51 protein-coding genes (1 of these 51 cut by a window edge) are annotated in these 56,189 nt (G+C 71.3%); 22 read left to right on the top strand and 29 right to left on the bottom strand.

Features of this window, described 5'->3' with window-relative positions; translation table 11 throughout:
• Positions 1-139 precede the first annotated feature (139 nt).
• The 4 genes from lepA (at position 140) to MRB58_RS08880 (ending at position 3,769) form a co-directional block, all read left to right on the top strand.
• The gene (gene lepA, locus MRB58_RS08890) at positions 140-1,999 is read left to right on the top strand and encodes a translation elongation factor 4 (RefSeq protein ID WP_244781360.1); all 1,860 of its coding nucleotides are present in this window, start codon (positions 140-142) and stop codon (positions 1,997-1,999) included.
• Positions 1,996-2,247: a DUF4258 domain-containing protein gene (locus MRB58_RS24930; protein WP_371747286.1), complete on the top strand. Its 252-nt coding sequence runs from the start codon at positions 1,996-1,998 to the stop codon at positions 2,245-2,247. The genes lepA and MRB58_RS24930 overlap by 4 nt, the downstream gene beginning before the upstream one ends.
• A complete protein-coding gene (locus MRB58_RS08885) occupies positions 2,244-2,462 on the top strand; it encodes a DUF2283 domain-containing protein (RefSeq protein ID WP_244781359.1) in 219 nt (72 codons plus the stop codon). The genes MRB58_RS24930 and MRB58_RS08885 overlap by 4 nt, the downstream gene beginning before the upstream one ends.
• Before the next feature lie 824 nt (positions 2,463-3,286).
• Positions 3,287-3,769, top strand: a complete 483-nt coding sequence (locus MRB58_RS08880) for a DUF2934 domain-containing protein (protein ID WP_244781358.1) — start codon at positions 3,287-3,289, stop codon at positions 3,767-3,769.
• A 52-nt stretch (positions 3,770-3,821) separates the two neighbouring features.
• Here the strand turns inward: MRB58_RS08880 and MRB58_RS08875 are convergent, their stop codons facing one another.
• Positions 3,822-4,268: a nucleoside deaminase gene (locus MRB58_RS08875; protein WP_244781936.1), complete on the bottom strand. Its 447-nt coding sequence runs from the start codon at positions 4,266-4,268 to the stop codon at positions 3,822-3,824.
• A 21-nt stretch (positions 4,269-4,289) separates the two neighbouring features.
• On the opposite strand from MRB58_RS08875, the gene MRB58_RS08870 reads away from it, so the two are divergent.
• Complete coding sequence (locus MRB58_RS08870) at positions 4,290-6,557, top strand: pseudouridine synthase (RefSeq protein WP_244781357.1); 2,268 nt, start codon at positions 4,290-4,292, stop codon at positions 6,555-6,557.
• Positions 6,558-6,835: 278 nt separating this feature from the next.
• Complete coding sequence (rsmD, locus tag MRB58_RS08865; protein WP_244781356.1) at positions 6,836-7,393, top strand: 16S rRNA (guanine(966)-N(2))-methyltransferase RsmD; 558 nt, start codon at positions 6,836-6,838, stop codon at positions 7,391-7,393.
• Between the two features lie 94 nt (positions 7,394-7,487).
• Here the strand turns inward: rsmD and MRB58_RS08860 are convergent, their stop codons facing one another.
• From MRB58_RS08860 to MRB58_RS08845, 4 genes are read right to left on the bottom strand one after another with little or no spacing between them, the layout of a single operon-like run.
• A complete protein-coding gene (locus MRB58_RS08860; protein ID WP_244781355.1) occupies positions 7,488-7,835 on the bottom strand; it encodes a nitrile hydratase accessory protein in 348 nt (115 codons plus the stop codon).
• Positions 7,832-8,446, bottom strand: coding sequence for a nitrile hydratase subunit beta (gene nthB, locus MRB58_RS08855; RefSeq protein ID WP_244781354.1), 615 nt, complete (start codon positions 8,444-8,446; stop codon positions 7,832-7,834). The genes MRB58_RS08860 and nthB overlap by 4 nt, the downstream gene beginning before the upstream one ends.
• Positions 8,443-9,075, bottom strand: a complete 633-nt coding sequence (gene nthA, locus MRB58_RS08850) for a nitrile hydratase subunit alpha (protein WP_244781353.1) — start codon at positions 9,073-9,075, stop codon at positions 8,443-8,445. Before nthA ends, nthB begins: the two co-directional genes overlap by 4 nt.
• 2 nt (positions 9,076-9,077) lie before the next feature.
• Positions 9,078-9,839, bottom strand: a complete 762-nt coding sequence (locus tag MRB58_RS08845; RefSeq protein WP_244781352.1) for a gamma-glutamyl-gamma-aminobutyrate hydrolase family protein — start codon at positions 9,837-9,839, stop codon at positions 9,078-9,080.
• A gap of 158 nt (positions 9,840-9,997) precedes the next feature.
• On the opposite strand from MRB58_RS08845, the gene MRB58_RS08840 reads away from it, so the two are divergent.
• The 3 genes from MRB58_RS08840 (at position 9,998) to MRB58_RS08830 (ending at position 13,335) form a co-directional block, all read left to right on the top strand.
• Positions 9,998-11,077 (top strand): TRAP transporter substrate-binding protein, encoded by a 1,080-nt coding sequence (locus MRB58_RS08840; protein WP_244781351.1) that lies wholly within the window; start codon positions 9,998-10,000, stop codon positions 11,075-11,077.
• Between the two features lie 96 nt (positions 11,078-11,173).
• Positions 11,174-11,716, top strand: a complete 543-nt coding sequence (locus MRB58_RS08835; protein ID WP_244781350.1) for a TRAP transporter small permease subunit — start codon at positions 11,174-11,176, stop codon at positions 11,714-11,716.
• A gap of 2 nt (positions 11,717-11,718) precedes the next feature.
• Positions 11,719-13,335, top strand: coding sequence for a TRAP transporter large permease subunit (locus MRB58_RS08830; protein WP_244781349.1), 1,617 nt, complete (start codon positions 11,719-11,721; stop codon positions 13,333-13,335).
• Positions 13,336-13,364: 29 nt separating this feature from the next.
• Here MRB58_RS08830 and MRB58_RS08825 read toward each other — a convergent pair whose 3' ends face one another.
• The gene (locus MRB58_RS08825) at positions 13,365-13,610 is read right to left on the bottom strand and encodes a hypothetical protein (RefSeq protein WP_244781348.1); all 246 of its coding nucleotides are present in this window, start codon (positions 13,608-13,610) and stop codon (positions 13,365-13,367) included.
• 864 nt (positions 13,611-14,474) lie between these two features.
• Between MRB58_RS08825 and MRB58_RS08820 the strand changes: the two genes are divergently transcribed.
• Together MRB58_RS08820 and MRB58_RS08815 are read left to right on the top strand one after the other, a co-directional pair.
• Positions 14,475-15,386 (top strand): ring-cleaving dioxygenase, encoded by a 912-nt coding sequence (locus tag MRB58_RS08820; RefSeq protein ID WP_244781347.1) that lies wholly within the window; start codon positions 14,475-14,477, stop codon positions 15,384-15,386.
• Positions 15,383-16,057: an alpha/beta hydrolase gene (locus MRB58_RS08815; RefSeq protein ID WP_244781346.1), complete on the top strand. Its 675-nt coding sequence runs from the start codon at positions 15,383-15,385 to the stop codon at positions 16,055-16,057. The genes MRB58_RS08820 and MRB58_RS08815 overlap by 4 nt, the downstream gene beginning before the upstream one ends.
• Positions 16,058-16,073: 16 nt before the next feature.
• Here MRB58_RS08815 and MRB58_RS08810 read toward each other — a convergent pair whose 3' ends face one another.
• On the bottom strand, positions 16,074-17,006 hold the full coding sequence (locus tag MRB58_RS08810; RefSeq protein WP_256461711.1) for a LysR substrate-binding domain-containing protein: 933 nt from the start codon (positions 17,004-17,006) through the stop codon (positions 16,074-16,076).
• A gap of 259 nt (positions 17,007-17,265) precedes the next feature.
• On the opposite strand from MRB58_RS08810, the gene MRB58_RS08805 reads away from it, so the two are divergent.
• Positions 17,266-18,276: a M24 family metallopeptidase gene (locus tag MRB58_RS08805; RefSeq protein ID WP_371747285.1), complete on the top strand. Its 1,011-nt coding sequence runs from the start codon at positions 17,266-17,268 to the stop codon at positions 18,274-18,276.
• A gap of 34 nt (positions 18,277-18,310) precedes the next feature.
• Here the strand turns inward: MRB58_RS08805 and MRB58_RS08800 are convergent, their stop codons facing one another.
• Positions 18,311-19,417, bottom strand: coding sequence for an AraC family transcriptional regulator (locus MRB58_RS08800; RefSeq protein WP_244781343.1), 1,107 nt, complete (start codon positions 19,415-19,417; stop codon positions 18,311-18,313).
• Between the two features lie 123 nt (positions 19,418-19,540).
• Between MRB58_RS08800 and MRB58_RS08795 the strand changes: the two genes are divergently transcribed.
• From MRB58_RS08795 to MRB58_RS08785, 3 genes are all read left to right on the top strand, one after another.
• Entirely contained in the window at positions 19,541-21,322 is a 1,782-nt protein-coding gene (locus MRB58_RS08795; RefSeq protein WP_244781342.1) for an acyl-CoA dehydrogenase, read from the top strand.
• 147 nt (positions 21,323-21,469) lie between these two features.
• Positions 21,470-22,279 carry a methylthioacryloyl-CoA hydratase gene (gene dmdD / locus MRB58_RS08790; protein ID WP_244781341.1) on the top strand — a complete coding sequence of 270 codons (810 nt, stop codon included), beginning with the start codon at positions 21,470-21,472 and terminating at the stop codon, positions 22,277-22,279.
• A 140-nt stretch (positions 22,280-22,419) separates the two neighbouring features.
• The gene (locus MRB58_RS08785; protein WP_244781340.1) at positions 22,420-23,307 is read left to right on the top strand and encodes a DMT family transporter; all 888 of its coding nucleotides are present in this window, start codon (positions 22,420-22,422) and stop codon (positions 23,305-23,307) included.
• On the opposite strand, the gene MRB58_RS08780 is transcribed toward MRB58_RS08785, so the two are convergent.
• The 7 genes from MRB58_RS08780 to phnA all read right to left on the bottom strand — a co-directional run bounded on the left by MRB58_RS08780 (position 23,304) and on the right by phnA (position 31,658).
• A protein-coding gene (locus MRB58_RS08780) for an IS5 family transposase (RefSeq protein WP_244781339.1) occupies positions 23,304-24,070 on the bottom strand; the annotation gives its coding sequence in 2 pieces (ribosomal slippage) (positions 23,304-23,761 and positions 23,761-24,070; 768 coding nt in all). The genes MRB58_RS08785 and MRB58_RS08780 overlap by 4 nt on opposite strands.
• 75 nt (positions 24,071-24,145) lie before the next feature.
• Positions 24,146-25,726, bottom strand: coding sequence for an ABC transporter ATP-binding protein (locus MRB58_RS08775; RefSeq protein WP_244781338.1), 1,581 nt, complete (start codon positions 25,724-25,726; stop codon positions 24,146-24,148).
• The gene (locus MRB58_RS08770) at positions 25,723-26,634 is read right to left on the bottom strand and encodes an ABC transporter permease (RefSeq protein WP_244781337.1); all 912 of its coding nucleotides are present in this window, start codon (positions 26,632-26,634) and stop codon (positions 25,723-25,725) included. The genes MRB58_RS08775 and MRB58_RS08770 overlap by 4 nt, the downstream gene beginning before the upstream one ends.
• Positions 26,631-27,521: an ABC transporter permease gene (locus tag MRB58_RS08765; protein ID WP_244781336.1), complete on the bottom strand. Its 891-nt coding sequence runs from the start codon at positions 27,519-27,521 to the stop codon at positions 26,631-26,633. Before MRB58_RS08765 ends, MRB58_RS08770 begins: the two co-directional genes overlap by 4 nt.
• 5 nt (positions 27,522-27,526) lie before the next feature.
• A complete protein-coding gene (locus MRB58_RS08760; RefSeq protein WP_244781335.1) occupies positions 27,527-29,092 on the bottom strand; it encodes an ABC transporter substrate-binding protein in 1,566 nt (521 codons plus the stop codon).
• Positions 29,089-30,387, bottom strand: coding sequence for an alkaline phosphatase family protein (locus tag MRB58_RS08755; RefSeq protein ID WP_244781334.1), 1,299 nt, complete (start codon positions 30,385-30,387; stop codon positions 29,089-29,091). Before MRB58_RS08755 ends, MRB58_RS08760 begins: the two co-directional genes overlap by 4 nt.
• A complete protein-coding gene (gene phnA / locus MRB58_RS08750) occupies positions 30,384-31,658 on the bottom strand; it encodes a phosphonoacetate hydrolase (protein ID WP_244781333.1) in 1,275 nt (424 codons plus the stop codon). The genes MRB58_RS08755 and phnA overlap by 4 nt, the downstream gene beginning before the upstream one ends.
• Positions 31,659-31,822: 164 nt before the next feature.
• On the opposite strand from phnA, the gene MRB58_RS08745 reads away from it, so the two are divergent.
• Positions 31,823-32,725, top strand: coding sequence for a LysR family transcriptional regulator (locus tag MRB58_RS08745; protein WP_244781332.1), 903 nt, complete (start codon positions 31,823-31,825; stop codon positions 32,723-32,725).
• A 13-nt stretch (positions 32,726-32,738) separates the two neighbouring features.
• Here the strand turns inward: MRB58_RS08745 and MRB58_RS08740 are convergent, their stop codons facing one another.
• Positions 32,739-33,329: an NUDIX domain-containing protein gene (locus tag MRB58_RS08740; protein WP_244781331.1), complete on the bottom strand. Its 591-nt coding sequence runs from the start codon at positions 33,327-33,329 to the stop codon at positions 32,739-32,741.
• Between the two features lie 72 nt (positions 33,330-33,401).
• Between MRB58_RS08740 and MRB58_RS08735 the strand changes: the two genes are divergently transcribed.
• Positions 33,402-34,847 (top strand): malonyl-CoA decarboxylase, encoded by a 1,446-nt coding sequence (locus tag MRB58_RS08735; RefSeq protein WP_244781330.1) that lies wholly within the window; start codon positions 33,402-33,404, stop codon positions 34,845-34,847.
• Positions 34,848-34,904: 57 nt separating this feature from the next.
• A complete protein-coding gene (locus MRB58_RS08730; protein WP_244781329.1) occupies positions 34,905-35,081 on the top strand; it encodes a hypothetical protein in 177 nt (58 codons plus the stop codon).
• Positions 35,082-35,098: 17 nt separating this feature from the next.
• Here MRB58_RS08730 and lpxK read toward each other — a convergent pair whose 3' ends face one another.
• From lpxK to MRB58_RS08705, 5 genes are read right to left on the bottom strand one after another with little or no spacing between them, the layout of a single operon-like run.
• Complete coding sequence (gene lpxK, locus MRB58_RS08725; RefSeq protein ID WP_244781328.1) at positions 35,099-36,082, bottom strand: tetraacyldisaccharide 4'-kinase; 984 nt, start codon at positions 36,080-36,082, stop codon at positions 35,099-35,101.
• Entirely contained in the window at positions 36,079-37,422 is a 1,344-nt protein-coding gene (locus MRB58_RS08720) for a 3-deoxy-D-manno-octulosonic acid transferase (protein WP_244781327.1), read from the bottom strand. The genes lpxK and MRB58_RS08720 overlap by 4 nt, the downstream gene beginning before the upstream one ends.
• Positions 37,419-37,652 carry a DUF4170 domain-containing protein gene (locus MRB58_RS08715; protein ID WP_244781326.1) on the bottom strand — a complete coding sequence of 78 codons (234 nt, stop codon included), beginning with the start codon at positions 37,650-37,652 and terminating at the stop codon, positions 37,419-37,421. Before MRB58_RS08715 ends, MRB58_RS08720 begins: the two co-directional genes overlap by 4 nt.
• Before the next feature lie 57 nt (positions 37,653-37,709).
• A complete protein-coding gene (locus MRB58_RS08710; protein WP_244781325.1) occupies positions 37,710-38,486 on the bottom strand; it encodes a 3'(2'),5'-bisphosphate nucleotidase CysQ in 777 nt (258 codons plus the stop codon).
• Positions 38,476-39,831: a TldD/PmbA family protein gene (locus MRB58_RS08705; protein WP_244781324.1), complete on the bottom strand. Its 1,356-nt coding sequence runs from the start codon at positions 39,829-39,831 to the stop codon at positions 38,476-38,478. Before MRB58_RS08705 ends, MRB58_RS08710 begins: the two co-directional genes overlap by 11 nt.
• Before the next feature lie 198 nt (positions 39,832-40,029).
• Here MRB58_RS08705 and MRB58_RS08700 point away from each other — a divergent pair, with 198 nt between their 5' ends.
• On the top strand, positions 40,030-40,632 hold the full coding sequence (locus tag MRB58_RS08700) for a DUF6101 family protein (RefSeq protein WP_244781323.1): 603 nt from the start codon (positions 40,030-40,032) through the stop codon (positions 40,630-40,632).
• A 348-nt stretch (positions 40,633-40,980) separates the two neighbouring features.
• A complete protein-coding gene (locus tag MRB58_RS08695) occupies positions 40,981-43,110 on the top strand; it encodes a M10 family metallopeptidase (protein WP_244781322.1) in 2,130 nt (709 codons plus the stop codon).
• Between the two features lie 46 nt (positions 43,111-43,156).
• On the opposite strand, the gene ubiA is transcribed toward MRB58_RS08695, so the two are convergent.
• Positions 43,157-44,131: a 4-hydroxybenzoate octaprenyltransferase gene (gene ubiA, locus MRB58_RS08690; RefSeq protein ID WP_244781321.1), complete on the bottom strand. Its 975-nt coding sequence runs from the start codon at positions 44,129-44,131 to the stop codon at positions 43,157-43,159.
• Positions 44,132-44,178: 47 nt separating this feature from the next.
• Between ubiA and purD the strand changes: the two genes are divergently transcribed.
• Positions 44,179-45,441, top strand: coding sequence for a phosphoribosylamine--glycine ligase (purD, locus tag MRB58_RS08685; RefSeq protein ID WP_244781320.1), 1,263 nt, complete (start codon positions 44,179-44,181; stop codon positions 45,439-45,441).
• A 246-nt stretch (positions 45,442-45,687) separates the two neighbouring features.
• The gene (locus MRB58_RS08680) at positions 45,688-47,511 is read left to right on the top strand and encodes a hypothetical protein (protein WP_244781319.1); all 1,824 of its coding nucleotides are present in this window, start codon (positions 45,688-45,690) and stop codon (positions 47,509-47,511) included.
• Positions 47,512-47,610: 99 nt separating this feature from the next.
• Here the strand turns inward: MRB58_RS08680 and MRB58_RS08675 are convergent, their stop codons facing one another.
• From MRB58_RS08675 to MRB58_RS08645, 7 genes are all read right to left on the bottom strand, one after another.
• A complete protein-coding gene (locus MRB58_RS08675; RefSeq protein ID WP_244781318.1) occupies positions 47,611-48,987 on the bottom strand; it encodes a UDP-glucose/GDP-mannose dehydrogenase family protein in 1,377 nt (458 codons plus the stop codon).
• A 21-nt stretch (positions 48,988-49,008) separates the two neighbouring features.
• Positions 49,009-49,794 carry a Crp/Fnr family transcriptional regulator gene (locus MRB58_RS08670; RefSeq protein WP_244781317.1) on the bottom strand — a complete coding sequence of 262 codons (786 nt, stop codon included), beginning with the start codon at positions 49,792-49,794 and terminating at the stop codon, positions 49,009-49,011.
• A gap of 121 nt (positions 49,795-49,915) precedes the next feature.
• On the bottom strand, positions 49,916-50,917 hold the full coding sequence (gene galE / locus MRB58_RS08665) for a UDP-glucose 4-epimerase GalE (protein WP_244781316.1): 1,002 nt from the start codon (positions 50,915-50,917) through the stop codon (positions 49,916-49,918).
• Positions 50,918-50,977: 60 nt separating this feature from the next.
• Positions 50,978-52,312, bottom strand: coding sequence for a polysaccharide biosynthesis/export family protein (locus tag MRB58_RS08660; protein WP_244781315.1), 1,335 nt, complete (start codon positions 52,310-52,312; stop codon positions 50,978-50,980).
• The gene (locus MRB58_RS08655) at positions 52,312-52,899 is read right to left on the bottom strand and encodes a sugar transferase (protein ID WP_244781314.1); all 588 of its coding nucleotides are present in this window, start codon (positions 52,897-52,899) and stop codon (positions 52,312-52,314) included. The genes MRB58_RS08660 and MRB58_RS08655 overlap by 1 nt, the downstream gene beginning before the upstream one ends.
• Before the next feature lie 686 nt (positions 52,900-53,585).
• Complete coding sequence (locus MRB58_RS08650) at positions 53,586-55,781, bottom strand: exopolysaccharide transport family protein (protein WP_244781313.1); 2,196 nt, start codon at positions 55,779-55,781, stop codon at positions 53,586-53,588.
• Positions 55,778-56,189 carry the end of a glycosyltransferase family 2 protein gene (locus tag MRB58_RS08645; RefSeq protein WP_244781312.1) on the bottom strand. It continues 668 nt past the right edge of the window, so the window shows 412 of its 1,080 coding nt (coding positions 669-1,080); its start codon lies beyond the right edge, outside the window; it ends in the stop codon at positions 55,778-55,780. Before MRB58_RS08645 ends, MRB58_RS08650 begins: the two co-directional genes overlap by 4 nt.

The following is a 56,189-nucleotide window of genomic DNA, read 5'->3' as shown; positions in this document are numbered from 1 at the left end:
AACCTGCAGCCTGTGGTGCGAGAATTAGACTCTCGGCTATGGAAGCCGCCCGCCGCCGCCCCGCACCCGCGCCCCATGCATGCCACCTGGAGGCGAAGCGTCGCTTTTCGGGGGCGTGGCGCGCTGCTAAATAGGCCCCATGGATGACATCGCCCCCGTCGACACCAATGCCCCCGCGAGCGCCGCATCAGCCGGTGCGTCCGAGACCATCGCCAATGTGCGCAACTTCTCCATCGTCGCGCACATCGACCATGGCAAGTCGACGCTGGCCGACCGCCTGATCCAGGCCACCGGCTCCGTCACCCAGCGCGAGATGAAAGAGCAGATGCTCGACTCGATGGACATCGAGCGCGAGCGCGGCATCACCATCAAGGCGCAGACCGTCCGCCTCATCTACAAGGCGTCCGACGGCAAGGAGTACAAGCTCAACCTGATCGACACGCCCGGCCACGTCGACTTCGCCTACGAGGTCAACCGCTCGCTCGCCGCCTGCGAAGGCTCCCTCCTGGTGGTCGACGCGTCCCAGGGCGTCGAGGCGCAGACCCTCGCCAACGTCTACCAGGCGATCGACAACGACCACGAGATCGTCCCCGTCCTCAACAAGGTCGACCTCCCCGCCGCCGAGCCGGAGCGCATCCGCGAGCAGATCGAGGAGGTCATCGGCATCGACGCGTCCGAGGCGATCCCGATCTCCGCCAAGACCGGCCTCGGCATCCCCGAGGTGCTGGAGGCGATCGTCAAGCGCCTGCCCGCCCCCAAGGGCAACCCCGGCGCCCCCCTCAAGGCGATGCTGATCGATTCCTGGTTCGACCAGTATCTCGGCGTCGTCACCCTCGTGCGCATGATCGATGGGCACCTCAAGAAGGGTCAGACCATCCGCATGATGCGCACCGGCGCCAAGTACGGGGTCGACAAGGTGGGCGTCTTCACCCCCAAGCTCCTCGAGGTGGACGAGCTGGGGCCGGGCGAGATCGGCTTCCTCATCGCCGGCATCAAGGAGGTGGCCGACACCCGCGTCGGCGACACCATCACCGAGGACAAGCGCCCCGCCGCCGAGCCGCTGCCCGGCTTCCGCCCCGCCATCCCGGTAGTCTTCTGCGGCCTCTTCCCGGTCGACGCCAACGACTTCGAGGGCCTGCGCGCCGCCATGGGCAAGCTGCGCCTCAACGACGCCAGCTTCTCCTACGAGATGGAGACCTCCGCCGCGCTCGGTTTCGGCTTCCGCTGCGGCTTCCTGGGCCTGTTGCACCTGGAAATCATCCAGGAGCGGCTGGAGCGCGAGTTCAACCTCGACCTCATCGCCACCGCGCCGTCGGTGGTCTACCAGCTCCACCTCTCCACCGGCGAGATGAAGGAGCTGCACAACCCGGTCGACATGCCCGACCCGACCGAGATCGACGCCATCGCCGAGCCGTGGATCAAGGCGACCATCCTGACGCCGGACGAGTATCTCGGCGGCATCCTCAAGCTCTGCCAGGAGCGCCGCGGCATCCAGAAGGAGCTCAGCTACGTCGGCAGCCGCGCGATGGCGACGTACGAGCTGCCGCTCAACGAGGTGGTGTTCGACTTCTACGACCGTCTGAAGAGCGTCTCGAAGGGCTACGCCTCGTTCGACTATCAGCTCGACGCGTACCGCGAGGGCGACCTCGTGCGGATGAACATCCTCGTCAACGCCGAGCCGGTCGACGCGCTGGCGATGCTGGTGCACCGCAGCCAGGCGGAGCGCCGCGGCCGCGCCATGTGCGAAAAGCTGAAAGAGCTGATCCCGCAGCACATGTTCGTCATCCCGATCCAGGCCGCGATCGGCGGCCGCATCATCGCCCGCGAGACCATCCGCGCCCTACGCAAGGACGTGACCGCCAAGTGCTACGGCGGCGACGCCACCCGCAAACGCAAGCTCCTCGAAAAGCAAAAGGCGGGCAAGAAGAAGATGCGCCAATTCGGCAAGGTCGAGATCCCGCAGGAGGCGTTTATTGCGGCGTTGAAGGTGGATAGCTGAGGTATAGCTTCACCAAACATGCCCGCGACGAGCTCGCGCGCCGCGGTATTCAGCTCGACTGGATCGAATCCGCCGTCGAACGCCCCATATACGTCGAGCCGGACCCGGAAGACGCCACGCTCGAACGCCGTTATGCGCGGATCGCGGCCCACGGCAACCGCGTTCTGAGAGTCGTCTGCCGGCCGCAGGCTGACGTGGTAGAGATAATTACGGTATTCTTCGACCGTAATGCCAGGAGGCGCTTATGAAGCCGACGATCACCTACGACCCCGAGGCCGATGCCGCCTACATCACCCTGTCCAGCGCCCGCGTGCTGGAGAGCGAAGAGGTCCGCCCGGGCGTGGTCTTCGACTACGACGATACCGACCGGATCGTGGGGATCGAAGTGCTGGGGGCGCGGGGGAAGCTGGGAGCGGATACTCTCGCTGGCGTTGCAATTTATGAGGCGGCGCTCAACGTCTGAGTGGCCGCGCAGGTCAATTTGAGCAATCGATCCATTCGGCCAATTTCGTGCGGAAAATGAAAGTAACAGGTTTTAATAGAGATACTCTCCGCGAAGGCGATCGTGGGAGCGTTGATTTCTTTAATTCCCGCACAATCATCAACGACGACATCGTGCTCGACGTGCGCCTCGAGCTCGAGGCCGCCTAAACCTTATCCCCGCCCCCACCGCCGCACCGTACCATCCCCCCGCACTCGACACCGGGGAGGCCTGTCCGGACCGGCCGACAGGGATCGGGTGCTTCGGTCGCCGGAGGGGCGAGGGCGTAACGAGCCCGGATCCTTCCGGCGGGACGACGGGTCGGACGGCGCCGAGCCCCCTACCTCGCGTGTAAGTGCAGGGTTCGATCCCCGGGCACCGCTCCGCCGAGGACGGGCGACGTGTCGCCGAGCGCGCGCGGCACACCGCCGCCGCAGGGCCGAAAGCCCCCGCCGGACCAGCAGCCGAACGGCGGGCGCGCGGCGAGCGGCTCTCCAAAACTCCATTGCGCCGTTCTCCGCGCGCCCGGCCCCTCCCCAACCCTTCCGAGGGATCGCACCCGCACGCCCAATCGCCGCCTCACGCCCGCCCGCCGCACGCCTGCCGCCTCACGCCCGCCCGCGTCTCGGCGCCGCCCGCCCGGCCCGGCCGCAGGAGCCATCCGCGCCGCCCCGGCACCCGCGCGGCACGGCGATGGTAAACATTTGTTTGCCAATTTCCGTCACCATTGGTCCGTGCCCAGGAGCCCGAGGTGGCGCCGTGACGAGCCGCCCGGGCCGGGCGACCACATGTCAGGGAACGACGCAATGATCGATGGTATCGACACCGCGCGCATCGCCCAGCGCGCCTACGCGATCTGGGAGGAGACCGGCCGCCCCGCCGGTCGCGACGCCGACCACTGGCTCCGCGCCGAGAGCGAGCTGCGCGCCGAGCGCCTCATGACCCTCGGCGAGGCCGCCGTCGCCAGGGCGACCCGGCCGCGCCCCGCCGCCCCGCTTGCCGAAGCCGCCGCCGCGAGGCCCGAGCCGGCGCCCGCCGAGCCCCCCCGCCGCGCCGAGCCGCCTCGCCGCACCAAGCCCAAGTCAGGCTCGCCCAAGTCAGGCTCGCCCAAGTCCGCCGCACCCAAGTCCGCCGCGGCCAATCCCGCCGCGCCCGAGGCAACGAGGCCCGAGGCCGCGCCTAAATCCGCGCACAAATCCGCCGCCGCACGCGCCGGACGCGCCGGCAAGCGCGCCGCGTCCCGCCGCCGCGGTGCCGAGCCCGCTCCCGAGGGTGCCCCCGCGCTCTGACCGCCGCCCGACCTCGAGGGCCCGGCCGCCACGGCCCGGCCCGCCCCTCCCCTCAGGCGCCGCCCGCCGCCCCCCGCCGCGCCCGGAAGAACGCCGCCAGCAGCGCCCCCGCCTCCGTCGCCGCGAATCCGCCGTACACTTCGGGCTTGTGGTGCACGGTCGGTTGGGTGTAGAGGCAAGGCCCGCTCTCCACCGCTCCGCCTTTCGGATCGAGCGCGCCAAAATACAGTCTTCGGATCCTTGCGAAACTGATCGCTGCGGCACACATGGCGCAGGGCTCCAATGTCACGTAAAGATCGCACCCAGGGAGTCGCTCGGATCCGAGGATCCGCGCGGCCGCTCTGAGTGCGACGATTTCGGCATGTGCGGTGGGGTCGAGGTCGGCAAGGGTGCGATTGCCGGCCGAGGACAGGACCGCACCGTCCTTGACCACCACCGCCCCCACCGGCACCTCGCCGCGCGCCGCCGCCATCCGGGCTTCGGCGAGCGCATGCTCCATGAACGTCACGAAGGTTCGACGATGTCCGACACGTCCCCCCCAGAGGCCAGCGATCCCGACGCCGGTATGCCCAAAGGCGACCGTGTCGCCAAGGTGATGGCTCGCGCCGGGGTCGCCTCGCGCCGCGATGCCGAGGCCATGATCGCCGAGGGACGCGTCTCCGTAAACGGCACCACGCTCGATACCCCCGCCGTCACCGTCACCCCCGAGGACGAGATCCGTGTCGACGGCGAGCTGATCCCGCAGCGCCTGCGCACCCGCTGTTTCATGTTCCACAAGCCCCGCGGCCTCGTCACCACCAACCGTGACCCGGACGGCCGCACCACCGTGTTCGACGCGCTGCCGCAGACGCTCCCCCGCGTCGTCACCGTCGGCCGGCTCGACATCAACACCGAGGGCCTGCTCCTCCTCACCAACGACGGCGGTCTCGCCCGCGTGCTCGAGCTTCCCGCCACCGGCTGGACCCGCAAATACCGGGCCCGCGTCCACGGCGACCTCGACAAGGAGAAGCTCGCCCAGCTCTCCGAGGGAACCGCGGTCGACGGCATCCTCTACGGCCCGATCCACGTGACCATCGACCGTGAAACCGGCGACAACGCATGGCTCACCGTGGCGCTGTCGGAAGGCAAGAACCGCGAAGTGAAGATCGTGCTGGGCTCGCTCGGCCTGCAGGTGTCGCGCCTCATTCGGGTCTCGTACGGGCCGTTCCAGCTCGGCGAGCTGGCGCGCGGGGAGGTGATGGAGATCCCGACCCGCCGGTTGAAGGATCAGCTCGGCCCGCGCCTCGCGGCCGACGCCGAAGCGGACTTCGACGCTCCGGTGGCCGCCGCGGTGATCAAGACCAAGCCCGCCCGCCCCGGCCCCAAGGCTCGCCAGGACGGTGGCGCGCGCCGCGAGGGTGGCGACCGCCGCCCGGGTCGCGACGAGGCGCCCGCGCGTGGCGCCGGTGCGCGTGACGGCCGCCGCGCCCCCGCCGGGAAGAGCCGCTTCGGCGACGATCGTCCCCCCCGCGAGGCGCGCGTCCTCGACGAAAGCGGGACCCGCGCCTACTCCGACTACCGCCAGAGCCGGGAGACCGACGACGCCGACACCGGCCGCGACCGGAACCGTTCCGACGGCCGTGGCGGCGGTGACCGCCAGCAAAGGGGCGACCGACCGGGCCGCTTCGACAGTCGCGACGGCGGCGACCGCAACTCGCGCAGCGACCGCCCGGACCGCGGCGACCGTCCGCAAGGCGGCAACCGCTACGCCCGTCCCGAAGGCCGCGACGGCGGCGACCGCAACTCGCGCGGCGACCGTCCGGACCGTGGCGACCGCCCGCAAGGCGGCAACCGCTACGCCCGTCCCGAAGGCCGCGACGGCGGCGACCGCAACCCGCGTGGCGACCGTCCGGATCGCGGCGACCGCCCGCAAGGCGGCAACCGCTACGCCCGTCCCGAAGGCCGCGACGGCGGCGACCGCAACCCGCGTGGCGACCGTCCGGATCGCGGCGACCGCCCGCAAGGCGGCAACCGCTACTCCCGTCCCGAAGGCCGTGACGGCGGCGACCGCCCCAACCGTGGGGACAGGCCCGACCGCGGCGCCCGCTTCGGCGGTCCGCGCGGAGGCCGGGACGGCGACAGCGCCGGGCGCGACCGTGGCGGATGGACGCCACGCCACGACGGGGCTCCGCGTGGCGGGTCGGACCGTGGCGAGCGCCAGGGCGACCGCCCCGCGCGCTTCGATTCCGAGCGCCCCCGGCGCCGCGACAACGACGACCGCCCCGGCGGATTCCATCGCGATGGCGGCCGGCGCCCGGGCGGAGACGACAGCCGCGGCCGGAGTGATGGCCCCCGTGGCCGTGCCTCGGCCGAGGGTCCGCGTGGGCGCTCCGGCGGTGCGCCCGGCGGCCGTGGCCCGCGTGACGGCGCCTTCCGCAAACCCGGCGCCGGCGGTCCGCAGCGCGACGCCCGCCCCCGCGGCGGTCCCGGCGCGCGTTCCGACGGCGGTGGCGAGGGGCGCGGCGAGTTCCGCAGCAAGCCGAAGAGCTTCGCCCCCCGTGGCGATCGCCGGCCGGAAGGCCGCTCGGCGGACGCCGGCGGGCCGCGTGGCCCGCGTTCCGGTCCTCCTCGGTCCGGTCCGAAGTTCGACGCCGGGCCCGGTGCGAGGTCGGGTCCGAAGCCCGGTCCGAAGTCCGGTCCGAAGCCGGGCCCCAGGTCGGGTCCGAGATCCGGACCGAAGCCGGGCGGGGCACGTCCCGGCGGCTCGTCCTATCGGCCCGCCGGGTCGCGGTCCAAGCCGCCACGGTAGGCCGGCCACATGAGCGCCACCGACCGTCGCGACTGGCCCGCTCCGGCGGGCCGCCACCACCGCGTCCGGGCCGCACGCCTCGCCGCGGCGTCCGGTGAGGCGGCGCCGCATCGGTCCGGCCCGTGGCCCGGCCCATGGTGCGGCCCGGCCCGGCGCAGCGCCGCACGCCGCGCGTCCTCCATCGTCGACCCCCGCCGCGCTATCGCCCCCTGCACCATCGACCTTCGCATCGTCGCCCCCCGCACCGCAGGAGGCCCGGCGCCGCAGGAAGGCCGGCCATGCGCGTCGTAGGTGGACGTCATCGCGGCACCGCGCTGACCGCCCCCAAGGGCGATGCCACCAGGCCGACCACCGACCGGCTGCGCGAGACCATCTTCAACATCCTCGCCCACCGCTTCGGCGACCCGCTGGACGGGGCCCGCGTGCTCGACCTCTTCGCCGGCAGCGGCGCGCTGGGCATCGAGGCGCTCTCCCGCGGCGCCACCTTCGCCCTCTTCGTCGAGACCGGCGCCGAGGCCCGCGCCGCCATCCGCCGCAACGTCGAGGCGGTCGGCTCGCTCGGCCTGACCCGCGTCTGGCGCCGTGACGCGACCAAGCCCGGCCCGTGCCCCGTCCCCCCGTTCGACGTCGTCTTCGCCGATCCGCCTTACGGTCGCGGTCTCGGCGAGGCGGCCGTCCTGGCGGCGCTGGCCGCGCAATGGCTGGCCCCCGATGCGCTCGTCGTGCTCGAGGAGCGGGCTGACGCCATGCCCGCGACGCTGGACGGTTTCGACCCGCCCTTCGTCCGTGAAGCCGGCGAGAGCGCCGTCGCCTTCTTCACCCGCACCCCGAGCTGACGTCCCGCCCGGTGCCCGCCGGCACGCCGATGCGGGCGAAGTTGTCCCCGCCGGGGCTCGGCGGGGGCATTGTGTGCCGGGTCGGGCGGCGGGGTCAGCGGTCGGGGAGGGCGATGGGCGTTCCGTGCGGGGTCGAGGCGGCGGCGTCGCGCCAGCGTTGCTGCTCGGCGACGAGGTCGGCCTCGGGCGCGACGGCGGCGATCGCCCGCTCCAGGGCGCGCACGAAGGCCACATAGTCGGCGGTGCCGTCCTCCGGCTGGGCGTGGCCGCGGCGAAGTTCCTCGCCATAGAGCTCGGCGAAGCGCGCGGGGTCGACGAGGCCGCGGTCGAGGAGGTGGGCCCGCAGGGCGAAGGCGGTCGCCTCCCACGGCGCGGCGAAGGCGGGGCCGTCGTCCCGGGCGAGCTCGCCGAGGGTCGGCGCCGCGGCGGCTTCGGCGCTCATTGCACCCGCTCCAGGTACGGCTCGAAGAGGTCGGCGCACACCTCGTCGGCGGTGGTGTCCGGTCCCCACAGCGCCTCGGCGGTGAAGAGGACGGTGTAGAGCGGCACCGGGTTCTCGCCTTCGCCGTGGGCGTTGCTGTCGGGGAAGACGTGGCTGCCGCGGACACTCTCGATGGTGCCGACGCGGCCGCGCACATAGGCCGGGGCGCGGGTGTGTGTCGCCGGGCGCATCGGGTGGACGCGCACCCTGTCGCCCACCGAGAAGGCCGGGGCGGGGCCGGGGCGGTCGTAGGGGCTGCCGCGGGCCATCGCCGGGCGCACGTCCTCGCGCCGCAGGACGCGCGGGGGCGCGGTGTCGAGGTCGGCCTCGGCGATCAGCCGCTCCAGCGCCGCGAACCAGATCTGGTAGTAGGTGGAGCTGTAGTAGGTGACGTGGGGCAACGTCTCGCGCATGTAGCGCGCGCGGTCGAGCGGCCACAGGCCCGAGGCGCCCATCGCCAGCACCAGCCCCATCACCTCGCGCTCCCACTGGGCGTGGAATTTCGGCTCGTTCTTCTCCGGGATCACCGGGCCGAAGCCGTGCTTGCCGCCGAGGTCCGCCGGCCCGTTCACGCGGCGCCCCCGGCGAGCCCGGTGCCGATCATCGAGTCGCGGGTCACGAGCGCGGCGAGTGCCGCCTCGTCGAGCGCCTCGGTCCCGGCCGGGCGCAGCGGCACGACGAGGTAGCGCATCTCGGCCGTGGAGTCCCACACCCGGATCTTCGTCGCCTGCGGGAGGGTGACGCCGAAGTCGCTCAGCACGCCGCGCGGGTCGGCCACCGCCTTGGCACGGTAGGCGGCGGACTTGTACCAGACCGGCGGGACGCCCAGCACCGTCCACGGGTAGCAGGAGCACAGCGTGCACACGACCATGTTGTGCACCTGTGGCGTGTTGGCGACGGCGACGAGGTGTTCCCCCTGCCGGCCGGAGAAGCCCAGCTCCGCGACTGCCGCCGTGGCGTCGGCGAAGAGCCGGTCGGCGAAAGCGGGGTCGGTCCAGGCGCGGGCCACCACCTTGGCGCCGTTCTGCGGCCCCACCTCGTGCTCGTAGAGGGTGACGATCTCGTCGATGGCCGCCGGGTCGACGAAGCCCTTCGCCTCGAGGAGAGACTGTAGCGCCCGCACCCGCACCTCCATCTCGGAGAGGTGGCTGTGGTCGTCGTGGTCATGGTCGTGGTGATGGTGGTCGTCGTGCGCGGCCATGATCAGGCGGCTTCCTTGGTGCGGGCGGTCTGGGCGGTACGGCAGGCGGCGGCGAACGCGTCGAAGATGGCGCGCGAGGGTCCGTCGCTGCGCACCCAATGTTCGGGGTGCCACTGGACGCCGAGCGCGAACGCCCTCGCATGGTCCACGCTGACGGCCTCGATCGTGCCGTCGGCGGCGAGGGCCTCGACCGTGAGACCGTCGCCCAGTCGGTCGATGCCTTGGCGGTGCACCGAGTTGACCCGCACCGGGCCGGCCCCCAGCACCGCGGCGAGGCAGCCGTTCGGCGTCAGGCTGACGTCGTGGCGGAGCGCGAAGCGGGCGTCGAGGTCCGGCTGCGGCGGCGAGCGGTGGTCGTCCCGGCCGGGGATCTCGTGCAGTTCGGCGTGCAGCGTGCCGCCGAGCGCGACGTTCAGCTCCTGCACGCCGCGGCAGATGCACAGCAGCGGCAATCCGCGACGCAGTGTCTCGCGGATCAGCGGCAGGGTCGTGCGATCGCGCGCCTGGTCGTAAGGTCCGGCCGCCTCCGTCGCCACGCCGCCATAAAGCGGCGGGTGCACGTTGGAGCGCGAACCGGTGACGAGAACGCCGGCCGCGACGTCGAGAAGCGGGGCGGGGTCAAGCGGTTGGTCGAGCACCGGGAGTTGGACCGGGAGACACCCCGCGACGTCGAGCGCGGCGAGGTAGGTCGTCGGTCCGCCGGACCACGAAGCGTCGTTATGCGTGATGGCATCGGAGGTTACGACGACCAGAGGCGGGGCCATGGAAGATCTCCTAGGAACGGCGAAACGCGGGCCAAACCGGTAACTTAGCAACTCGGCGGGTGGAATGGGGTCTTGTCTCGCGCCGCGGAGTCAGACTACACGTCGCGCTCAAAATCCGCACCAGACTTCAACGGTAGCGCGTTTAGAGGGAGGATTCGATGGATCGTCGTTCGTTTTTGATGGGCACCGGCGCCGTCGCCGCCGGTACGACTCTCGCCGCCCCTGCCATTTCGCAGGGCCGTAAAGAGTGGAAGATGGTGACCACCTGGCCCAAGAACTTCCCGGGCCTCGGGACCGGCGCGCAGCGCGCCGCCGACCGCATCACCAAGCTGACCGACGGCCGTGTGACCGTGAAGCTCTTCGCCGCGGGCGAGCTGGTGCCGGCGTTCGAGGCGTTCGACGCCGTCTCCAACGGCACCGCCGAGCTGTACCACGCGCCGGACTACTACTTTCAGGGCAAGCACCCGGCCTTCCCGTTCTTCGCCTGCGTGCCGATGGGCCTCATCTACTCCGAGCAGAACGCCTGGCTGATGCACGGCGGCGGCATGGAGCTGTGGAACGAGCTGTCCAACCAGTTCAACGTGAAGCCCTTCCCCTGTGGCAACACCGGCGTCCAGATGGGCGGCTGGTTCCGCAACGAGATCAACTCGGTCGACGACCTGCAGGGCCTCAAGTTCCGTATGCCGGGCCTCGGCGGCGAGGCGCTACGCCAGCTCGGCGTCAACGTCATCGCGCTGCCGGGCGGTGAGATCTTCCAGGCGCTGCAGACCGGCGCGATCGACGGCACCGAGTGGGTCGGTCCGTGGAACGATCTGGCCTTCGGCTTCTATCGCATCGCCAAGAACTACTACTATCCGGGCTTCCACGAGCCGGCGCCGACCATCGCCTGCGGCGTGAACCTCGATGCCTTCAACGAGCTGTCGGACACCGACAAGGCCGCCGTAGAGAACGCCTGCCTCGCCGAGGACAGCTACATGTACGCCGAGTTCGTGGCCAAGAACGGCCAGGCGCTCAACACGCTGGTCAACCAGCACGGCGTGCAGCTGAAGGAGTTCCCGGAAGAGGTGTTCGACGCCTTCGCCGGCGCCTGCGACGAGGTGATCGAGAAGGTGGGCGACTACGACGCGCTCTCCAAGAAGATCCTCGACAGCTACCGCAAGGCGCGCGCCGACTACGGCGCCTGGACCGAGATCTCGATCCAGGCCTACACCAACGCGCGCCAGCGGACGGGCGGCTGATGCGACTTCGCCGCGGCGATCGGCCCGCGGCATGACGAAACCATGCGGCGCAGCGGCCCCAGCCCTGCGCCGCAACTCTTTGGGCAGGTGATCGGGATGGAACTCCTCGCGACTGCGATCGACAACACCAACAGAGCGATCGGCAAGGTCGTCTGTTGGCTGGTGCTGCTGATGGTCCTCGTCCAGTTCGGCGTGGTCCTGGCGCGGTACGTCTTCGGCATCGGCGACCTGTGGGCACAGGAATCCATCATCTACATGCACGGCTTCCTGTTCACGCTGGCGGCCGCCTACACCCTGTCCGAAGACGGCCACGTGCGGGTCGACATCTTCTACCGCGACGCCTCGCTGCGCTACCGCGCGCTGGTCGACATGCTGGGCTCCCTCTGCCTCCTGATCCCGGTCTCCCTCATCATCGTGACGTCGAGCTGGAACTATGTCGCCGGGTCGTGGCGGGTGCTGGAAAGCTCGCAGGAGGCGTCGGGCATCCCGGCGGTGTTCCTGCTCAAGACGGCGATCCCGGTGATGGGCATGCTGCTGACGGCCCAGGGCGTGACGATCATCATCCGCTCCGCGCTGGTGCTGTCGGGCCGCGCGGTGACGCGCCCCGCGCCGACCGTCGAGCCGATCAAGGGCGCTTAATCATGGATTTCGGCAACTATCTCGACATCGCCATGTTCGGCGTGGCGATCGTCCTGCTTCTGACGGGCTTCCCGGTCGCCTTCACCCTCGCCGGCACGGGCCTCATCTTCGCCTTCCTGGGCGTCGCCAACGGCGTCTTCGACTTCGCCTTCGTCAACGCGCTGCCGCAGCGCATCTACGGCACGATGACGAACGAGGTGCTGATCGCGGTGCCGCTGTTCGTCTTCATGGGCGTCACGTTGGAGCGGAGCCGCGTGGCGGAGGAGCTGCTCGAGACGATGGGCCAGCTCTTCGGCCCGATGCGCGGCGGCGTGGGCATCGCGGTCTGCATCGTCGGCGCGCTCCTGGCGGCGTCGACCGGCATCGTCGGCGCCACGGTGGTCACCATGGGCCTCCTGTCGCTGCCGACCATGCTGCGCTACGGCTATTCGCCGGCGCTCGCCTCCGGCACGATCGCCGCCTCGGGCACGCTGGGGCAGATCATTCCGCCGTCGATCGTGCTCGTCATCCTGGGCGACCAGATCTCCAACGCCTACCAGGAGAGCCAGCGCGTCCTGCAGGAGCAGGCGTGGGCCAACAACGACTTCTCGTTCGTGCCGGGGCCGCCGGTCTCGGTGGGCGACCTCTTCGCGGGGGCGCTGCTGCCGGGCATCATCCTGGTGCTGCTGTACATCCTCTACATGATCTTCATCGCCTTCGTGTCGCCCAAGTCGGCCCCGCCGGTGCCGCGCGATCCGGAGAACCCGATCACGCTGAAGCGCGTCTTCCACGCCCTGGTGCCGCCGATCGTGCTGATCGTCGCGGTGCTGGGCTCCATCCTCGCCGGCGTCGCGACGCCGACGGAGGCGGCCGCGGTGGGCGGCATCGGCGCCTTGCTGCTGGCCGGCTACCGCCTCGAGGAGGACAGGCCGTTCTTCATCTACGCCGCGGCGCTGGCGCTGTTCGTGCTCCTGGTGATGGTCGGGACGATGGACCTGCGCGTGTCGCGCTCGGTGATCTCCGAGGCGGACCAGATCGGCATCTACGTCGCCGCGGTGCTGGTGGCGATCGTCTCGATCGGCATCCTGGTGTCGCTGGCGCGGGTGGCACGCTCGGGCGTGCTGACGTCGATCGTGCGCTCCACCGGCGAGATCACCTCGATGGTGTTCGTCATCCTGATCGGCGCCGCGCTCTTCAGCCTCGTGTTCCGCGGTCTGGGCGGGGACGACATGGTCGAGGAGGCGCTGTCGGGCATGCCGGGCGGCGCGCTGGGGGCGATGATCGCGGTGATGCTGATCATGTTCGTGCTCGGCTTCTTCCTCGACTTCCTGGAGATCGTCTTCGTCGTGGTGCCGCTGGTGGCGCCGGTGCTCCTGATGCTGGAGATGCCCGACGGGTCGACGATGAGCCCGGTCTGGCTCGGCATCATGATGGCGGTGAACCTGCAGACGTCGTTCCTGACGCCGCCCTTCGGCTTCGCGCTCTTCTACCTGCGGGGCGTCGCGCCGCCGGAGGTTCGCACCACCGCGATCTACCGCGGCATCATCCCGTTCGTGATCATCCAGATCGGCATGCTGGTCGCGCTCTGGTACATCCCGTCGATGGCGACGTGGCTGCCGACGGTGTTCTACGGGAACTGATAGCTGCCGCCGGTAGACTCCGGCGGCCCTCAGACGATGATGCCGTCCTCGACGAGCTTCAGCACCGCGCGGGGCGTCTTGCTCGGCCGCGTGGGCGGGGCGGGGCGGACGACCTCCGCCGCGAGCGGAACCGCGACCACTTCGGGCCGCACGCTCGGCACGGTGGCACGGGGGACAGGCTCGAAGTCCGCGTCGACGACGATGCGCGCTGGCGGGCGGCTGCGGGCCGGTGCGTTCCAGAAGTCGCCGCGTTGGGGCGAGATGATGTCAGGCATTCGTTCCGTCCCCTCTTCGGTTCGGCAGGGCCGTTTCGGGTCGTGCGGCCGCGAACGCACGCTGGCGGCAGGCCCGGCCGGACGAAACCTTCGGAATCCCTGCTGTTGCTGGCCGGTGCCGGCCCGTTTTGCTGAGCCGGTGTCGATTAAGGTGCGCGACAATGAGGCCCGATGCAATGGGCCGGCGCGCCGATCGGCGATGATCCCGTATCCGTCCGGCACGGGAAACTAACCGAAAGGGTATAAAACGCCGCTGACTCTGCGGGGTCTGGTCCGCGGTCCGTCAGGACGGTGGTTCCCGCGATGACAGTTATGCCCCCCTTGCCGGAATGCACGGCCGCCGAGCTGATGCCGGCCGCCGCCTATCTTTCGGCGAGGCGGCGCCTCGATGGAGACGACGCTGTCGGCCCGTGCCGCCGCGCCCACGAGGCACACGGTCGCCGCGGCGCAAGCGAGCCGGCGGGCGGTGCGCGCCCAAACCCGTGGCAGGTCGGCCTGCCGGCGCGGTCGCGCAAGGGCCGGGTGGAACATGGGTGCGTTGCTGTCGCGAAAGGGCATGGAAAGAACGCCTACCGGAAAGATTCGGTCGGCCTGCTATCCTGTTGTTGTGGCAGCCCGGCTGCGAACGAGAGGGGTGCCGCGCGGCCGCGGTCGCCGCTCGTCCGGGGCCACGATGGCGGCGTTTCAGTTGTTGGTGAACAAGATCCGGGGGTTGTCCGGCACTATATTGGCCGCAACGCCGCCCCCGTCGCGGGGCCGCCGCCGGTCTCGGGCCGGTCGCGGCGCCGGGTGGGGCGGATCATTGCCGGCCGGGCAGGCGCGATGCCACCCCGGCCGCGCCGTACGGCACGGAGGACCGAGCCAATGACTGGGATCGTGGGACTGCATCATGTTACGGCGATCTGCGGATCGCCGCAGGAGAACGTCGACTTCTACGTCAAGACGATGGGTCAGCGCCTCGTCAAGCGCACCGTCAACTTCGACGCGCCGGGCACCTACCACCTCTATTATGGGGACGCCGCCGGCTCGCCGGGCACCATCTTGACCTTCTTCCCCTTCGTCGACGCCGGTCCGGGCCGCGCCGGGCCGGGGATGGCCGAGGCCGTCGCCTACAAGGTCGCGCCGGCGGGCTTCGACGCGGCGATGGAGCGCCTGGCGCTGGGCGCGGTCGATTTCGAGGGGCCGGCCGAGCGGTTCGGCGCGCGCATCCTCACCCTGCGCGATCCCGACGGGATGCCGGTCGAGATCGTCGAGGCCGATGGCGCACCCGAGGCGGCGCACGCCTTCCACTCGGTGACGCTGCAACTGAGCGACGTCGAGCCCACCGCGCGGCTCTTGAGCGACATCTTCGGCTACCGGAACGTGGGCGAGGAGGCGGACGGGGCGACCACCCGGCTGCGCCTGGAGGCCGGCGGCGAGGGGGGCAGCTTCGTCGACCTGAAGCGGGCGACCGCGGGTGCGTCCGGCCGGCAGGGAGCGGGGACGATCCATCACGTCGCCTTCCGCGCCCGCACCAACGAGGAGCAGCTCGCGTGGCAGGAGAAGGTGCGCGCGGCCGGGTTCGAGGTGACGCCGGTGATCGACCGGCAGTACTTCAACGCGATCTACTTCCGCGAGCCCGGCGGCGTGTTGTTCGAGATCGCGACCGATCCCCCCGGCTTCGCGGTGGACGAGGCGCCCGAGACGCTGGGCGAGGCGCTCAAGCTGCCGCCGCAGTACGAGCAGCATCGCCAGCGGATCGAGGACATCCTGCCGCCGATCAAGGTGCCGGCGTGACGGCGGATATCCATGCGCAGGGGCGTCTGGCGCGCTTCGGCCCCACGGACGGCGGGGCGCGCCGGGCGGCGATCGGGTTGCACGGTCGCGGGGCCGGGGCGGAGGACATGGGCGGCCTGGTGGCCGATCTCGGCTTTCCCGACGTCGCCGTCTTCGCCCCCGAGGCCGCCGGACGCACCTGGTGGCCGACGAGCTTCCTGGCGCCCTCGGCCCAGATGGAGCCGTTCGTCACCTCCGCGCTGGCGGCGGTCGACCGGGCCGTCGCCGCGGCCGAGGCGGAGGGCTACCGCGCCGCCGACACGGTCCTCCTGGGCTTCAGCCAGGGGGGATGCCTGGCGCTGGAATATGCGGCGCGTCGCGGCGTCCCGTTCGCGGCGGTGTTCGGCCTGTCGGGCGGCCTGATCGGCACCGCGGACGACGACGGGCCGGCGACGGACGCGCTCTACGGCCACCACCCCAAGCGGTTCGACTACGACGCCGCGCTCGCCGGGCTGCCGGTGCGCATCAGCGTGCATGCGCAGGACCCGCACATCCCGGCCCAGCGGGCACGCGAGAGCGCGGCGGTGCTGGCGGCGATGGGCGCGCAAGTCGATCTCGACGTGGCGCCGGGGGCGATGCATGGCCTCGTCGAGGCCGACGTCGTGCGGCTGCGGGCGGCGTTCAACGCGTAGGCGGCGAGCCCGGCGTTCAGGCGGACGCCGGGTCGAGCGCGGCGAAGAAGCCGGTGACGGTGGCCTCGGTGGCGGCCCCCGCCTCGACGAAGCGGGCGTGCAGGATCTGCGCGAGGCGCGAGCGGTGCCGCCGCCGCGGCGTCATCAGCGCGATGTCGAAGGTGTTGGCGACGTTGAGCGGGCGCGCCACCAGCCCGTCTCCGGTCGAGTACATGGCGCTCAGGCCGTCGACGATGGCGAGGCCGATCCCGGCGCGGGCGAACTCGCACGCGAAGACGGAGGAAAATGATTCGAGCCGCCGCCGCCCGCCGATCGTATCTCCTCTGAGGTCCGGCGGCAGGCCGAGCGGGTTGGCGCCGAGGTTGGTGAGGGTGATGCAGTCATGCCCGCGCAGCTCGCGCGGCTCGATGCGTCGGAGCGCGGCGAGGGGATGGTCCGGCACCATCACGCAGGCGACGGGGAGGCGCATCAGCCGGGTCAGCTGCAGCGTCGGTTCCGCCGAGTTCTGCAACCCCACGCCCATCTCCACCCGTCCGGCCGCCACCGCCTTGACGATCCAGCTGGTGCTGCGGACCGGGATCGACATCGAGACGTTGGGATATTCCGTCGCGAAGGCGCCGAGCAAGGCCGGCATCCAGCGGTGGGTCAGCATCGGCAGGGTGGCGACGGAGATGCCGCCGTGGTTGTTGTGCCGCAGCGCCGCGGCGAACCGGTCCAGCTCGTCGAGGCCGGAGTAGACCGCCTCGATCTGCTCGGCGAGCGCCTCGGCCTCGTAGGTCGGCACGATGCGGTTCTTGGATCGCTCGAACAGAGGAAAGCCGAGGCTTTCCTCGAGCAAACGCAGCTGTTTGCTCGCGGCCGGCTGGCTGAGGTGAAGTTGGCGGGCACCATCCGTCACCGACCCCGCGCGCATGATGGCGCGAAAGACTTCTACTTGCCGGGGGGTCATAGCCATAGTTTGCTCTAGTCCACGAAAAAGCAATTTGAAGCTATAGTTCGGATATGAAAGAAACTGCAACTCCCGTTGCAGAGGGTCACGCGCGATCGTGTCTATGGAAGGATCATTTGCAGACGAGCGCGAGCCCTGGCGAGATGAAATATCATTTCACCATGGGTTGCTGCAGAAACGCCTGACACTGATACAGCGTGAGATTGCAGGCCGCGGCCTGGCTGGGATTCTTGTCTTCGATCGCGAAAATATTTTCTGACTGAGCGGGTTTCACGCCTGCGGTCAGGGGACGATGCAGGCGCTGTTCGTGCCGCTGAGCGGATGGCCCACGATCCTCACCTGCACGGCGGACGCGCGCATGTCGCGCGGCTATCCCGGCATCGGCGAGGTCGTCGTCATCAGCGAATGCCAGTTGGCGGTGACGGTGCTGGCGGGGTTGCTGCCGGCCGGTCGCCGGGTCGGCCTGGAGACCACGTCGCACTATCTGAGCGTGCATGATCACCGGCAGCTGGTGCAGATGGCCGGCGTACAGTTCGAGGACTTCGACGGGGTGATCGAGGGCCGGCGGCGGGTCAAGGGGCCGGTCGAGCTGGAGCGCATGCGTCGGGCGGCGGCGACCGCCGAGGCGGGGATGACCGAGGCGCTGTCGGCGATCCGGCCCGGCGCCACCGAGAACGACATTGCGGCCGCGTTCTACGCCGGCTCCATCGCCGCGGGGAGCGACTATGTGGGCCATCCGCCGGTCGTGGTGGCCGGGCGGCGCTCGGCGCAATCGTTCGCGCGCTGGCGGCGCAAGGCGATCGGCCACGGTGACGTGGTGATGGTCGAGGGGGCGGGCTGCGTCGACCGGCACCACGCGGTGATGGCCCGCAGCGCGATCGTCGGCACCCCCACCGAAGAGCACAAGGCGTGTGCCGAGGCCCTGGTGACGCTGCTGGAGGCGGCCACCGAAGTGATCCGCCCGGGCCGCACCGCCGGTGACATCGACCGCCATTGCCGGGCCACCATGGAGCGCTACGGGCTCGACAATCACGTCAGCTCGCGCACGGGGTACAGCATCGGCCTCGGCTTCCCCTCCGGTCCGGAGGGCTGCTCGCGTGCAGTGCGGCCGGAGGACGGCACGGTCCTGCGCGAGAACATGACCTTCCATCTGGTGCCGACGCTGGCGCGTGAGGACTTCGTCATGGCGATCAGCGACACCGTGCGCGTCGACGCCGGCGGGTGCGAGATGCTGACGCGTTTCCCCCGCGAACTGGTGGTGGTCGACTGAGGCGCGGGCTCCGGAGGGCTGGCGGGCCGCGCCGTCAGTTGGGCGTCGCGGCGAGGCCGGCGCGAGAGCCGTCGCGGGTGCCTTTCGCGGCGGGGGCGCCGTCGGCCGCGCTGTGGCGCTGGCGGTAGCTCGCCGGGGTGCTGCCGGTCCACTGCTTGAAGGCGCGGTGGAAGTTGGGCGCCGACGCGAAGCCGAGGTCCTGGCTGATCGCCTCCAGGCTCTTGCTGCCGTGCGTCAGCTCGCGGATCGCGATGTCGCGCCGCAATCCATCCTTGATCCCCTGAAACGAGGTCGCGTCCGCCGCGAGGCGCCGGATCAGGGTGCGCGACGTCATGTTCAGCGCGCTGGCGGCGTCCTCGAGCTGACAGCTCATGCGGCGGGAGCGGTGCAGCAGCTCGCGGACCCTGAGAGGCAGCGCATGTTCCTTGTAGTCGGTGAAGATCCAGTCGCGCGGGGCGCGCATCAGAAACGCCTGCATCTCCGCCGCCGAGCGCGTCACCGGCAACCCGCCGAGCGCCCGGTCGAAGCTGATCGAGGAATGCGCCTCGTCGAAGCCGATCGTCGCGGGGAAGAGGATCGGGTAGTCCTCGGCGAAATCCGGCCGGGCGAAGGCGAAGCCCACCTCCCGCAGCGGCAGTTCGCGCCCGGCGAGCCACGAGATCATCCCGTGCGTCAGCTTCAGCAGCAGCATGTGGCCGAAGCGGTGCGGGGCGAGGCCCTCGTCGCGCGGCACCAGGCTGACACGGATCGCCTCGCTGTCGCGCTCCAGCTCCAGGCGATAATCGTCGAGCAGCATGTTCCAGAAGCTGGTGAAGCGATGCATGCTGGTGAGGATCGACGACGCCTCCAAGACCACCGTGCACAGGTGCTTCAGCGCGCCGGAGCGGATCGGCCGGCTCCACAGGCCCATCATCTCGTCGCCGGTCTCGCGGACCACCTGTTGGTAGAGGCCGACGATCTGGTCGTGCGTGACGCGGGCCAGCTCCGGGTCCGCTTCGGGCGGCGTCAGGCCGGCGTGGTCGAGGAGGACGGCGAGTTCCTCCGGTCCGCATTGCGCGCGCAGCGTGCCGAGCCAATCCTCCACGAAGGCGTAGGACACGGTCGACAGATGAACGGTGCGACGGGCGGACAGGGATGCCATGGTCCGATCGAGCGTGATGCAGTTTGGCACTTTTTGCAAATTGCGCGTCCGAAACAGCGATAGTCTCGGCCCGGCCTGCATCACTATGTTCGGCCTCTGATCGCAATGGCGGGGAGGCGGCCCATGATTTTCGCGGCGCCCGTAAAAGACATGGTGTTCGCCATCGAGCACCTTTCCGGCTGGGCCGAACTGACCCAGCTCCCCGAGTTCGCCGACGTCGAGCTCGAGACCTCGGGCGCGATCGTCGAGGAATGCGCCCGATTCGCCTCCGAAGTGCTGGCCCCCCTCAATGCCAGCGGCGACCGCGCCAGCTCCCGTTTCGACGGTGAGCGCGTGCACCTGCCGGAGGGGTTCGCCGCGGCCTACGCCCAGTTCGTCGACACCGGCTGGCAGAGCCTGCAGCACCCGGTGGAGTACGGCGGGCAGGGTCTGCCGCGCGCCGTGGGCGCCGCCTGCGGCGAGATCTTCAACGCCGCCAACATGAGCTTCGCCCTCTGCCCGCTTTTGACGGATGGGGCTATTGACGCGCTCCTGACCGCCGGGACCGACGCGCAGAAGGACACCTACCTGCCGAACCTCGTCTCCGGCCGCTGGTCCGGCACGATGAACCTGACCGAGCCGCAGGCCGGCAGCGATCTGGCGCTCCTGCGCACTCGCGCCGAGCCGCGCGGCGACGGCACCTACGCCGTCACCGGCACCAAGATCTTCATCACCTACGGCGACCACGAGCAGTCCGAGAACATCGTCCACCTGGTGCTCGCTCGCATTCCGGGTGCGCCGGCGGGCGTGAAGGGGATCAGCCTCTTCGTGGTGCCGAAGATCCTCGTCGACGAGGACGGCACGCTCGGCGCCCGCAACGCGGTGCGCACCGTCTCGATCGAGCACAAGCTCGGCATCCGGGCGAGCCCCACGGCCGTCCTCGAATACGAGGGCGCCACCGGGTACCTGCTGGGCGAGGAGAACCGCGGGCTCGACATCATGTTCGTCATGATGAACTCTGCCCGGTTCGCCGTCGGCATCCAGGGCATCGCCGTCTCCGAGCGGGCCTACCAGCAGGCGCTCGCCTATGCGCGGGATCGGGTGCAGAGCCGCCCGGTCGACGGGTCGTCCAACGAGAGCGTCGCCATCATCCGCCATCCGGACGTGCGCCGGCTCCTGATGCGCATGCGGGCCGTCACCGAAGGGTGCCGCGCGCTCGCCGCCGCCGCCGCCGGTTGGCAGGACCTGGCGCGCCACGCCGAGGATCCGGACCGCCGGGCCGAGGCGAAGGCCGTCGCCGAGTTCCTGGTGCCGCTCGTCAAGGGCTACTCCACCGAGATGAGCGTCGACGTCGCGTCCTGCGGCATCCAGGTGCACGGCGGTATGGGCTTCATCGAGGAGACCGGCGCCGCGCAGCACTACCGCGACGCGCGCATCCTGCCGATCTACGAGGGCACCACAGCGATCCAGGCCAACGACCTCGTCGGCCGCAAGACGCTGCGCGACGGCGGCCGCACCGCCTACCGCATCGCCGAGATGATCGCCGAGACCGAAGAGGCGCTGAACGCGTCCGACGGGCTCGCCGCCCGCGCCGTCGCCCGGCGCCTCGCCAGGGCGCGCGAGGCGTTCCTGGCGGTGGTCGACTTCGTCGTCCTGGAGACGCCGCGCGACCCGCAGAACGTCTTCGCCGGCTCGGTCCCCTACCTGATGCTCGCCGGCAACCTCATGGTCGGCTGGCAGCTCGGCCGGGCGCTGCTGGCGGCCGAAGCCGAACTCGCCGCCGGCAACGACCCGCAGTTCATGACCGCCAAGATCGCCACCGCCCGCTTCTACGCCGACCACATCCTCAACGATGCCGAGGCGATGCGCGACCGCATCGTCGAGGGCGGCGAGAGCATGCTGGAGGCCGCCGCGGTCGCACTCTGACCGCCGGCACCCCGCCCGGCCGCGACGCCGGGCGACCGAACCCCGACGCGCGGACCGCACCCTTTGCCGTGCGGCCGCCTCCATTCGCCGGCCCGCAGCGCTTCGTCCGCCGCCGGGGCCGGCAACGACTCCTCGAAGGAACACCCGATGTCGTCCGTCCTGAACTTTCTGCGCTTCACCAACCTCGACCTCGACACCCGCGAGGACGGCGTCTGGGTGGTGACGCTGAACCGGCCGGCCAAGCGCAACGCGCTCGACGCGGCCACCATCGAAGAACTGGTCGAGCTCTTCTCCACCGCCCCGCGCCGCGGCGCCCGCGCTATGGTGCTGACCGCCGCGGGCGATCACTTCTGTGCCGGCCTCGACCTCATCGAGCATCACGACGCCGACCGCAGCCCGGCCGACTTCATGCACCTTTGCATGCGCTGGCACGAGGCCTTCAACAAGATGGAGTACGGCGGCGTGCCGGTGATCGCGGCGCTGAAGGGCGCGGTCGTCGGTGGCGGGCTGGAGCTTGCGAGCGCGGCCCACGTGCGTGTCGCCGACGCGACGACCTACTTCGCCCTCCCCGAGGGTCAGCGAGGCCTGTTCACCGGTGGCGGTGCCACGATCCGCGTCGCCGATCTCATCGGCAAGGCGCGCATGATCGACATGATGCTGACCGGCCGCGTCTACCACGGCCAGGAGGCGATCGACGTCGGCCTCGCGCAATACCGCGTCGAGGGGTCCAGCTTCGACAAGGCGTTGGAACTCGCGACCCGCGCGGCCGCCAACCTGCCGCTGACCAACTTCGCCATCTGCTCGGCGATCAGCCACATGCAGAACATGTCCTCGTTCGATGCCGCTTATGCCGAGGCGGTCGTCGCGGGCGTCGTCAACACACAGCCCGCCGCCCGCGAGCGCCTCGCCGCCTTCGCCGACAAGACCGCCGCCCGCGTCCGCCCCAACGCCGGCTGATCCGCCCCGGAGGCGAACCGTCCCGGCGCCGGCGCCGCCTCGTGCCTCGGCGGTGCGGGCGCGTGCTGGAACGTGCATAACGGGGGCGGGGGCGTCCGCCCTCATTTCGAACGGCGCCGGTGGGGCGCGGGGAGCCCTCCTTGGCCGATCTCGACGCGAAGCCCCTCGGATGGGCCTTTCTCTCCGTGACCGCGCTCGGCTGGGGCCTCGGCTGGCCGATGATCAAGATCGCCATGGAGGACTGGCCGCCGCTCTTCGCGCGTGGTGCCGCCGGTCTGGTCGCCGCCTTCGGGCTCCTGGCCGTCGGCGCGGTCCGGCGCGACGTCCTCTTGCCGCCGCGCTCGGCGTGCGGGCCCATCCTCGTCGCGGCCTTCACCAACGTCTTCGCCTGGATGGGGCTCACCGCGCTGGCGCTCCTGTGGCTCAACGTGTCCGAGGCGGCGCTCGTCACCTTCACGATGCCAATCTGGGCGACGCTGTTCGCCTGGCCGCTGCTCGGCCAGCGGCCGCGGCTCGCCGACTGGGCGGCCATCGCGCTGGGTTTCGGCGGGCTCGTCGTCCTCTTCGGGACCCGGCCGGACGGCGCGGCGGACGACCTTCCCGGCATCGGCCTCGCCCTCACCGCGGCGATCTGCTTCGCCCTCGGCTCGGTGCTGCTGCCCCGCCCCGTGCCGCTGACGCCGACCGTGCGCACCGGGTGGCTGATCGGCATCGGCTCGGCGATGATGATCGCCGCCAGCGTGGTGATCGACTGGCCGGAGCTGGGGGCGCTGACGGGCCGGGGTGCCGCCGCCCTCGGCTACATGGCGCTGTTTCCGATGGCGCTGTGCTATCTCGCCTGGTTCGCGGCGGCGAGCCGGCTGCCGGTCGCGACCGCCTCGACCGGCCTTCTGATGATCCCGATCATCGGCGCCGTGTCGACCGCCCTCATGCTCGGCGAACCGCTGGGGCCGCGCGCGGCGGTCGCCTTCGCGCTCACCCTGGGCGGGGTCGCCATCGCGATGCGCTCGTCGCCGGCCGCGCTCTAGGTCGTGGACTCATGGTGTCGTAGCCATAGGCGGGTCGATGCCAAGGCGACGGCGGCCATGAAGTTTCGGGCGAGTTTGTCGAATCGGGTGGCAATGCGGCGGAAGTGCTTCAGCTTGTTGAAGTACCGCTCGACGAGGTTGCGCAGCCGATAGAGCGGTGGCGCAACGGTGCGCATAACACGAACGTTGCGCTGGCTCGGGATGTGGGCGGTGGCGCCTCTGGCCGCACACCATTCGATCAGCGCCTTGGCGCTGTAGCCGCGGTCGGCCACGATGTCCGGTGCGAGTGGGAGCCCGTCGAGGAGGATCGGCGCTGTTGTCTTGTCGGAGGCCTGACCAGCCGTGATTACGAAGCGGATCGGCAGGCCCCGCTCGTTGACGACGGCGTGGAGTTTGGTCGTCAGTCCTCCACGAGAACGGCCAATGGCGTGATCCGGGCCCCCTTTTTTCCGCCGGCTGCGTGCTGGTGAGCCTTCACGATGGAGCTGTCGATGAGCTGGAGCGCGGCCGGCTCTTCTCGAGCAAGTGCCTCGAACACCGCCAGCCATACGCCGCGCTTGGCCCATCTGTTGAAGCGATTGTAGACCGTCGTCGATGGGCCATAGCGCGCCGGCAAGTCGCGCCACGGTGACCCGGTCCGCAACACCCAGAAGATGCCGTTGAGGACACGCCGGTCGTCCACACGCTGCTTTCCGGCCGGCGCCGGCGGCAACAGCGGCTCGATGATCGACCATTCCACTTCGCTCAGATCGTAACGTGCCACACCGCGACTCCTGACTGACAGGAGATTGAATCATGGGCGCGACCATTTGAGAATCCCGGACCATGAGTTCACGACCTAGGCGGCCGCCAGCGCCGGTGGGGTTCGCCGCGCGAGCAGGCGGCGCGTTTCGGCGTGGCGCTCCGGTGCGTCGAGGTCCGTCGGCGCGCAGCGGTCGACGATGGCGCCCTCGAACATCACGACGATCTCGTCGGCGATCCAGCGTACCACGTCGACGTCGTGGCCGATGAAGGCCATCGCGAAGCCGCGCTCGCGTTGCAGACGGGCCAGTAGGGCGAGGATCTCGGCCTGCACCGTCATGTCCAGCGCGGAGACGACCTCGTCGCAGATCAGCACCTGCGGCTCGCAGATCAGCGCCCGAGCGATGCACACACGTTGCCGCTGGCCGCCCGAGAGCTGGTGCGGATAGCGGGCCGCCATCGCCGGGTCGAGGCCGACTTCGCCGAGGGCCGCCGCGATCCGATCCGCGAGGCCGGCCTGCCGGCCTGCCAGGCGCAGCGGCTCGGCGAGCGCGCGGCCGACCGTCAGACGCGGGTTGAGCGCCCCTTGCGGGTTCTGGAAGACGTATTGTACCGCGCGGCGGTCCGCACGCGGCAGCCGCGGTCCGTCCGCGGTGATCGTCGCGGTGAGGAGTTGCACGCGGCCGGTGCTGGGGCGCTGCATCGCCGCCAGCGTCTGCGCCAAGGTGCTCTTGCCCGAGCCGGAGCGGCCGAGGATGCCCAGCGTGCGTCCGGCGCGCAGCGTCGCGTCGGCGCTCCGCACCGCCCGCACCGGGCGGGCGAAGAGGCCGGCGCCGCGATAGTCGACGCCGAGGCGCTCGGCAGCGGCCCGGATGGGTGCGTCGGCGGGGGCGGCGGGCGCGCGCGTGTCGCTCAGCATGCGCCGGGCGTCGACCAGGCGGCGCGTGTAGGGCTCGCGCGGGGCGTTGAGCACCGAGGCGGCCGCGCCGGCCTCGACGATGCGGCCCTCGCGCATGACGATCACGTCGTCGGCGTCGGCCGCCAGGGAGAGGTCGTGGCTGACGAGGAGGAGTGCCATGCCGTGATCCCGCTGCAGGCGCTCCAGCAGGGCGATGATCTCGGCGGTGGTGTTGGGGTCGAGCGCGCTCGTCGGCTCGTCGGCGACCAGGAGGTCGGGCGCGCCCGCCAGCGCCATCGCGATCATCACGCGCTGCTGTTGGCCGCCGGAGAGTTCGTGCGGGTAGCGCGTCGCCAGCGCCGGCGACAGCTCCACCTCGGTCAGCAGCGCCTCGGTCCGCCGCCGCGCCTCCGCCCCGGCGACGCCGGCCCGGCCAAGCGCTTCGCCGATCTGACGACCGGCCCGCATGAACGGGTTCAGCGAGGCCATCGGGTCCTGGAAGATCATGCCGATCCGCCGGCCGCGCAGCGCCCGCATCGCCTTGACGTCGTTCAGGGGCAGCGGCGCACCGTCGAAGCGGATCGCGCCTGCCGCGGCGTGCAGGCCGCGCGGCAGCAGGCCCGTGACCGCGAGGGCCAACGTGGACTTGCCGGAACCGGATTCGCCGACGATCGCCAGCGTGCCGCCGCGGGCGAGCCGCAGCGACGCGTCCACCACGATCGGGCGCGAGCCGGCGCGGACCGTCAGTCCGTCGACGGCGAGGAGGGGGGTGTCGGTCATCGCGTCAGCCTCGGGTCGACAGTGCGGTGGATGATGTCGATGACCGCGTTGATGACCACCAGCGCCACGGCGACGACGGTGATCGCGGCCTGCACCACGGGATAGTCGCGCCCGTGGATCGCGTTGAGCATCAGGCTGCCGATACCGGGCAGGCTGAAGAGGATCTCCATGGTGAGCGTCCCCGCCACCAGCCCCGCCAGCACCAGGCCCGAGAGGGCGAGCGCCACGGGGAGCGCGGTGGGGAGGAGGTGGAAGAGGGCGACGCGCGGCCGGCCGAGCCCCTTGGCGTGTGCGGTGCGCACATGGGCCGAGGTCGCCGCCTCGCGCAGCTCCTCGAAGAGGGGTTTGCCGATCTGCCCGGCATTGTCGATCGCGATGATGACGATCGGCATCGCCAGCGCGCCGACCACCGGCAGCCAGCCGAGCCAGACGGAGAAGACGAGGATCGCCACCACGCCGACGCAGAAAGTCGGCAGCGCGATGGACCATATGTTGACGAGGTTGACGAACCCCACCAGCACGCGGCTTCCGGTGACGGCGGCCGACACCGCGAGCCCCATCGCGATGATCAGCCCCAGCGCGAAGGAGCCGGCGGCAAGGGCGAGCGTGGTGGGGAGCGCGGTCGCCAGCATGTCGGCGACCGGGCGGCCGTAGCGCAGCGAGAGGCCGAAGTCGCCGGTGATCGCGTGGCCGGCCCAGCTGGCGAGGTCGACGAGGAGGGGTTTGTCGAGGCCCATCTCGCTGCGCAACTCGGCTTCTTCGCTGGCGGTCAGCCCGCCCTCGAGGGCCATGCGGTCGACCGCGTCGCCCGGCGCCACGCGGCACAAGAGGAAGACGACGAGGACGATGCCCGCCGCCTGCACCGCCATGCGCAGGAGGGCGAGGGCGACGGCGCCGAGGCGCGTCATCGGACCGCTCCCGGCGGGAGGGCGCCGGCGCGCAGCGGGTCGAGCCGCTCGCGCAGTGCGTCGCCCAGCACCAGGAGGCTGACCGTCAGCGCGACGAGGGCGGCGATGGGTGCCAGGATCGCGTGCGGCGAGACTTCCAGGTAGCGGCTGGCGTCGGAGATCATGCGGCCCCAGGTCGGCGCGTCGGGCGAGGAGCCGAGGCCGAGGAACGACAGCACCGACTCGGTCACGATGCAGCGCGGCAGGATGATCGCCGCCTGCGTGACGAGGCTGCCGCAGAGGTTGGGCAGGATGTGCAGCCGCAGGACATGCAGCCGCCCGCCGCCGAAGAGCCCGGCGACGCGTACATAGTCCTGCGCCGCCTCGCGCTTGAACGTCGCCCGCGCGACGTAGGCGAAGAACGGCGCGAACGAGACGCCGAGCGCCAAGGTCACCGGCCCCGTCCCCTCGCCGACGGCGACGATGATGAGGAGCGCCAGCAGGATGCCGGGGACGGCGCGCACGAGGTCGATCACGGCGAAGACCACCCGTTCGCCCCAGCGGCCGAGCGCCATGCCGAGGAGCCCCAGCGCGCCGCCCAGCAGGAAGGCGATCGCCGCGCCTCCGGCACCGACGATCAGCGTCAGCCGCGCCCCCATGACGAGGCGGGAGTAGACGTCGCGGCCGATATGGTCGGTGCCGAGGGGGTGCTCGCCCCCCGGCGCCGTGTTGAGGTGAAAAAGGTCCTGCGCGAACGGGTCGTGCGTGACGAGCCACGGCGCGAACACCGCTGCGAGGATGATGGCGAAGACGACCGCCCCCGCGATGCCGACGAGGACGCGGCCGCCCCCCGCCCGGCGGGCCGCTGCGGCGGGGAGGGCCCCGTCCGCCTTGATCGCGAGGGCCACCGGCCTCAGTCCTCGATCAGGAAGGTCTGGGCGATGCCGCCGCTCACCCAGTTGGGCGACCAGGTGAAGCCCGGCTCGTAGCCCTTCACCGCCTCGCGCATGGCGATCGCGTTCGGCGCATGACCCAGCACCATGAAGTATTTGTTGTCGATCACGCGCTGGAAGGCCTCGGTATAGAGCGCCTTTCGGGCGTCCTCGTCGGTCTCGGCGACGGCGGCCTTGATGAGGCCGTCGAGCTCGGCGTCCTGGATGCCGCCCCACAGGACCGGGTTCGGCCCGTCGCTCATCAGCCGCACGTAGCGCAGGAAGATGTCGGCACGCGGGCCGGAGGCCATCACCGCCATGTCCCAGTCGTACTGGCCGAGGCGGTTCTGCGCGCCGAGGTCGTCGAGCGCGGAGTGCTCCACCTTGAAGCCGAGCTGGCGCAGCATCTGGACGACGACCTGCGGGTAGCTCTCCTGCCAGGAGACGAGGTCGATGGTGATGGTGGAGGGGTCGACGCCGGCCTCGGCCAGCAGCGCCTTCGCTTTGTCGAGGTCGGCACCCTTGTGCGCGTCCGCCTCGCCGATCGCCGCGTCGTAGTAGACGTGGCCGGGCATGACCATCTGGTTGGAGACTACGCCCGTTTCGGGGGCGATGAATTGCATGAAGGCACGCTTGTCGATCGCGTACATCAGCGCTTCGCGGACCTTCGGGTCGTCGAACGGGGCGCGGGGGCTGCGGTTGTTGAACGCGGCGAAGTACCAGGTGGAGTCCTTCAGCGTCGACGTGCGGATCGCCGGGTCCTGGGCGAGGCGGCGGGCGACGTCACGGTCGACGTTGACGATGTCGAGGTCGCCGGCGCGCAGAGCGTTGCCCTTGTCGATGTCCTCGCGAAGGTTCACCTCGACCGCGGCGAGGTAGGGCATGTCGTCGCCGCGCCAGTAGGCTTCGTAGGCCGGGGCGGTCAGCGACACCTGCGGGCGCCACTCGCCGAAGGTGAACGGGCCGGTGCCGATCGGGGTCTTGATGGTCTCGTCCCAGCCCTCGGAGGCGGGGGAGACGATCCACAGCTCGGACATGAGGTTCACGAGCGGGGCGTAGGGCTCGCTCATGGTGATGACGACGGCGTCGTCGCCCTCGGTCTTGACGCTCTCGACGAGCTTCATCGCGGAGGCGAGCCAGCCGCCGGTGACGTTCTCCTTCACGCGGCGGATGTTGGCGGCGACCGCCTCGGCATCCATCGGGTCGCCGTTGTGGAAGGTGACGCCGTCGCGCAGCGTGAAGGTGTAGGTCTTGCCGTCCTCGGAGATGTCCCACCCCTTCGCGAGGAAGGGCTCGACGCGGCCGTCGGGACCGATCGAGGTCAGCGCCTCGACATAGAGCTGCTGCACGGCGATGGAGCCGGTGTGGCGGTGGGGGTCGGAGGTGTCGAGGCCGAGCGTCGCGTAGCGCAGGGTGCCGCCTTTGACGGGGTCCTGGGCGCGCGCCTCGGGGGCGAGGGCCAGCGGTGCCGACGCGAACAGCGCTGCGGCGGCGGTGCCGAGCATGAGCCGGCGGCGGTCGATCCGGGCGAAGGGCTTGGTCGTCATGGCCGTTGATCTCCGATGGGTTCCAGAGTGGCGTGGAGGTCCCGCCCATCGAGCCCCCGGTGGGGGACGCCGAGATGGGTGAGGATGGTGGGCGCGAGGTCGACCGCGGAGGTCGGCTCGCCGAGCGCGGCACCGGGGCGGAAGCCCGCGCCACGCATCATGAGGAAGGGAGACTGCTCGCCGGCGCCGAGACCGCCGTGCTGGCCGCAGCCGAGCCGGTCGGCCTTGCTGCCGCAGGGCCGCACGACGGCGCTGGTGCCGCGGATGCCGTAGGCGTTGGGCGCGTCGCTGGCCGCCATGGAAACGGCGACGGCGAGCCCGCCGACCGGCGCGTGGCCGACACGGGCGAGCTCTTCGCCGGCGTAGACCGCGCCGGTCCAGGGCACCGCCTCCAGCGCGCGGACGATGGCGGGTATGCGGTCGGCGCCGTCCGGGTGGACGTAGACGAGGGCGCCGGTCCCGTTGGGCGCGACGAGGACGTCGTCCGCGCCCTTCGCCTTCAGCCCCTCGGCGACGAGGAAGGCGTCGATGTCGATCACGCTGCCGACCGTCTGGTGGCCGTGGTCGGAGAGGATGGCGACGAGCGGCGCGTCGGGGCCGGCCGGATGCGCGGCGTCGATCGCGGCGAGGACGCGGCCGGCGACGGCGTCCGCCCGCCGGAGCACCGCGAGGGCGTCCGGCGAGCCGAGCGGGGCGGCGTGCTGCGTGGTGTCGGGCTCGGAGAGCCACAGGACGGCGAGCGCGGTGCGCCCGTGCGGGCCGGCGGGGTCGACCGCCTCGGCGACGAAACGCTCGGCCATCGCCTCGTCCCCGTCGATGCCGAGCGTGACGGCGAGCGGGCGGGCGACCGGGCCGAGGCCCGGCCCGTGCGAGCCGGCGCGGTGGTAGACGGTGCCGTGCCCGTCCGGGTCGTGCGCGTAGGCCGCCCCCGGCGAGACGTTGTTGAAGACGACGACGCCGCCGCGATCCGAAAGCCGCTCGGCCATGGTGGGCTGGTCGAGCGTGCTGCCGGTCGCCGCCCGCTTGGTGGCGAAGAACTCCGGCTTGCCGACGTCGTGAAGCGCCAGCCGCCCGTTGGCCATCAGCGCCACGGTGTTGCCCTGCAACCCGTTGCGGGCCGGATGGCAGCCGGTGGCGAACGCGGCCGAAACCACGCGTGTCGCCGACGGGAAGACCGAGCGGTGGGCGGTGAAGCGCGTCGCGGTGTCGGCGAAGCGCATCAGGTGCGGCGTCGTTTCGGGCGTGACGAGGTCGCGGCGCAACCCGTCGAGGACGATGGCGAAGGCGCGGGTCATCCGCGCACCCCGTTCAGCGCGAAGTCGAAGATGTCGAAGTTGCGCAGCGGGCCGGCGGCCTTGGCGCGGTAGGCGTCGGTGAGCGGATGGGACAGGACGAACGGCACCCGCTGCTCGGCGAGCCCGCCGTGGGAGCGCAGCCGCGTGCCGGCCAGGGCCGAGAGGTCGTGGTCCGCCGCATGGGCCCCGAGCGCGACGTTGGGGGCGCCGATCGCCACGACGTCGCCCTCGCGCTCGGGCGGCAGCTCGAACCGGGCGGCGGCCTCGGCCCCGGAGAGGGCCTCGCCGACGCCGTCCATCGCCGCCACCGCGGCCAGCACCTCGGCGGCGGCGAGCGCCGGGTCGGTGACGTGGACCCGCACGAAACCGCCCAGCGCGCCGTGATGGCGCACGAACGGGTCGGTGATGGGACAGACGACGCGGGTGCGGCCTTCGCCGAACGCGGCGTCCAGGCGATCGGCGAGGTAGGTGACCCGCGCCGCTCCGCCGTCCTCGGCCATGTCGTTCATGCCGTGGTCGGCGACGATGCCGACCACCGCCCCCGCCGCCAGCAGCGCGCCGACGCGCTGGTCGACTGCCGCCATGAAGGCGTTGGCCTCGGGCGTGCCGGGAGCGTGCGAGTGCTGCACGAGGTCCGACAGCGAGAGGTAGGCGACGTCGGCCATCCCCTCGCCGATGAGCCGCACGCCGGCGTCGAGCACGAAGAGCGAGAGATCGGGGACGTACGGCTCCGGCGCCGGGCGGCCGACGAGGCGGGTGGCGTCCTCGATGCCGTTGGCGGCGAGGGTCGCCTCGTCGGCACGCTCGGCGGAGAAGGCGATACCGGCGAGGTCCTTCGCGAGGGCCTTGAGGAGCTTGTCCTTGGCCGTCACCGCCGCGACGCGCACGCCTGCCGCGGCGAGCGCGGCCAGCACCGTGCCGCCGCGCATCCCCTCCGCGTCGAGCATCATGATTTCACGGCCGGTCGCGGCGTCGTAATAGTAGTTGCCGGAGATGCCGTGGACGGCCGGCGGCGCGCCGGTGACGATGGAGACGTTGTTGGGGTTGGTGAAGGTCGGCATCGCGGCGAGCGCGGTGGCGGCGAAGCCCTCGTCCATCATGCGGGCGAGGTGCGGGACGATGCCGGCCTCGCGCGCGGCGGCGACGTAGGCCGGGTCGCACCCGTCGTAGCAGATCACGGCGACCGGGCGGTGCGGCAGCGCATAGCGGCGCCCGTTGACTTCGACCTCGGCGGCGGGGGTTCCTGTGGCGGTGTCCATTGCGAGAGCCATTGATCCTCCAGCGCTCACGACCGCCCGTAATCAAACCGCCATGTGTTTGATGTATAAGGAGGTTCGTCAAGAATACAGAACGCATTCGCGTTGGGGAACGAGGTAGCGCCAACGACGACTCGCAAGCAATGGAAATAAATTCGCGCAATGTGAGATGAATTCACATGACAAAACGACGAATACTGCCGATAAAATCTCTCATTGCACTGGAGAGTGTCGTGCGAACGGGCAGTGTGTCGGCCGCGGCCGATGATTTATCCGTGACGCACGGAGCGGTGAGTAAGCAACTCGCACATCTGGAGCAGTGGCTGGGGCGGCCGTTGTTCAGCGGTCGGCGGGGCGGCATGGTCGCCAACGCGGCCGGCGAGCGTCTCGCGGCGGCCGTCGGCGGCGCGCTGGAGGAAATCGAGACCGCACTCGACGATGTGCTCGCCAGCGACCGGCAGGAGGTGCTGACGGTCGTCGCTCCCGCCACCTTCGCCATGCGCTGGCTCATCCCGCGCCTGCCACGGCTCGATATCGCCGGCAGCGACACGGGGATCCGCGTCCGCCCGACCCACACCACCGAGGACTGGGACGCACTGCAGTTCGATCTGGTGGTGCGGCGGGGGGAGGCACTGGCGCCGCGCTTCGCGCCGCGGCCGCTCTTCGTCGAGCAGCTCGGCCTCCTGGTGCCGCCCAACCTTCTCGACGTGACCGACCCGGCGCGCCTCCCCTTCGTCGACGCGGCGACGCGCACCGGCGAGCTCGCCCGCTGGTGCCAGCACGCGTTCCGCGGGCGGCCGGCGCGCCCGGCGAAGGTCTACCCGCATTATTATGTCGCGCTGGAGGCGGCGCTCGCCGGGCTCGGCGCCATCGTGGCGCCGCTGGAGCTGCTCGGCCCACAGCTCTCCCAGGGCCTCCTGGTGGAGCCTTGGCCGGACTTGCGCGTCGCCGGGGCGGTCTACTCCATCGGCGTTTCGCCCGACGGCCCCAACCGCTGCGCCGCCGAGACGCTGGCCCGCACGATGGTGCGCCAGTGGGAGGCCGCCCCCGCCGCACCGCCGGCGATCCCGGCGGGCGCGTGAGGCGATCGTCGCCTCAGACGGTGAAGAGCTCCGGCCGGTCGAGCTTCAGGCCCATGAGGCACATGACCGCCTTGCCGTCGCGCAGACGGCCGTCCTTCCAGGCGCGCCACAGGTCGTCGAGGCCCCACTCCTCGACCTCGATCACCTCGTCCTCGTCCGCGGCGAAGCCCTCGGTGATCCGGTCGGCGGCGGCGTACTCGGCGACGAAGCAGTGCATCAGCTCCGTCACCATGCCGGGGATCGGGTAGACGGTGCCCACCGGCGCGACGTTTCGCACCAGGTAGCGCAACTCCTCCGCGGCCTCGCGCTGCGCGGCGGCGGCGGGGCTGGCGTCGTCCTTGTCGATCAGCCCGGCGGCCGCCTCCAGGATGAGGCCATTGCCTTCCACCACGTGGACGGGCAACCTCAGCTGGCGGACCAGGAGGCATGTGCGGCGCTCCGGATCGAACGGCAGGACACACGCGCCATGGCCATGGTCGTGCACCTCGCGCACCATCTCGGTGGCGTGGCCGTTCAACTCGATCGTCGCTTCATAAAGGTCGAGGGTCATGAAGCCGGAGTAGGCCGTCTTCACGTGCCGCACGCTATAACTCTGTTCGGGCATTCGCATCCTCATCGGTCCGCCGAGTGCTATACCCTAAGGCAAGTTTGTGCCACGCCGCGCGGGAGCGTACCCATGCGACAGACCAGCGTCATCAACGACCTGCTCTCCACCATCACGGACAATCGCCTCTTCGGCGAGCGCCGCAAGCCACGGCGCACCAGCCGGCGCGATCTCGCCCAGCTGATCGAGAGCCTGCTCAACGGGCGGGGCGAGTCCTCGTCGCTGGAGCGTGCGGCGGAATTCCTGCGCGCCTACCGTGACCTCGACAGCGCCGGGCGCACGTTCGTCTTCCGCACCCTGGCGGCCGACTATGGTCCCGAGCCGGAGCGCCTCGCCGAGGCCGCCGAGGCCTACCTCGACAAGCCGAGTGGCGTCACCGCGAAGGCATTGCAACGCGCGGCCGAGCCGCGCCGCGTCGAGATCTTCCGCCGCCTCAACCAGGTGCAGGGCGGCACGCAGGCGCTGGTGGCGATGCGCTGCGAGCTGATCGACCGGCTGTCCAACCACCCCGACCTCGCAACGGTCGACGACGACCTCAAGCGCCTGTTCGCGGCGTGGTTCAACCGTGGCTTCCTGATGCTGCGGGAGATCAGCTGGCAGACCTCGGCGGCCGTGCTGGAGAAGATCATCCGCTACGAGGCCGTCCACGCGATCACCGACTGGAACGACCTGCGCCGGCGGATCGACGTGCCGGACCGCCGCCTCTTCGGCTTCTTCCACCCGCGCCTGGGCGACGAGCCGCTGATCTTCGTCGAGGTGGCGCTGACGACCGAGATCCCGCGCGCCATCGGCCCCATCCTGTCGGGCGAGCGCGAGCCGATCGACCCGCAGAGCGCGACGACGGCCGTCTTCTACTCGATCTCCAACTGCCAGGACGGGCTGCGGGGGATCTCGTTCGGCTCCTTCCTGATCAAGCAAGTGGCGACGGACCTCGCCAACGAGCTGCCGAACCTGAAGAACTTCGTCACCCTGTCGCCGGTGCCGGGCTTCGCCAAATGGCTCTCCGAGGAGACGGCGCGGCCGACCAGCGCGGTGGACGAGGCGACCCGCACGCTGCTGAGGGCGCTGGAGGACGGCTGGGTCAACAACACCGCCCAGGCTAAGGCCGCGGAGGCCGCCTTCGTGCCGTTGACGGCGCATTACCTGCTGGAGGCGAAGGACCATGGGCGCCCCCGGGACCCGGTGGCGCGCTTCCATCTCGGCAACGGGGCACGGCTGGAGCAGATCAACTTCGCCGGCGACGTGTCGCCCCGCGGTCTCGCCAGCGCCTACGGCATGATGGTCAACTACCGCTACGTCCTGTCCGAGGTGGAGAAGAACCACGAGGCGTTCGTCAACGAGGGCAGGATCGCCGTGGCGCCGGCGGTGTCGAAGCTGGCGCGCTCGGTGAAGGTGGCGGAGCGGGCGCCGGCGGGCGGGCCCGCGCAACTCCCACCGCCGACCCGGACGGACACGCGCGAGGTGGACGAGCCGCCGCGCGACACTGTGACGGAGAGCACGGAGGCGCCCACGGCCTGACCTATATCCGGCTCACTTATTCCAAGCGCGAATGATGAGCAGGACGAGGATGGGACGATGCCTTTTGTCGACTTCGAGCACCAGGAGCTGAGGCGCATAGCGCGGGAGGCGTGGCCGATCGCCCTGCGGACGCCGCGCGCGGCCGTGCGCCCGGCGGTGGCCGTGCCCCGGCGCACCGCTTACCGCGCGGTGCGCGATTTCTGCCGGCGCGGTCTCTCCCGCGCCCCGCGCTGAGCGCGCCGGCACCCCGCCTACGCGGCCTGAACGAGCGCCGTCACCTGATCCACCACCGCCGGCGGCAGGACCGCCTCCACCGTGACCACCAAGGCCGCCTCGGCGAGCCGTCGCCCCGCTGCGCCGGCGGCGGCCAGCCGTACGTGATCCTTCGCCGTCGTCACCGGCCGGGCGCCGAGCGCGGCGGCGCGCGCCGTGATCCGCTCGGCGTCGGCCTCGCTATAATGATGATGGTCGGCGAAGGGGTGGCGCTCGGCGATGTGGCCGCCGAGGGCCTGGACGCTGGCGAAGAACTTCTGCGGCCGGCCGATCCCGGCGAAGGCGAGGACGGGCCGGGCGTCCAGCGGCTCGGGCGCGGCGGCGACGAGGCGGACCTCGTGGACCGCGCGCGCGGGCAGTGTGGCCGGCAGCGCCGCGCGCACGCGATCGTCGCCGGTGACGACGAGCCACGCGTCGGCACCGAGGTGCGCCGCCAGCGGGGCACGCAGCGGCCCGGCCGGCGTGACCGCGCCGTTGCCGAGACCGACCGCCGCGTCGATCACCATCGCCGACCAGCTCTTGGCGAGGCCGGGGTTCTGGAAGCCGTCGTCCATCACCACGACGTCGCCGAGCGTGGCGGCGAGGCGGCCGCCGGCGGCGCGGTCCGGCGAGACGACGGTCGGGGCGACCGCGGCCAGCAGCAGCGGTTCGTCGCCGACCTCGGAGGCGGACTGGCCGGCGACGATCCGCGGCGCGGCGGCCTTCCCGCCATAGCCGCGAGTGAGGAAGACGGGGCGGGCGCCGGCGGCGACGAGCGCGCGCGCCACGGCGATCGAGACGGGCGTCTTGCCCGCGCCGCCGACGGTGGGGTTGCCGATGCACACGACCGGGATCGCGAGCCGCGCGTCCGGCGCACGGCGCATGCGGTGCGCGGCGACGGTGCCGACGACCCAGCCGGCCGGCGCCAGCAGCGAGGCGGCGAGGCCCATCCGCGGCGCCCACCAGAAGTCCGGCGCCCTCACGTCGCCCCCCCGTCGACGTCGGCATTGTCGCCCGTGCCGCCCGTGTCGCCCCGCACGGCCGGGGCGGCCCGCGCGGCGGGCGATCGTGCGGCGAGGCGGCCGGGAAGCCATGCGGCGAGCGCGTCCATGGTCCGGTCGACGGCGCCGCGCTCGGCCTCGAGCACGGTGCGGGAGAGCTCGCCGCGACGTGCTCGCTCGGCCGGGTCGGCCAGGAGTTCGCCGACCGCGTCGGCCAAGGTCGCATCGTCGACGAGGCGGGCGGCGCCGGCGGCGAGGAAGGGTTCGAACATCACGCCGTGGGTCGGCCCGGTCAGGAGGGCGGCGCCGAAGGCGGCCGGCTCGGCCGGGTTGTGCCCGCCATAGGGTCGCAGCGACGCGCCCAGCAGCACCGTGCCGACCACGTCGAACAGGGTGGCGAGTTCGCCCATGGTATCGGCGATGTAGATGGCGCCGGTGGGCCCTGCGCCTGCGCTGCGCCGCGTGACCGGGCCGGCGGCCGACGCCAGCTCCGCCACGCCGGTCCCGCGGTCGATGTGGCGGGGGGCGATGATGGTCAGCACGTTCGGCCAGCGCGCGGCGAGGCTGCGGTGGGCGGCGAGCACCACCTCGTCCTCGCCGGGGTGGGTGCTGGCGGCGAGCCACACCGGCCGATCGCCGATCACGGCGGCGAGGTCCGCGGCGGCCTCGGGGTCGGCCTCGGGCGGGGCGGCATCGAACTTGATGTTCCCGGTCGATGTCGCGCGACGGGCGCCGAGGGCGCCGAACCGGCGGGCCTGCTCGGGAGACTGGGCGAGCGCCAGGTCGATCGCCTCGAAGAGCGGACGGGCGAGTCCGCTCCAGCGCTGCCAGCCGGCGAACGAGCGGTCCGACAGGCGGGCGTTGACGTGGGCCAGGGGGATGCCGCGCCGGGCAAGGGCCCGCAGCGTCGTCGGCCAGATCTCGGACTCGATGAAGATCGCCGCGGCCGGGCGCCAGTGCGCCAGGAAGCGCGCCACGAAGGGCGGCGCGTCCAGCGGAGCATATTGCTGGACGATGCGGTCCGTCAGCGCCGGGGCCAGGCGCGCCGCGGCCGCGGGGGTCGACGTGGTGAGGAGGATGGGCCAGCCGCGCGCGGCGAGCCGCTGCGCCAAGGTCAGCGCCGCGACGCTCTCGCCGATGCTGACGGCGTGGATCCAGAGCGGGGCCTCGCCGAACGCCGGCAGCGAGGCGACGCCGCGTTTCTCGTCGAGGCGCGCGGGGTCTTCCTTACCGCGGAGGACCCGGCGTGCCAGATAGCGCCGTGCGAGCGGCGCGGCGGCCCGGCCGACCGCCCCGTAGAGCGACCAGACGAGGCCCGTCACGCGGGCTGGCCGGTCTCCGGGTCGAGCAGGCGGTGAAGGTGGACGATGAAGTAGCGCATGTGCGCATTGTCCACCGTCTGCTGCGCCTTTTTCTGCCACGCTTTGTGTGCCTCGGCGTAGTTGGGGAAGACGCCGACGATGTCGACATCCTCGAGATCACGGAAAGTCACGCCCGTGGGGTCGGCCAGCTCGCCGCCGATGACGAGATGAAGAAGCTGCTTGTCCGCCATGTCCGTTCCGTTTATGTTAACGTATCGGGAAGTAACGTCGCCAGAAATTACAGTCGATTACATTGCGGGATCGTGGCCGGCCGCCAGGCGCCGCAAGGAGTCCGACAGGTCGGGACTTCCGGCGACGATCGCGCCATGGCTCGTGGTTTCGGCCGCATAGTCCAGCGTCTCGCCTGCCAGGTCAGTCAACGTACCGCCAGCCTCGTGCACGAAGAGGTCGGCCGCCGCAAGGTCCCAATGGTGCGGGCCTTGCTTGGTGATGACCGCGTCGAGCCGTCCGTCGCCCGCCTTGGCCAGCCGCAGCGCCATCGACGAGATGTACTTCGCCCGCTCCACGCCGGCCTCTTGGAACGGTCCGTCGCGGTAGAGCGGCGCCGGCATGGCGACGCGCGCCGCCTGCAGGCCCGCATGGCGCGAGACTTTCGCCGGGCGGCCGTCGCGCATCGCCCCGCCGCCGCGCGCTGCACTATAGAGTGTGCCGACGACCGGCCGGAAAATCGCCCCCGCGACCGGCCGGCCCCCATCGAGCACCGCCGCGACGACCGTCCAGTCGCTGCCGCCGGCGACGTAGGCTCGGGTGCCGTCGATCGGGTCGACGACGAAGCTCCGCCCCGAGCCGGACTTGCCGCCGTTCTCTTCCGACAGCCAGCCGTAGTCCGGCCGGGCGGCGCACAGGACGTCCTGCAACGCGTCGTTGGCGGCGAGGTCCGCCTCCGACACCGGCGAACCGTCGGCCTTGGACCAGCTGCGCGCCGTTCCTCGCCACGCGAGGGCGACCTGCCCCGCCCGGCGCACGGCGCGCACCAGGAGGTCGAGATCGCTCTCAGCGGCCACCGATCGTCATTCCCGCGATGGCGATCGAGGGGGCGTCCACCGAGGCGAGGCCCGGCGCGTCGTCTCCGAAGCGGGCGGCGGCGAACATCTGCGCCAGCGACCCGGCGACGGTGATCTCCGCGACCGGGTAGGCGATCTCGCCGTTCTCGAACCAGAACCCGGCCGCGCCGCGCGAATAATTGCCGTTGACGACGTTCGCGCCCATGCCGATCAGATCCGTCACCAGCACGCCCGACCCCGCCTCCGCCATCAGCGCCGCGAGGTCGCCCGAGCCGCCGGTGACCGTGACGTTGGTCGGCGCCGGGCTCGGTGAGCCGGTGCCGCGGGCGGCGCGCCCGTTGGACGTCTCGCCCAGACGCCGCGCGGTGGACAGGTCCAGGATGTAGGCCTGGAGAGTGCCACCGGAGACGATGTCGACCGCAGCGGCGGCGAGGCCCTCGCCGTCGAACGGGCGGGAGGCGCGGCCGCGCGGCAATGCCGGGTCGTCGCGGATGGTGATCGTGTCGGCCATCACCTCGGTGCCGCGCTTTCCGGCGAGGATGCTGGCCCCCCGCGCCACCGCCGCGCCGTTGACGGCCGACAGGAGGTGCCCGACGAACCCGGACGCCGCGCGCGGCTCGAAGATGATGGTGCCGCGGCGCGTGGTGAGCTGTCGCGCGTCGAGCTTGCGCACGGTGCGCTCGGCGGCGATGCGGCCGATCTCGTCCGCCGCGGCGAGGTCCGCCAGGTGCCGGCGCACGCTCGACCAGCTGTCGCGTTCCATCCGCGTGCCGTCGCCGGCGATCGCCGTCGCGCTCTGGTGATGCATCGTCGCGCCGTAGGCGGCGAGGAAGCCGGTGCTGGTCGCGAGCACCCGCGTCGCCCGCCGTGCCCCCGCCGACACGCCGTTGGAGTTGGTGACGCCGGCGACGGCCAGCATCGCCTCTTCCATCGTGCGCGCGCGGGCGGTCAGCGCGTCGACGTCCGGCTCCACGCCGTCGTCGAGGTCGAGGTCCGGGAAGGGCGGTTTGGCGAGTTGGTCGGCCGGGGCGAGGGCGACGGTGTCGTCCTCCGGGGCCGCCTTGGCCATGGCGACGGCCCGGGCGGCGGCTTCGGCGAGGTCGCGCTGGTCGGCGACCCCCACCAGGGCGCTGCGGGCGCCGACGAAGACGCGAAGGCCGATCTCCGCGCCTTCGGAGCGCTCGACCTCCTCGGTCACGCCGTTGCGCAGGGTCACCGCCGTGGACGTGCCGGCGGCGACCACCGTATCGGCCGCATCCGCACCGGCGGCCTTGGCCGCGTCGAGCGCGGCCTCCGCGAGGCTGGTCAGATCGGCAGTGTTTGAGAACGCAGTGGGGTTTGGCATCGAATAGGGTTTAGGAAGCCTGAATCGCCACGGCAAGGCGTTCACCCAACCTCCAGGCATTCTGCGGGTCCCGCTCGGACAAGGTTACGCCTCTCTCAACAGCGGCCTCCGGATTCACCATTCGCACTTAGCCGAGACGAAAAGCGGCGGGGGTAGTCTCTCTTCATCCGACGAGTTCACGTTTCGAAGAGACGCCCCATGAACGCCACCGCCTGCCAGTCGACCCCCGATGCCGTTCATATCGCGACCGTCCGTGCCCCGCTGTCCGCCTTCCGCTGGGTGCCGGACAACGACATGGAGCCACACCGCATGGGTGTCCGCCGGCCGACCGCGCCGCGCAAGATCGAGGGCCTCATGAGCGGCGATGCCGACACGACGGTTGCGCTGGAGGTTGCCAATCACACCCTGAACGTCACCCAAATGGCGGCGGCCTCGGACGGGATCTCCACCCGGCCGGTCTCCTCCTTCCGGGGGGTGGGCGTCGCGGTGCGCAGCGGTGACGGCGAGCCGGTCTTCAACCTGACCCTGGTGCACGAGAATCCGCGTCTGTCGATCCCGCTGTCCACCTCGACCGAGGCTGCGACCGTGGCGCGGGAGTGGCAGGCCTGGGCCAAGGCGCTGAACCTGCCGCTGCTGGCCGTCAACGAAGACGGCAGCGTGCACGCCGAGCTGACCGCGATGGGCGTGGTGCTGGCCGAGCGGCCTTCGCCGCGCCGCCGGGGCTCCGCGCTGGTCGGCCGCCGCTCCCGCTACGGCCGCAAGCGCCGCGCCGCCGACGTGCACCGCAGCGCCGCACGCTGAGACACCCGCCGGGGCGCCCGCCGAGGCGCGCCGGGCATTCCGACCCTCGCCTCCCCCGCGCCGGCCTCGCCCGACGCTGACCTCCCGCCCGACCGCCTCGCGCCGGGCTTACGACGTATCGCACGCCGCCCGTTCGCCGCGGGTGCTCCGCTGCCGCTCGCTCGGCCGCGATCTGGTGCGATCCGGCGCCATGGTGCGCATGGAAATCGAACCCACCGTCATTTCCCGGTAGCTGACTTTAGCGTGCGATGCCTGTTGCGGCGATGCGCGCAGTGATAGATTCGGCTCGTCGAAAAAGCGCCTAGATTGCGCGGGATCGGCAGCGCTTCCACGGTATAAGAGTACCTGATGGCAGGGACGATCTCGACCGGCGCACCCTCGGCGCGCGACACCGAACCTGCCCCCGGCGGGCAGGCCGCACCCCAGCCGCGCCCGGCCGGCCCCGCCCCGTCCGCCGTCAACCGCGGCGACCCTGGCGACACACCGGCGACCGCGGCCCCCCTGGCCCTGGACACGCCGGTCCTCGGCTCCATCGTCGTGCGCCGCAATCCCGACCACCCGTCGATCGACGAAGACTGGTACGCGTTCGACTTCGTCGCCGGCGAGACGTACGACATCACCCTGAGCGCGGTGCGCATCGCGGGCGTGCGCCTGTCCGATCCCTACCTCACCCTGGTCGACGCGCGCGGCAACGTCGTCGCCGAGAACGACGACGCGGTCGGCCTCGACGCCGCGCTCACCATCGGCTTCGCCGAGGATGCGACCTATTACGTCGTCCCCGGCTCCTATTACGCCAACGATTCCGGTGGCTACCGGCTCAAGGTCACCCAGGCCGACGCCGCAGACCCTCTGGAGGCGATCGACTGGGGCGTGCGCGTCGCGGGGACCACGGTCGCGGTCTACTTCGCGCGGGGCGGCGAGAGCTTCGACGGTAGCCGCAACGATGCCGACTGGACCCCCTACGAGCGCGCCCAGGTGTTCGAGGCGCTCGGCACCTACGAGGACGTCTCCAACCTGAGCTTCGTGGAGGTCGCGAGCGCCGGCACGGCCGACTTCATCCTGACGAAGAATCCCGGCGGCGATGCGCTCGGCTGGTTCAACCCGCCCGACCCCTCGCTCGGCTGGCAGGAGGGCGTCGGCTGGTTCAACGACGGCGCCGACCTCTGGTCCGATGCCGCGGGTGGCCTCCTGGCGGCCGGATCCAACACCTTCCTCACCTTCCTGCACGAGTTCGGGCATGGCCTGGGCCTCGCCCACCCGCACGACGACGGTGGCGGCTCCACCATCATGGCCGGCGCGACCGGCGGCCCCAGCCTCGATCAGGGCGTCTTCACCGTCATGTCCTACAACGACGGTTGGTGGGACGGGCCGTCCGGCCCGTCGCCGGACCAGCGCTACGGATTCAATCTCACGCCCGCCGCGCTCGACATCGCCCTGATCCAGAAGAAATACGGTGCCGACACCACCCACAACGCCGGGAATGACACCTACACCCTGCCCATGACCAACGCCCCCGGCACCGGCTACGCCACCATCTGGGACACCGGCGGGGTCGACACCATCGCCGCCGCCGGCACCCGCGCCACGGTGATCGACCTCACCGCCGCGACCATCACCGGTTCCGCTGCGACCGGCGGGGGCGTCGTGTCCTACGCGGCGGGGATCTACGGTGGCTTCACCATCGCCGGCGGGGTCGCGATCGAGAACGCGTCCGGCGGGTCGGGCGCGGACGCCATCGGCGGCAACGGCCTCGCCAACCTCCTCTCCGGCAATGCCGGGGGCGACACGCTCGCCGGCGGCGCGGGGAACGACACGCTGGACGGAGGGCCGGGCGCCGACACGATGGAAGGTGGCTCCGGCAACGACGTCTACGTCGTCGACCAACGGGGCGATCGCATCGTCGAGGCGGCGGGCGAGGGGGTCGACCTGGTGCGCTCCGCCACCGTCGACATCGACCTCGGCGCCTACCGCAACGTCGAGGTCGCGGCGCTGACGGGCACCGCGGGGCTCGACGTGACCGGTGATGCGCGGGCCAACTTCATCCTCGGCAACGCGGGGCGCAACGCGCTGTCGGGCGGCGAGGGCGACGATCGGATCCGCGGCGGCCGGGGCGCCGACGTCGTCCGCGGCGAAGGCGGCAACGACGTGCTCCTCGGACAGGACGGCAACGACGTCCTGTTCGGCAACGCCGGGCGCGACAATCTGCGGGGCGGAACCGGCACGGATCTGCTGATCGGGGGGCGCGGGGCGGACCGCTTCGTCGTCGGTCCCGACCAAGGGAACGACACGATCCGCGATTTCGAGCCGGGCGTGGACAAGATCCATCTCGCCGCGCTGTCGCTCGGGACCTACGCGGCGCTCACCGGCGCGATGGTGCAGACCGGGCGCGGCGTCCACATCACCTTCGGCCGGGAAGACGGCCTCACGGTGGAGGGCGCCACCCTGGCCGACCTCTCGGCCGACGACTTCATCCTCTGACCGAGGGGCGCGATCCACCGACGGGGGGCGGCACGCGCCCTCCCGCTCAGATCGAGGCGAACACCCCGTCGGCCACCAGGCCGGCGAAGAAGAGCCAGCCGGCCCAGCGATTGGACCGGAACGCGGCGAGGCAGGCGGCCGGATCGTCCGGCGACAGGCGCGTCACCTGCTGCGCCAGGTGTGCCGCGAACGCCGCCAGCCCCGCGAACGCCAGCACACCACCGCCGGCGAGGTAGGTCGCCGCCGCGAACAGCGCCACGGCGATGGCGTAGACCCCGCCCACCGCCGGCTTGCTGTGCCCGCCGAAGAGCCGCGCCGTGGAGCGCACGCCGATGATGGCATCGTCGCGCCGATCCTGGTGCGCGTAGATCGTGTCGTACCCCACCGTCCAGAAGATCGACCCGACATAGATGAGCACCGGCGCTGCGGAGAGGCTGCCGAATGTCGCCGCCCAGCCGACCAGGGCCGCCCACGAGAAGGCGAACCCCAGCACCACCTGCGGGAAGTCCGTGACGCGCTTGGCGAGTGGGTAGAGCGCCACGATCACCAGCGAGCCGAACGACAGGACGATCGTGAAGGCGTTGAATTGCAGCACCACCGCGAGGCCGACGAACGCCAGCCCCAGCATGAACAGCATCGCCGCCTCGACCTTCACCTGGCCGGACGGGATCGGTCGCGATCGGGTGCGTTCGACGCGCGCGTCGATGTCTCGGTCGAGGATGTCGTTGTAGGTGCAGCCGGCACCGCGCATCACCACCGCGCCGACCAGCAGCAGCACCAGATGCCACACGTCGGGCGGCGCGCCGAGGGCGACACCGGCCAGCGCCACGCTCCACCAGCCCGGCCACAGCAGCAGCCACCAGCCGATCGGCCGGTCGAGCCGCGCCAGGCGGGCATAGGGGCGCAGCGCCTGCGGCAGCACCCGGTCGACGAAATTCTGCGCTGGGGCGTCGGCCACACGCCCCTGGTCCACACGCGTTACCACGGTCCATCCTCCGGTGTTCGCCTCCTGACCTCGCATGGTCTATGACGGCTCGCAAATCACACGCACACAGGATCCTTCGCGGCATGTCGTCTCCGTCTGCGGCGCCTTCGGGTGCACGAGTTCTGATCGTCGGCTCGGGCGGGCGGGAGCACGCGCTCGCCGCGGCGGTGAAACGCTCGCCGAAGGTCGCCTACCTCGCCTTCGCCGGCGGCCCCAATGCCGGCCTCGCCACCATCGCCGAGGCGATCGACCCGGCCGAGATCGAGGCCGCGGCCGCGACGATGGACCTCGTCGTCATCGGCCCGGAGGCGCCGCTGGCCGAAGGCCTCGCCGACCGGCTGCGCGCCGCGGGCCGACGGGTGTTCGGCCCCTCCGCCGCCGCCGCGCAGCTCGAGTCCTCCAAGGCCTACACCAAGCGCGTATGCGAGGCGCTCGGCCTGCCGACCGCCAAGGCGGCCATTGCCGAGACGCTGGACGACGCGCTCGCGGCCGTCGCGGCGATGGGCGCGCCGCTGGTGGTGAAGGCCGACGGGCTGGCCGCGGGCAAGGGCGTCGTCATCGCCGAGACGATGGACGAGGCGACCGCGGCGGTTCGCAGCGCCATGGACGGCGCGTTCGGCGAAGCCGGGCACCGCGTCGTCATCGAGGAAAAGCTGGAAGGGCCGGAGGTGAGCCTGTTCGCGCTGTCCGACGGCGCCGTCGTGCGCGAATTCGCCTCCGCGCGCGACTACAAGCGCGCCTATGACGGGGACGCCGGCCCCAATACCGGCGGCATGGGCGCCGTCTCCCCCGCGCCCGGCTTCACCGACGCGCTGTGCGAGGAGGCGATGGCGACCATCGTGCGTCCGACGCTCGACTGGTTGGCAGAGAACGGCACGCCCTATGTCGGCGTCCTCTATGCGGGGCTGATGCTGACGGCCGATGGCCCCAAGCTCATCGAGTACAACGTGCGCTTCGGCGATCCCGAGTGCCAGATCATGTGGGAGCGGGTGACGAGCGACCCGTTCGAGCTGCTCTATGCCACCGCTGCGGGCACCCTGGCGAGCGCGCCGTTGACGGTGTCGGACGAGAGCGCCGTGGGTGTCGTGGTGGCGGCCGAGGGTTATCCCGGACCGGTGGCAAAGGGCGAGCCGATCCGCGGGCTGGACGAGGTGGCGGCGGCCGGCACCGCGGTCTTCCATTCCGGCACGAAGCCCGAGGGGGGCGAGGTCCTCTCCAACGGCGGGCGGGTGCTGACGGTGGTGGCACGGGGCGCCACGCCGGCGGACGCGCGGCGCGACGTCTACGCCGCGCTCGAGCACCTCGACTGGCCGGGCGGCCGCATGCGCCGCGACATCGCATCCTGAACCGGCAGAGCCTCCTGAACCGGCCGAGCCACGGGAGCCGGCCGAGCCACGGGAGCCGGCCGCGCCACGGGAGCCGGCCGCGCCTGCGGTCGCGAAGGCTCAGGATATGGCGCTTCGCGGCCCGTCGCAATCGCATATGCGCATGCGCGGGCCGGCGGCGGGGACGACACTCCCTCCTCACATAGCAGCGCCCGGTCCCGCCCTCGGCTCGTGGCCGACGATGGTCGGGCGGGCGGGAGGAGCGCCATGATCACCCTGACCGTCACCACGCTGGACGACGAAGCGGCCGGGACCACAGTCGCGACGGTCGAGGCCGTCGACGGGAGCGGCCTCAGCCTGCGCGAGGCCGTCACGGTCGGCGCCGCCTACGACGATGCGTCGGTGGAGATCGTGTTCGCGCCGCGGCTCGCCGGCGGCACCATCGAGCTGGAGCAAGGGCCGCTCGCCATCGCGCCGGGCACGGCCTCCGGCTACGACCTCGCCATCCACGGCGACCCGCTCGGCGATGGCGCCGGCGATATCACCATCTTCGGCGGCACCCAGGCCTACTCCGCCGCGCGCATCGTCGACGTGGCGGCCGGGACGAACCTCGCGTTGGACGACCTGCGGATCGAGGGCGCCGGCCCGGCATGGGCGGACGGGATCGACTACCCCGACGTCGGCTACCTCGCCGGGATCGGGATCGCCGCGGGCGCGGTCGTCGAGATCAGCGACGCCGAGATCGTCAACGGCTGGTTCACCCAAGCCTACGGCGAAGGCGGCGGCATCCACAACGCCGGCACGTTGACGCTGCGCGACGTCGATATCACCGGCAACGGTGTCGGCTGGGATCAGGCGGGCGGTGTCGGCGGCGGCATCTACAACGCCGGAACGCTGACGATGGAACGGGTCGAGGTGTCGGGCAACCGCGCCTCGGGCCGGGGCATGCAGCAGGGTGGCGGGATCTACAACGCGGGGTCGCTCTCGGCGACGGCGAGCCTCGTCGCGGAGAATGGCGGGGGCGAGGGCGCCGGTGTCTACAACGTCGGCGACGCGCTCTTCGTCAACAGCACGATCGCGCTGAACTCGATCCGTTCGAGCGTCTATCGGGAGGGCAGCGGGGTCGACAACGGCGGCGCGCTGGCCTTGGTGCATTCCATCGTCGCCGGCCACTACTCGGACCGCACCTCGGTCGAGATCGAGAACTCGGGCACCGCGACCCTCACCAACAGCATCGTTTTCGAGAGCCCGGCGGACGGGCCGGGCGTCGCGGGCGGCACGGTGCACGTCCTGGGCGGAAACATCGTCGGCACCAACGTCTACGACGGGGAGGCGGTGACCGGGGCGGCCAACCCGGCGGACATCTTCCGGCAGGGCGTGGCGTTGACCGACAACGGCGGCCCGACGCGCACCATCAACCTCGATCCTACCTACGCCAACCCCGCGGTGGATGCCGGCGACGCGTCCTTCTCCCTCGGGGCCGACGGCAGCCCCCTCGTGACCGACGCCCGCGGTCTGCCGCGCGACGTCGATATCGCCGGCCTCGGCGGCGGGGCGGGGCGGTCGGTCGATCTCGGTCCGGTGGAGCGGGCCTACATGGCCCACGAGCTGGTGATCGACGGCAAGGGCTACCGGCTGCGCACCTTCGGCGAGGGGGGAGACGAAGGGAGCGCCACCGTCGCGCCGGGAGGCGCCGGCGTCACCCTCGAAGCGGGTGCCCGGAAGGAGGTGTCGACCTTCAAGCTGACGGCCGGGACCGTGCTCTCGTTCGACTTCGCCGCCACCGACGAGGGCGACCTCCACGCCATCGGCTTCGACACCGCAGGGCCGATGGATCCGGACAATGTCTTCCAGCTCCTCGGCACGCAGACGTGGGGCAACCAGTGGGCCGCCGGCGAGGCCTCCGCCGACGGCGCGGTGACGCACTTCGAGATCCCCGTCGGCGCGCTGGTCGATCCGGATCTCGTGGGAGAATTCGTCGACCTCGTGTTCATCACCGACGATGCGGCGATGGGCGGCGCCGACACGACGTTCGCCGACATCTCGCTGCGGCAGGCGAGTGCGGCGGAGGTCGACCTGCTGCTGTGCTGAAACGCGATGCGCCCGGTTGGCGGGTGAGGCCACCGGGCGCATGTCGGAGTGGGCGGCGGGGACGGCGTGCTGGATCGAGCCGCGGTCCCCGTCGCCGATCTAATTCTTCAAAAGGCCCTGAATGTCGCTGAGGTCGGTGCCGGTCACGTGCGCCGCCGGGAGGCCGAGCGGCGCGTCGGTGCGGCCGACGGAGCGGTAGGTGAGGCCCGCTCGCCCGGCCGTTTCGGCCGAATAGATGTTGCGCAAGTCCACCAGCACATCGCCCCGCATCGTCGCTCGCACCCTCTCAAGGTCCAAAGCGCGGAATTCGTTCCATTCGGTGAGGATCACCGTCACGTCCGCGCCCTTCATCGCCTCGTAGGCGCCCTCGGCGAACGGCACGTCGAGCACCTTGGCGGCCTCGGTCATCGCTTCCGGGTCGTAGGCGACGACCGTGGCGCCGGCCTTTTGCAGCGCCGGGACGATCACCAGGCTCGGCGCCTCGCGCATGTCGTCGGTCTGTGGCTTGAAGGCGAGGCCGAGGACGGCGACCCGCCTGTTCGCCAGCGATCCGCCCGCCGCCTCGACGATCACCCGCGCCATCCGCCCCTTGCGCCTGGCGTTGGCCTCGACCACCGCGTCGACCAGGGTCACGGGCGTGGCGTAGTCGTTGGCGGTGGCGGCGAGCGCCAGCGTGTCCTTGGGGAAGCAGGAGCCGCCATAGCCTGGACCGGCGTTGAGGAACTTGGGCCCGATGCGCTTGTCGAGCCCCATCCCCTTGGCGACGTCCTGCACGTCCGCGCCGACCTTCTCGCACAGGTCCGCCATCTCGTTGATGAACGTGATCTTGGCGGCGAGGAAGGCGTTTGCGGCATACTTCGTCAGCTCGGCGGTGCGCCGCGAGGTGAAGAGGATCGGCGTCTCGTTGAGGAAGAGGGGGCGGTAGAGCTCGCGCATGACCGCGACGGCGCGCGAGGATTCGGCGCCGACGATCACCCGGTCGGGCCGCTTGAAGTCGCCGATCGCGGCGCCCTCGCGCAGGAACTCCGGATTGGAGGCGACGTCGACGTCGGCGAACGGCGCCACCGCCGCGACGATCGCCTCGACCTCGTCGCCCGTGCCGACGGGAACGGTCGACTTGGTGCAGATCACCGTGTAGCCGCGCACCAAAGCCGCCACCTCCCGCGCCGCCTCGTAGACGTAGGTGAGGTCGGCATGGCCGCCGCCGCGGCGCGAGGGCGTGCCGACGGCGAGGAAGACCACGTCCGCGCTGCCGACGGCCTCGGCCGGGTCGGTGGTGAAGCTGATGCGGCCGACGGCCTGGTTGGCGGCGATCAGCCGGTCGAGCTCCGGCTCGTAGATCGGCACCTCACCGGCGCGCAGCCGCTCGACCTTGGCGGCGTCCTTGTCGACGCAGGTTACGGTGTGGCCGAAGTCCGCGAAGCAGGCGCCCGAGACGAGGCCGACATAGCCGGTGCCGATGATGGTGACGTTCATGGTTCTGGGTCCGCGTTGGCGTCAGTGCGTGGCGAAGGCGGCGGGGCGCCCGGCGAAGGCGCCGCAGCCGGCGGGAAACGGGGCCGGAATGCGCGAGCGCGGGAACGTATGGTCGACCCGGCGCCGCAGACGCTCCGGTTCCAGGAGCGTGATGGTCCGCCCGGCGCGCTCCAGCGAGCCGTCGCGCCGCAGCTGCATGAGGACGCGGTTGAGGTGCACCACGGACAGGCCGAGCGCCTCGCCCAACGCCTGCTGCGTCAGCGGCAACTCGAAGCTGTTGTCGTCCACCATGCCGGCCAGCGACAGGCGGTAGTGCAGGTCGAGGAGGAGGTGCGCCAGCCGCTCGTAGGCCGACTGGCGCGTGAGCCGCACGATGCAGTTCATGGTGATCGCCTCGTCGACCCCCAGCACCAGCAGGATCGCGCTGGCGAGCGGATCGTCCGGCCCGACGGCGGCGATGTGGTCGCGCAGGTCCGACGCGTCGGCGAGGACGACGTCGGTCACGCACTCGACGTTGGTGAGGGAAGGCACCTGCGGATGCAGCGCGAAGTTCACGAAGTCGCCCGGCAGCAGGTGGCCGAGCACCTGTTGCCGGCCGTCCTGAAGGAGGTGGGTGCGCTGCATCCACCCCTCGACGATCACCTGGGGCCGCGACTGAACCGCCCCGACCTCGCTGTAGAGACTGCCGCGACTGTGCTCGTTGGTGCGGCCGAGGAGGCGCTCCAGGCGATGCAGAATGCTCGAATTGGTGTGGCTGAGAGCCTCGATTCGTCGACTGATGGGCCGAAGCTTGTTGTTCGCAGTCACTCATCGACTCCTTGGCCGTACATCCGCGGATGCAAGGCTGAGAGGGAACACGGGTGGACCCTTCCGAGGGACGGCCACGGAAGTCCGTTGGTGTGGGGACGGCGGCGGAGCGGCCGCGGGGCTAGGCCGTCAGGCTCGTCACCCCGTCCGTCCGGCGCAGATCCTGGTGCCAGCGCCAGGCGTCGCGGATCATCGCCTCGATGTCGCGGGTCGGCCGCCAGCTCAGGAGTTGGAGGGCGCGCCGGGGATTGGCGACCAGGCGCGGCGGGTCGCCCAGCCGGCGCGGCCCGTGGATCGTCGGCACCGCGCGGCCGGTCAGCCGCGACACCGCGCGCACGATCTCGGCGACCGAGTGGCCGGCCCCGGTGCCGACGTTGACCGAGATGCCTTCGCCCCCGTCGAGCAGGTGCGTCAGCGCCGCCACGTGGGCGCTGGCGAGATCCTCGACGTGGATGTAGTCGCGCACCGCGGTGCCGTCCTCGGTGTCGTAGTCGCTGCCGTTGATCTGCAACGCCGGGCGCAGGCCGAGGGCGACGTCGAGCACGATGGGGATGAGGTGGGTCTCCGGCTCGTGCCATTCGCCGACCGCGGCGTCCTCGTCCGCACCGGCGGCGTTGAAGTAACGCAGGCGCACCGAGCGCAGGCCGTACGCCGCCTCGTAGGAGGCGAGGATGCTCTCCACCATCGCCTTGGACGTGCCGTAGGGGGTGATCGGGTTGTTGGAATGCGCCTCGTCGATCGGCCCGCGACCGGCATTGCCGTAGATCGCACAGGTCGACGAGAAGACCAGCCGCTCCACCGCGAAGCGCTTCATCACTTCGAGGAGGTTGAGCGTGCCGGCGACGTTGACGTCGAACGTCTCCTGCGGGTCTGCGGTCGAGCGCGGGACGATGGACTGCGCGGCGAAGTGCATCACCGCGACCGGCCGCATCGCCTCGAAGGTGCGGGCCAGCGTGTCGGCGTCGCGGATGTCGCCGGGAACGAGGGGGCCCCATTTGCAGAAGTGGCGATGCCCGGTGGACAGGTTGTCGTAGACGACGGGCTCGAACCCCGCGGCGGCCAGGGCCTTGCAGCAGTGGCTCCCGATATAGCCGGCGCCGCCGGTGACCAGGACTCTGTTCATGACCTCACTCCGTGAAAGGGCGCCGGCGACCGCGAGGCGTGCGCCGCGCCGCTCAGAGGTTCAGTTGAGGGCATCGGCATCGATCGACGCGTCGGCGTTCGGCAGGGTCGGGGTCGGGTCGAACCCTGCCCCCGCCCCGTCGATGTCCGGCGCACGGACCTCGAGGACGTCGCCGGGCCGCAACACGGTGCCGGCATCGGCGACGAAGGTGCGCTCCGCCTGGCGCCCACTCCGCGTCACGACGAGTGACACCGTGCGGTCGCGCTCCTCGGCGGACAGCTCGGCGATCGTCGAGCCGAAGCGGGCGGCCTCGGCGAAGAGCGACTCGGCGGTCCCGAGCTTCACCTCGATGCGTCCCAGCTCCGTCCGCGCGTTCTGCAACTCGGACACGATGGTGACGCGCCGCTGACCCTTGAGTTCCACCTCGTCGCGCTGGGCTTCGTTGAGTTGCTGCTCGGCGGCGAGGACGGCGGTCTCCAGCTCCAGCAGCCGCGCCTCGGCGTCGGCCAGCTGGCGCTCGGTGGAATTGGCGCGCGAGGTCTGCGCCAGGCCCCGGTCGACGAGGCCGCGCATCGTCTTCATCTCGTCGCGCGTCGCCTCGACGATCTTCTGGCGCATGTCCTTCTCCCGGCCCATCGTGGCGATGCGCGCGGTCACGAGGGATTTCAGCTCGGCGATCGATTCCAGCGCCGCGGCGTGCTCGTCCTGGCGCGCCTTCATCACCTCGCGCTCGACGTCGAGGTAGGCCTCGGCCATGTCGGCGCCGGCCAGCTCGGCGGGCGGGTCGATCTCCGCCTTGCCGTCTCGCTCGGCTTCCAGGCGGGCGATGGTGGCCAGCGTGCGCCGCCGCTCCAGCTCGAGGAGGCGGTGGTCGCCCAGTGCCCGCGCGGCGTCGCGGTCGGTGCGTGAGAAGATGGTCTGCGAGCGCCGCACGCCGCCGGCGACCGCGATCGCCTGGATCGCGGTCATTCCGGGGCGGTACTCGAACGCGCCGGGGCTCTCCACGGCGCCGACCACGAAGAAGGGCGCGTTCTCGGCAATCTTCAGCGAAACGAAGATCTCGTCGACGATGCCGAGGCGCTGCTGCAACGCGTGCGTCATGGTGGTCGAAAGGTCGCTCAGGGAGCGCCCCTCGACGTCCAGCCGGCCGATCACCGGCAGCGACACGGTGCCGTTGGTCTCGACCGCGAACTCGCCGGCCATGAAGGGGAGCGGCGTCAGCGACCGCGTCTCGGTCGACCACGCGGCGACGTCGAGCCGCAGCGTGTCGAGCGGGTGGACGAGGTCGCCGCTCGCCTGGGCGGCCGCCGGCGAGAGCGCGCCGGGAGTCAGCACACCCAGCGCGAGGGTCCCCGCCGTGAGGATGACGACGGCCGAGGCGCGCGAGCGGCGCATCAATAGCTGCCCCGGCTCGCCAGGACCGCGGGGACGGTGAGCACCATGAGGCGGATGTCCTTCATGAAGGACCACGTCTTGACGTAGTGGGTGTCGAGAGCGACGCGGCGCTGGAAGCCGATCGAGGACCGGCCGGAGACCTGCCACGGCCCCGTGACCCCCGGCCGGACCGAGAGGTAGGCCCATTGCTGCCGGCCGTAGCGGGCGAGCTCGGTCTCCGTCACCGGGCGCGGGCCGACGATGCTCATGTCGCCGCGCAGGACGTTGACGAGTTGCGGCAGCTCGTCGATCGAACTCTTGCGCAGGAAGCCGCCCCAGGCGGTCACGCGCGGATCGTCACGCAGCTTCTGCGTCTCGGCCCACTCGGCCGCGGCCGCGGCATTGGTGGCGAGATGCCGGGCGAGGACGGCGTCGCCGTCCACCATCATGCTGCGCAGCTTGAGGCAGCGGAAGCGGCGGCCGTCCTTGCCGATGCGCTCGTGGGCGAAGAAGATCGGCCCCGGATCGTTCAGCTTGGTACCGATCGCCGCCACGGCGAGGATCGGCGCCCCCGCCACGAGTCCCGCCGACGCGGCGAGGATGTCCACCCACCGCTTGGCGGCCTGGCCGAGAGGTTTCGTCGGGTCGCCAGCGGCGCGGCCTAGGGTCGAATGCCTAGGCTTTGTCGACCGGATACGCCACGCTTTTACGTGCTTCCGGTACGCGTCCGCGGCTAGGACGGTCGAATTCACAACACCACCCATTGTTGTTCCCGCGTTGCAGTTTGCGCCGTTCGAATGAGGTTCGAGCGGGCTTCATGTGAGCGAGTAAGGGCAATGGCACCACCCCACTCATTATCATTTGCTAATTTGGGAATGGGCCGCAAAAGGGGCTGCAAGCCATTGAATTTGACGCTTTTACTGCATTTGCAGCGCGAAGCCGCCCAATTGCGGTGAGAGTTTGGCGAATGATCATATTATAAGCCGTCTGCTTGCGGATTCGCCGGCGAATTGATGCCTTCGTGACGCGCCGGCGACGACCCCACCGCGTTTGGACATTCGTGCTATGCGCGAATCGCAACTCTTTTTTGTTGTATTGGAATTGTGTTTCGCAGCGTCGGCCGCGGTGTGTCTCGTCGCCAAAAATAGGCACAATATCCTATTTTCTGGCACTTTCAGCATCGTCGCGGAGTTGCGGTGCCTGTCGCGCAACGAGAAAAAGGCGCCCGCGAGAGGCGCCTTTTCGGGGGACGTGCGGTCGCGCTCGGCGTCGCGGCCGTCATCGCCGCGACGGGCTATCCTTCGACCAGGACGGCGCCGCAGAGCTTCTCGTCCCAATCGGGCTGCGCGGCGAGGGACTGGACCTCGCGGTCGCTCGCCTTGCCGGCGCGGTGCACCAGGATCGCCGTCTGCGCGTACTCGGCGAAGGCGCGCGCGCCGGGACCCTCGCTGGCGGCCGGCAGGTCCAGGACGATATATTGCGCCGGCTGGCTCACCGCGGCGATGACCTCGGCCATGCGGTCGCCACCGGCGAACACGGCCGTCTCGCCGGGGTCGCGCGAGTCGGCCGCGGCGCCGGGCAGATGCGCCAGCGGCAGCTCCGGGCTCACCGTCAGGGCCTCGAACGCGGGCTCCGGGGCACCGTCCATCATCCCCACCAGGCTGTGCCCGTGCGGTGGACGGCGACTGTCCTGGGCGAGGTCCAGGAGCAAGGTCGGGATCCCGTGCCCGGCCAACATGACGGCGAACTCGTAGGCCAGGCCTTCGCGATCCTCGCCCGAGCGGGCGGAGATGAAGGCGACCGTGCGCAGGCCCGAGCGGCGCGTGTGCCCGTCGACCGCGATCTTCATCGACCGCAGCGCGTTGGTGCGGGCGCGGTCGCGCCGGGCGCCGGTGAGCTGGCGGCGCCACCAGGGCCGGCGCTTGCGCATCGTCGCCAGCACCGGAAGCCCCAGCGCGCGGCGGACGTCCTCGCTGGTGCGCAGCGCGGTGCGGGTCATCTCCCGCACCAGCCCGATCAGCGCGCCCAGGAACCCGCCCAGCGCGATGCCGAGCGCGGCGTACTTGGCCTTTTGCGGGCTGCTGGCGCCGGTCGGCGTGTCGGGTGCGGTGAGGACGCGCGCGTCGACGATCGGCAGCGAGAGCTGGTTCACCGTGCGCTCCAGCCGTGTCAGCGCCGACTGGTAGAGCTGCTTGTAGCTCTCCGCCGTCTCCTGAAGCTGCAACAGCTCGTATTGCGCGCCGGTGTCGCCGGAGGCGTTCTCGGTGGCGCTCGACAGGCCCTCGCGCAGGGCGGCGACGCGCCGGGTCTGCACGTCGGCGCGGTTTTCGGCCTGTGTGGCGCGGCGTTCGACCTCCTCGAAGAGGAGCCCCTGCACCGAGGCGAGGCGAGCGTCGATGGCCGTCACCTCGGAATGCCGCGGGCCGAACCGCTCGGCCACCCGGCTGCGCTCGCGGCTCAGCGACAGGTACTCGGCGCGCAGCGTATCGATCGCCTGGTCGCGGCCGGCGCCGTCGGCGCTCAGCGAAGCGAGGTTGGCGAGCGCGGCTTCGGGCCCCGAAGCGACCGCGTCGGCGCCGTGCGCGGCCATCGCCCGTGCCGCGGAGGCCTCCGCCTCGGCGAGGATGAGCTGACTCATCAGCTCGGACACCTCCTGCTCCGACAGGAGCCGCGAGCCGACGCTGACGAGGCCGTTGTCGATCCGGTACTGCTCCAGTGCGCGGCCGGCCTCGGTGGCGGCCTTGCGCAGGTCGTCGGTGCGCTGGCGCAGCCAGGCGACGGCGCTGTCGAGCGCGGCCGCATCGCCCGCCCGGCCGAACTCGAGGTAGGCGTCGACATAGCCCTCGGCCAGCTCCTGGGCGAGCGCCGGGTCGGACGCCTTCATCGACAGGCCGAGCACGTAGCTGCGCCCCACCCGCTGCACCGAGAGCTGCCCGCGCAGCCGGAGCGCGAGCTTCTCCTTCAGCCGCGTCAGGCGCGTGGCCTCGTCGGCCACGGGCGCTGCGACCTCGGGCGTACCGCCGGTCATCCCGCCCACCAGCGCGCCGAGGCCCGCCTTGATCCCCCCGAGCGCCGCCGCGGCGGGCGAGGCGGCGGTGTCGAGGACGCCCGGCCGCGCCGCGAGATCGAGGTCGTCGACCACCCGCAGCGCCAACTCCTGGCTCTTCAGGATCTCCACCTCGCTCTGCACGATGCCGTCGCGCAGCGCCTCGATCTGCTGTTCGGAGATCAGCTCGACCAGCGCGGCCCGGTCCTGGTCGAGCAGGATCGTGGCGTAGGACGTGAACCTCGGTTGCAGCGAGAGGGCGTAGGCGATGGCGAGCGCAGCGAACAGGACCACGCACAGCACCACCACCCACGCCTGACGCCAGCACGCCCGGATGACCTCGCGCAGGTCGATATAGTCCTCCGCCTGGCCGGTGGCGGGCGGCGGCGACGGGTCGATGCCGCGGCGGTCGGTGAAGCGCAGATGCGTCGGCAACTCGTTCATTGCGGTCCTCCGGCGAGGCGGACATCGGCCCGGGGCGCGGCCGGCGCGGGGTCGTGGCGCGGGATGTCGAACAGGGTGGCGGCCCTGGTGTCGGCCGGGATGCCGCGGCGGGCCTGCCGCGCGGCCACCTTGTCGCGCGCGACACCGGCGAGAACCGGAGCCCACAGGCGCGGACGCACCGCGAGCCAGGCCGCCGCCGGGCCGACGCCGTGGGCCGCCTTGTCCGCCAGCACGCGGCGCAGGGCATACCGCCCCTCGACGCTGCGGCGGTGGAGGGCGAGCGCCTCGGCCTCGGCGCGGGTCAAAGGGCGGGCGCGCTCCAGGCCATCGTGGCAGGCGAGGAAGGCCGCGAGGTCCTCCACGCGGTGCATCGCGCTCAGCGAATCCTCGCGCTCGACGGCGAGGTAG

The organism is Acuticoccus sp. I52.16.1 (assembly GCF_022865125.1).
In the GTDB taxonomy this organism is placed as follows: domain Bacteria; phylum Pseudomonadota; class Alphaproteobacteria; order Rhizobiales; family Amorphaceae; genus Acuticoccus.
The sequence above is the reverse complement of the archived record's forward strand: the minus strand, read 5'-3'. Positions and strand labels throughout refer to the sequence as shown.

Coding starts and splice junctions, on each gene's coding strand:
- lepA (WP_244781360.1), top strand. CDS start 140: ATGGATGACATCGCCCCCGTCGACACCAATGCCCCCGCGAGCGCCGCA.
- MRB58_RS08885 (WP_244781359.1), top strand. CDS start 2,244: ATGAAGCCGACGATCACCTACGACCCCGAGGCCGATGCCGCCTACATC.
- MRB58_RS08880 (WP_244781358.1), top strand. CDS start 3,287: ATGATCGATGGTATCGACACCGCGCGCATCGCCCAGCGCGCCTACGCG.
- MRB58_RS08875 (WP_244781936.1), bottom strand. CDS start 4,268: ATGGAGCATGCGCTCGCCGAAGCCCGGATGGCGGCGGCGCGCGGCGAG.
- MRB58_RS08870 (WP_244781357.1), top strand. CDS start 4,290: ATGTCCGACACGTCCCCCCCAGAGGCCAGCGATCCCGACGCCGGTATG.
- rsmD (WP_244781356.1), top strand. CDS start 6,836: ATGCGCGTCGTAGGTGGACGTCATCGCGGCACCGCGCTGACCGCCCCC.
- MRB58_RS08860 (WP_244781355.1), bottom strand. CDS start 7,835: ATGAGCGCCGAAGCCGCCGCGGCGCCGACCCTCGGCGAGCTCGCCCGG.
- nthA (WP_244781353.1), bottom strand. CDS start 9,075: ATGGCCGCGCACGACGACCACCATCACCACGACCATGACCACGACGAC.
- MRB58_RS08845 (WP_244781352.1), bottom strand. CDS start 9,839: ATGGCCCCGCCTCTGGTCGTCGTAACCTCCGATGCCATCACGCATAAC.
- MRB58_RS08840 (WP_244781351.1), top strand. CDS start 9,998: ATGGATCGTCGTTCGTTTTTGATGGGCACCGGCGCCGTCGCCGCCGGT.
- MRB58_RS08835 (WP_244781350.1), top strand. CDS start 11,174: ATGGAACTCCTCGCGACTGCGATCGACAACACCAACAGAGCGATCGGC.
- MRB58_RS08830 (WP_244781349.1), top strand. CDS start 11,719: ATGGATTTCGGCAACTATCTCGACATCGCCATGTTCGGCGTGGCGATC.
- MRB58_RS08825 (WP_244781348.1), bottom strand. CDS start 13,610: ATGCCTGACATCATCTCGCCCCAACGCGGCGACTTCTGGAACGCACCG.
- MRB58_RS08820 (WP_244781347.1), top strand. CDS start 14,475: ATGACTGGGATCGTGGGACTGCATCATGTTACGGCGATCTGCGGATCG.
- MRB58_RS08810 (WP_256461711.1), bottom strand. CDS start 17,006: ATGACCCCCCGGCAAGTAGAAGTCTTTCGCGCCATCATGCGCGCGGGG.
- MRB58_RS08800 (WP_244781343.1), bottom strand. CDS start 19,417: ATGGCATCCCTGTCCGCCCGTCGCACCGTTCATCTGTCGACCGTGTCC.
- MRB58_RS08795 (WP_244781342.1), top strand. CDS start 19,541: ATGATTTTCGCGGCGCCCGTAAAAGACATGGTGTTCGCCATCGAGCAC.
- dmdD (WP_244781341.1), top strand. CDS start 21,470: ATGTCGTCCGTCCTGAACTTTCTGCGCTTCACCAACCTCGACCTCGAC.
- MRB58_RS08775 (WP_244781338.1), bottom strand. CDS start 25,726: ATGACCGACACCCCCCTCCTCGCCGTCGACGGACTGACGGTCCGCGCC.
- MRB58_RS08770 (WP_244781337.1), bottom strand. CDS start 26,634: ATGACGCGCCTCGGCGCCGTCGCCCTCGCCCTCCTGCGCATGGCGGTG.
- MRB58_RS08760 (WP_244781335.1), bottom strand. CDS start 29,092: ATGACGACCAAGCCCTTCGCCCGGATCGACCGCCGCCGGCTCATGCTC.
- MRB58_RS08755 (WP_244781334.1), bottom strand. CDS start 30,387: ATGACCCGCGCCTTCGCCATCGTCCTCGACGGGTTGCGCCGCGACCTC.
- phnA (WP_244781333.1), bottom strand. CDS start 31,658: ATGGCTCTCGCAATGGACACCGCCACAGGAACCCCCGCCGCCGAGGTC.
- MRB58_RS08745 (WP_244781332.1), top strand. CDS start 31,823: ATGACAAAACGACGAATACTGCCGATAAAATCTCTCATTGCACTGGAG.
- MRB58_RS08740 (WP_244781331.1), bottom strand. CDS start 33,329: ATGCCCGAACAGAGTTATAGCGTGCGGCACGTGAAGACGGCCTACTCC.
- MRB58_RS08735 (WP_244781330.1), top strand. CDS start 33,402: ATGCGACAGACCAGCGTCATCAACGACCTGCTCTCCACCATCACGGAC.
- MRB58_RS08730 (WP_244781329.1), top strand. CDS start 34,905: ATGCCTTTTGTCGACTTCGAGCACCAGGAGCTGAGGCGCATAGCGCGG.
- MRB58_RS08715 (WP_244781326.1), bottom strand. CDS start 37,652: ATGGCGGACAAGCAGCTTCTTCATCTCGTCATCGGCGGCGAGCTGGCC.
- MRB58_RS08705 (WP_244781324.1), bottom strand. CDS start 39,831: ATGCCAAACCCCACTGCGTTCTCAAACACTGCCGATCTGACCAGCCTC.
- MRB58_RS08700 (WP_244781323.1), top strand. CDS start 40,030: ATGAACGCCACCGCCTGCCAGTCGACCCCCGATGCCGTTCATATCGCG.
- MRB58_RS08695 (WP_244781322.1), top strand. CDS start 40,981: ATGGCAGGGACGATCTCGACCGGCGCACCCTCGGCGCGCGACACCGAA.
- ubiA (WP_244781321.1), bottom strand. CDS start 44,131: ATGCGAGGTCAGGAGGCGAACACCGGAGGATGGACCGTGGTAACGCGT.
- purD (WP_244781320.1), top strand. CDS start 44,179: ATGTCGTCTCCGTCTGCGGCGCCTTCGGGTGCACGAGTTCTGATCGTC.
- MRB58_RS08680 (WP_244781319.1), top strand. CDS start 45,688: ATGATCACCCTGACCGTCACCACGCTGGACGACGAAGCGGCCGGGACC.
- MRB58_RS08675 (WP_244781318.1), bottom strand. CDS start 48,987: ATGAACGTCACCATCATCGGCACCGGCTATGTCGGCCTCGTCTCGGGC.
- galE (WP_244781316.1), bottom strand. CDS start 50,917: ATGAACAGAGTCCTGGTCACCGGCGGCGCCGGCTATATCGGGAGCCAC.
- MRB58_RS08660 (WP_244781315.1), bottom strand. CDS start 52,312: ATGCGCCGCTCGCGCGCCTCGGCCGTCGTCATCCTCACGGCGGGGACC.
- MRB58_RS08650 (WP_244781313.1), bottom strand. CDS start 55,781: ATGAACGAGTTGCCGACGCATCTGCGCTTCACCGACCGCCGCGGCATC.